The 57,671-nt window shown below is 62.2% G+C and carries 49 protein-coding genes and 3 tRNA genes (1 of these 52 running past the window's edge); 38 read left to right on the top strand and 14 right to left on the bottom strand.

The genetic code is table 11. From position 1 onward, the window contains the following. The 7 genes from ACESYO_RS10950 to galT form a co-directional block, all read left to right on the top strand. Nucleotides 1-1,112, top strand: the 3' portion of a protein-coding gene (locus ACESYO_RS10950) for a response regulator (protein ID WP_373210018.1). It extends 487 nt beyond the left edge of the window; 1,112 of the gene's 1,599 nt are visible here — the last part of the coding sequence; its start codon lies beyond the left edge, outside the window; the stop codon is at nt 1,110-1,112. A 27-nt stretch (nt 1,113-1,139) separates the two neighbouring features. Further along, nucleotides 1,140-2,957 carry a cache domain-containing sensor histidine kinase gene (locus tag ACESYO_RS10945; RefSeq protein WP_373210017.1) on the top strand — a complete coding sequence of 606 codons (1,818 nt, stop codon included), beginning with the start codon at nt 1,140-1,142 and terminating at the stop codon, nt 2,955-2,957. After that, the gene (locus tag ACESYO_RS10940; protein WP_058963880.1) at nt 2,954-3,877 is read left to right on the top strand and encodes a sugar ABC transporter substrate-binding protein; all 924 of its coding nucleotides are present in this window, start codon (nt 2,954-2,956) and stop codon (nt 3,875-3,877) included. Before ACESYO_RS10945 ends, ACESYO_RS10940 begins: the two co-directional genes overlap by 4 nt. After that, complete coding sequence (locus ACESYO_RS10935) at nt 3,834-4,898, top strand: galactose ABC transporter substrate-binding protein (RefSeq protein ID WP_373210016.1); 1,065 nt, start codon at nt 3,834-3,836, stop codon at nt 4,896-4,898. Before ACESYO_RS10940 ends, ACESYO_RS10935 begins: the two co-directional genes overlap by 44 nt. A 130-nt stretch (nt 4,899-5,028) precedes the next feature. Further along, nucleotides 5,029-6,048 (top strand): aldose epimerase family protein, encoded by a 1,020-nt coding sequence (locus ACESYO_RS10930; RefSeq protein ID WP_373210015.1) that lies wholly within the window; start codon nt 5,029-5,031, stop codon nt 6,046-6,048. A 21-nt stretch (nt 6,049-6,069) separates the two neighbouring features. Further along, nucleotides 6,070-7,383, top strand: coding sequence for a galactokinase (locus ACESYO_RS10925; RefSeq protein ID WP_058963877.1), 1,314 nt, complete (start codon nt 6,070-6,072; stop codon nt 7,381-7,383). 7 nt (nt 7,384-7,390) lie between these two features. Continuing rightward, complete coding sequence (gene galT / locus ACESYO_RS10920; RefSeq protein WP_373210014.1) at nt 7,391-8,887, top strand: UDP-glucose--hexose-1-phosphate uridylyltransferase; 1,497 nt, start codon at nt 7,391-7,393, stop codon at nt 8,885-8,887. A gap of 78 nt (nt 8,888-8,965) precedes the next feature. On the opposite strand, the gene ACESYO_RS10915 is transcribed toward galT, so the two are convergent. Beyond that, nucleotides 8,966-9,256 (bottom strand): chorismate mutase, encoded by a 291-nt coding sequence (locus ACESYO_RS10915; protein WP_058963875.1) that lies wholly within the window; start codon nt 9,254-9,256, stop codon nt 8,966-8,968. A gap of 5 nt (nt 9,257-9,261) precedes the next feature. Then, entirely contained in the window at nt 9,262-10,287 is a 1,026-nt protein-coding gene (locus ACESYO_RS10910; protein WP_346671675.1) for a threonine aldolase family protein, read from the bottom strand. Between the two features lie 218 nt (nt 10,288-10,505). Between ACESYO_RS10910 and proB the strand changes: the two genes are divergently transcribed. The 3 genes from proB to ACESYO_RS10895 are packed head-to-tail and all read left to right on the top strand — an operon-like array spanning nt 10,506 to nt 13,472. Beyond that, a complete protein-coding gene (gene proB / locus ACESYO_RS10905) occupies nt 10,506-11,279 on the top strand; it encodes a glutamate 5-kinase (protein ID WP_346671676.1) in 774 nt (257 codons plus the stop codon). Nucleotides 11,280-11,282: 3 nt separating this feature from the next. Then, on the top strand, nt 11,283-12,539 hold the full coding sequence (locus ACESYO_RS10900) for a glutamate-5-semialdehyde dehydrogenase (RefSeq protein WP_058963873.1): 1,257 nt from the start codon (nt 11,283-11,285) through the stop codon (nt 12,537-12,539). Nucleotides 12,540-12,569: 30 nt separating this feature from the next. Further along, nucleotides 12,570-13,472, top strand: coding sequence for a hypothetical protein (locus ACESYO_RS10895; RefSeq protein ID WP_058963872.1), 903 nt, complete (start codon nt 12,570-12,572; stop codon nt 13,470-13,472). Nucleotides 13,473-13,540: 68 nt separating this feature from the next. Here the strand turns inward: ACESYO_RS10895 and ACESYO_RS10890 are convergent, their stop codons facing one another. The 6 genes from ACESYO_RS10890 to cuyB form a co-directional block, all read right to left on the bottom strand. Continuing rightward, nucleotides 13,541-14,317: an HAD-IIA family hydrolase gene (locus ACESYO_RS10890; RefSeq protein WP_346671677.1), complete on the bottom strand. Its 777-nt coding sequence runs from the start codon at nt 14,315-14,317 to the stop codon at nt 13,541-13,543. A gap of 229 nt (nt 14,318-14,546) precedes the next feature. Beyond that, nucleotides 14,547-14,771, bottom strand: a complete 225-nt coding sequence (locus ACESYO_RS10885) for a methylenetetrahydrofolate dehydrogenase (protein WP_373210013.1) — start codon at nt 14,769-14,771, stop codon at nt 14,547-14,549. A gap of 30 nt (nt 14,772-14,801) precedes the next feature. Then, nucleotides 14,802-15,593: a TatD family hydrolase gene (locus ACESYO_RS10880; RefSeq protein WP_058963869.1), complete on the bottom strand. Its 792-nt coding sequence runs from the start codon at nt 15,591-15,593 to the stop codon at nt 14,802-14,804. Between the two features lie 10 nt (nt 15,594-15,603). Beyond that, nucleotides 15,604-17,601, bottom strand: coding sequence for a methionine--tRNA ligase (metG, locus tag ACESYO_RS10875; protein ID WP_058963868.1), 1,998 nt, complete (start codon nt 17,599-17,601; stop codon nt 15,604-15,606). A gap of 49 nt (nt 17,602-17,650) precedes the next feature. Beyond that, complete coding sequence (locus ACESYO_RS10870; protein ID WP_058963867.1) at nt 17,651-18,271, bottom strand: sugar O-acetyltransferase; 621 nt, start codon at nt 18,269-18,271, stop codon at nt 17,651-17,653. 34 nt (nt 18,272-18,305) lie between these two features. Further along, nucleotides 18,306-19,016, bottom strand: a complete 711-nt coding sequence (gene cuyB / locus ACESYO_RS10865; protein ID WP_058963894.1) for a cysteate racemase — start codon at nt 19,014-19,016, stop codon at nt 18,306-18,308. Between the two features lie 1,511 nt (nt 19,017-20,527). Here cuyB and ACESYO_RS10860 point away from each other — a divergent pair. The 3 genes from ACESYO_RS10860 to ACESYO_RS10850 all read left to right on the top strand — a co-directional run bounded on the left by ACESYO_RS10860 (nt 20,528) and on the right by ACESYO_RS10850 (nt 20,764). Beyond that, a tRNA-Glu gene (locus tag ACESYO_RS10860) sits at nt 20,528-20,602 on the top strand. A gap of 5 nt (nt 20,603-20,607) precedes the next feature. Beyond that, nucleotides 20,608-20,683: transfer RNA gene (locus ACESYO_RS10855), tRNA-Lys, on the top strand. A 5-nt stretch (nt 20,684-20,688) separates the two neighbouring features. Continuing rightward, nucleotides 20,689-20,764: transfer RNA gene (locus tag ACESYO_RS10850), tRNA-Asn, on the top strand. Nucleotides 20,765-21,137: 373 nt separating this feature from the next. Here the strand turns inward: ACESYO_RS10850 and ACESYO_RS10845 are convergent. Beyond that, a complete protein-coding gene (locus tag ACESYO_RS10845; RefSeq protein ID WP_276870579.1) occupies nt 21,138-22,016 on the bottom strand; it encodes a GGDEF domain-containing protein in 879 nt (292 codons plus the stop codon). 161 nt (nt 22,017-22,177) lie between these two features. Between ACESYO_RS10845 and ACESYO_RS10840 the strand changes: the two genes are divergently transcribed. The 18 genes from ACESYO_RS10840 (at nt 22,178) to ACESYO_RS10755 (ending at nt 40,167) form a co-directional block, all read left to right on the top strand. Then, nucleotides 22,178-22,543 (top strand): helix-turn-helix domain-containing protein, encoded by a 366-nt coding sequence (locus ACESYO_RS10840; protein ID WP_058963865.1) that lies wholly within the window; start codon nt 22,178-22,180, stop codon nt 22,541-22,543. Between the two features lie 216 nt (nt 22,544-22,759). Further along, entirely contained in the window at nt 22,760-24,175 is a 1,416-nt protein-coding gene (locus ACESYO_RS10835; protein ID WP_373210012.1) for a glycine--tRNA ligase, read from the top strand. 118 nt (nt 24,176-24,293) lie between these two features. Next, nucleotides 24,294-25,532: an aminopeptidase gene (locus tag ACESYO_RS10830; protein ID WP_276870574.1), complete on the top strand. Its 1,239-nt coding sequence runs from the start codon at nt 24,294-24,296 to the stop codon at nt 25,530-25,532. A 30-nt stretch (nt 25,533-25,562) separates the two neighbouring features. After that, complete coding sequence (locus ACESYO_RS10825) at nt 25,563-27,374, top strand: DUF6020 family protein (RefSeq protein ID WP_276870572.1); 1,812 nt, start codon at nt 25,563-25,565, stop codon at nt 27,372-27,374. Continuing rightward, entirely contained in the window at nt 27,371-28,351 is a 981-nt protein-coding gene (locus ACESYO_RS10820; protein ID WP_373210011.1) for an acyltransferase family protein, read from the top strand. Before ACESYO_RS10825 ends, ACESYO_RS10820 begins: the two co-directional genes overlap by 4 nt. A 22-nt stretch (nt 28,352-28,373) precedes the next feature. Beyond that, nucleotides 28,374-28,586, top strand: a complete 213-nt coding sequence (locus tag ACESYO_RS10815) for a hypothetical protein (RefSeq protein WP_373210010.1) — start codon at nt 28,374-28,376, stop codon at nt 28,584-28,586. 157 nt (nt 28,587-28,743) lie between these two features. After that, nucleotides 28,744-29,235: a ribosome maturation factor RimP gene (locus ACESYO_RS10810; protein WP_058963860.1), complete on the top strand. Its 492-nt coding sequence runs from the start codon at nt 28,744-28,746 to the stop codon at nt 29,233-29,235. 49 nt (nt 29,236-29,284) lie between these two features. After that, nucleotides 29,285-30,370 carry a transcription termination factor NusA gene (gene nusA, locus ACESYO_RS10805; protein WP_058963859.1) on the top strand — a complete coding sequence of 362 codons (1,086 nt, stop codon included), beginning with the start codon at nt 29,285-29,287 and terminating at the stop codon, nt 30,368-30,370. Between the two features lie 43 nt (nt 30,371-30,413). Continuing rightward, nucleotides 30,414-30,692 (top strand): RNase P modulator RnpM, encoded by a 279-nt coding sequence (rnpM, locus tag ACESYO_RS10800; RefSeq protein WP_058963858.1) that lies wholly within the window; start codon nt 30,414-30,416, stop codon nt 30,690-30,692. Beyond that, nucleotides 30,682-31,005, top strand: coding sequence for a L7Ae/L30e/S12e/Gadd45 family ribosomal protein (locus tag ACESYO_RS10795; RefSeq protein WP_058963857.1), 324 nt, complete (start codon nt 30,682-30,684; stop codon nt 31,003-31,005). Before rnpM ends, ACESYO_RS10795 begins: the two co-directional genes overlap by 11 nt. Beyond that, nucleotides 31,002-33,317, top strand: coding sequence for a translation initiation factor IF-2 (gene infB, locus ACESYO_RS10790; RefSeq protein WP_346672101.1), 2,316 nt, complete (start codon nt 31,002-31,004; stop codon nt 33,315-33,317). Before ACESYO_RS10795 ends, infB begins: the two co-directional genes overlap by 4 nt. A gap of 86 nt (nt 33,318-33,403) precedes the next feature. Then, nucleotides 33,404-33,760 carry a 30S ribosome-binding factor RbfA gene (rbfA, locus tag ACESYO_RS10785; RefSeq protein WP_058963856.1) on the top strand — a complete coding sequence of 119 codons (357 nt, stop codon included), beginning with the start codon at nt 33,404-33,406 and terminating at the stop codon, nt 33,758-33,760. Nucleotides 33,761-33,791: 31 nt separating this feature from the next. Continuing rightward, complete coding sequence (locus ACESYO_RS10780; RefSeq protein ID WP_058963855.1) at nt 33,792-34,775, top strand: DHH family phosphoesterase; 984 nt, start codon at nt 33,792-33,794, stop codon at nt 34,773-34,775. Between the two features lie 4 nt (nt 34,776-34,779). Then, entirely contained in the window at nt 34,780-35,655 is an 876-nt protein-coding gene (gene truB / locus ACESYO_RS10775; protein WP_373210009.1) for a tRNA pseudouridine(55) synthase TruB, read from the top strand. 24 nt (nt 35,656-35,679) lie between these two features. Further along, nucleotides 35,680-36,594 carry a riboflavin biosynthesis protein RibF gene (ribF, locus tag ACESYO_RS10770; protein ID WP_373210008.1) on the top strand — a complete coding sequence of 305 codons (915 nt, stop codon included), beginning with the start codon at nt 35,680-35,682 and terminating at the stop codon, nt 36,592-36,594. A gap of 175 nt (nt 36,595-36,769) precedes the next feature. Then, nucleotides 36,770-37,027, top strand: coding sequence for a 30S ribosomal protein S15 (gene rpsO / locus ACESYO_RS10765; RefSeq protein ID WP_058963852.1), 258 nt, complete (start codon nt 36,770-36,772; stop codon nt 37,025-37,027). A gap of 221 nt (nt 37,028-37,248) precedes the next feature. Continuing rightward, entirely contained in the window at nt 37,249-39,387 is a 2,139-nt protein-coding gene (locus tag ACESYO_RS10760) for a polyribonucleotide nucleotidyltransferase (RefSeq protein WP_058963851.1), read from the top strand. A gap of 126 nt (nt 39,388-39,513) precedes the next feature. Then, a complete protein-coding gene (locus ACESYO_RS10755) occupies nt 39,514-40,167 on the top strand; it encodes a YczE/YyaS/YitT family protein (RefSeq protein WP_276871479.1) in 654 nt (217 codons plus the stop codon). A gap of 66 nt (nt 40,168-40,233) precedes the next feature. Here ACESYO_RS10755 and ACESYO_RS10750 read toward each other — a convergent pair whose 3' ends face one another. From ACESYO_RS10750 to ACESYO_RS10740, 3 genes are all read right to left on the bottom strand, one after another. Next, entirely contained in the window at nt 40,234-41,130 is an 897-nt protein-coding gene (locus ACESYO_RS10750; RefSeq protein ID WP_276871482.1) for a nucleotidyltransferase family protein, read from the bottom strand. 75 nt (nt 41,131-41,205) lie between these two features. Next, nucleotides 41,206-42,225 (bottom strand): UDP-glucose 4-epimerase GalE, encoded by a 1,020-nt coding sequence (gene galE, locus ACESYO_RS10745; protein WP_276871478.1) that lies wholly within the window; start codon nt 42,223-42,225, stop codon nt 41,206-41,208. A gap of 172 nt (nt 42,226-42,397) precedes the next feature. Then, nucleotides 42,398-43,246: a helix-turn-helix transcriptional regulator gene (locus ACESYO_RS10740; RefSeq protein ID WP_276871477.1), complete on the bottom strand. Its 849-nt coding sequence runs from the start codon at nt 43,244-43,246 to the stop codon at nt 42,398-42,400. A gap of 400 nt (nt 43,247-43,646) precedes the next feature. On the opposite strand from ACESYO_RS10740, the gene ACESYO_RS10735 reads away from it, so the two are divergent. Both ACESYO_RS10735 and ACESYO_RS10730 read left to right on the top strand, forming a co-directional pair. After that, nucleotides 43,647-44,699 carry a GDSL-type esterase/lipase family protein gene (locus ACESYO_RS10735; RefSeq protein WP_276871476.1) on the top strand — a complete coding sequence of 351 codons (1,053 nt, stop codon included), beginning with the start codon at nt 43,647-43,649 and terminating at the stop codon, nt 44,697-44,699. Nucleotides 44,700-44,741: 42 nt separating this feature from the next. Then, nucleotides 44,742-45,755, top strand: a complete 1,014-nt coding sequence (locus ACESYO_RS10730) for a GDSL-type esterase/lipase family protein (RefSeq protein WP_058963845.1) — start codon at nt 44,742-44,744, stop codon at nt 45,753-45,755. A gap of 611 nt (nt 45,756-46,366) precedes the next feature. Here ACESYO_RS10730 and ACESYO_RS10725 read toward each other — a convergent pair. After that, complete coding sequence (locus tag ACESYO_RS10725) at nt 46,367-48,028, bottom strand: formate--tetrahydrofolate ligase (RefSeq protein WP_276871475.1); 1,662 nt, start codon at nt 48,026-48,028, stop codon at nt 46,367-46,369. Nucleotides 48,029-48,337: 309 nt separating this feature from the next. On the opposite strand from ACESYO_RS10725, the gene ACESYO_RS10720 reads away from it, so the two are divergent. From ACESYO_RS10720 to ACESYO_RS10700, 5 genes are all read left to right on the top strand, one after another. After that, on the top strand, nt 48,338-49,507 hold the full coding sequence (locus ACESYO_RS10720; protein ID WP_373210007.1) for a cysteine desulfurase family protein: 1,170 nt from the start codon (nt 48,338-48,340) through the stop codon (nt 49,505-49,507). Nucleotides 49,508-49,550: 43 nt separating this feature from the next. Further along, a complete protein-coding gene (gene thiI, locus ACESYO_RS10715; protein WP_373210006.1) occupies nt 49,551-50,777 on the top strand; it encodes a tRNA uracil 4-sulfurtransferase ThiI in 1,227 nt (408 codons plus the stop codon). A gap of 86 nt (nt 50,778-50,863) precedes the next feature. Further along, nucleotides 50,864-52,162: a competence/damage-inducible protein A gene (locus ACESYO_RS10710; RefSeq protein WP_373210005.1), complete on the top strand. Its 1,299-nt coding sequence runs from the start codon at nt 50,864-50,866 to the stop codon at nt 52,160-52,162. Nucleotides 52,163-52,169: 7 nt separating this feature from the next. Continuing rightward, nucleotides 52,170-55,094 (top strand): SpoIID/LytB domain-containing protein, encoded by a 2,925-nt coding sequence (locus tag ACESYO_RS10705; RefSeq protein ID WP_373210004.1) that lies wholly within the window; start codon nt 52,170-52,172, stop codon nt 55,092-55,094. Between the two features lie 323 nt (nt 55,095-55,417). After that, the gene (locus tag ACESYO_RS10700) at nt 55,418-56,590 is read left to right on the top strand and encodes an LCP family protein (RefSeq protein WP_373210003.1); all 1,173 of its coding nucleotides are present in this window, start codon (nt 55,418-55,420) and stop codon (nt 56,588-56,590) included. 84 nt (nt 56,591-56,674) lie between these two features. Here ACESYO_RS10700 and ACESYO_RS10695 read toward each other — a convergent pair whose 3' ends face one another. After that, nucleotides 56,675-57,430, bottom strand: coding sequence for an AIM24 family protein (locus ACESYO_RS10695; protein ID WP_283129006.1), 756 nt, complete (start codon nt 57,428-57,430; stop codon nt 56,675-56,677). Nucleotides 57,431-57,671 lie beyond the last annotated feature (241 nt).

Below are 57,671 nucleotides of genomic sequence, written 5' to 3'. Positions count from 1 at the left end.
AGCCCGGCCAGATCATGGAACGGGCCGCCCGCTATGAAATCGAGCTTTCCGGCAAGAGCTGGGCGGCGGCCCGGGTGCATGTGAGCGATCTGGGCGACGACCCGGACGAGCTGATCCTGCTGTCGCTGCAGAATTTCTTTGCGGAAAACACCGTGCTTACCGGCTGCCAGCCCCACTGGTGTTTGTACGACGATGATCTGGCGGTAATCGCCGCCTTTGAGGGGGGCGCCGCCATGTACAGCCTGCTTCAGGAGCTGGAGCGGGTGCGGGCGCTGGCCGAGACCCTGCTGGGGCTGCGGCTCACCGTGGGCGTGGGCCTTGCGGTGGAAACGCCGGGCCAGCTGGCCCGGTCGGTGCAGGGGGCGAAAAGCGCGCTGGATTATCGCTCCATTCTGGGGCCGGGGAGAACCCTGTACATCGGGGATCTGGAGCCCCGGGGCGCGGTGGCCCTGCCCTTTGACGCGGCGGCCGAGCGCCAGCTGGTGAACGCGGTGAAGCTGGGCACGCCGGAAAAGGTGCGCCGCTTCACCCGGGGCTGGCTCAGTCAGGCCCGGAGCGACAGCTCCATGAGCCAGATGCAGTGCTTTTTTCTGGAGCTGGTGGCCTGCCTGATGCGCCTTGCCCGGGAGGGCGAGATCCCGCAGGAGGAGGTGTTCGGCCCCGGCTTCACCGGCGCGGTGCGCATTTCCGATTTCAGCGGCCCGGAGCAGCTGGGCAGCTGGGTGGAGGAGCGCTGCCTGCATCTGCAGGAGCTGCTGCGCCGCCAGCGCAGCTACGCCGCCGCCCGCACGGTGGACAGGGCCCGGGAATTCATTGCCGAAAACTTTTCCAACAGCGATCTTTCGGTGGAGATGCTCTGCGAGCACCTGCACCTTTCACCGGCCTATTTTTCCACCATGTTCAAGAAGGAAACCGGCGAGAGCTTCACCGCCTGTGTGACCCGGGTGCGCATGGAGGCCGCCGCCGAGCGGCTGCGCACCACCGAGGAAAAAACCTACCTGATTGCCGAGCAGACCGGCTATCTGGACCCGAACTATTTCAGCTATGTGTTCAAGCGGTATTTCGGCACAAGCCCCTCCAAATACCGGGCCGCGGGCCAGCAGGGGCAGTAATCAACAGCAAAAAAAGGGGGGCAGTGTATGCTGCTGCGGGCGCTTCGGGAGCTGCGAAGCCGGTTTTCCCGCTCCTACGAACGAATGAGCATCCAGCGGGTGATCTCGCTCACCTTCACGGCGGTGGCTGTGGCGGGGGCGCTGTTCATCGGCCTTTCGCTCACGCTGCGGTATTCCGCCGTGAACCAGAAGATGCAGGCGCAGGCCAGCCAGCAGGTGCTGGCCCAGGTGAACCTTTCGCTGGACAATCACCTTCGGCGGATTATGCGGGTGTCGGACACGGTGTATTACCGGCTTTTGAAAAACGCCGATCTGGCCGAGGGCCTTCCCACCGACAGCCTTTCGCTGCTGTATGAGGAAAACCGGGATTCCCTTGTGTCCATCGCGGTGTTCGATTCCGACGGCAATCTGGTCACCGGGGCCCCGCTCAGTGAGCTGAAGGCCGGGGCGGATCCGGCGTCGCAGGGCTGGTTTTCCACCGCGCTGGGCCAGATCGAGAACATCCACTTTTCCACCCCCCATGTGCAGGATCTGTTCCAGACCGCGGACGGCAGCTACCACTGGGTGATTTCGCTGAGCCGTCAGGTGCAGCTGACCCGGGGCGGCGCCAGCGAGAGCGGTGTGCTGCTGGTGGACATGAGCTTTTCCGGTGTGGAGCAGATCTGCCGCAACACCAGCCTTGGGGCGGACGGCTATCTGTATATCGTGGACGCCAACGGCGAGCTGATCTATCATCCCCGCCAGCAGCTGATCTATGCGGGTCTTGTGCAGGAAAACAACCTGGCTGCCTCCCGCCTGAGCGACGGCACCCACTGGGAAAAATTTCAGGGCGAGCGGCGGCAGGTGACGGTGAAAACCGTGGGCTACACCGGCTGGAAGCTGGTGGGCGTGGTTCCGGTGCAGGGGCTGGCGGTGACCACCGCCCAGTTCGTGCTGTTTGTGGCCTCGGTGCTGCTGTTCTCCATTTTCCTGCTGGTGTTCGTGAATGGGCGGCTTTCCGCCCACATCGCGGATCCCATCCGCCGGCTGGAGCAGGCAGTACGCCAGACCGGCCGGGGCGGCGAGATGCCCCAGGTGCCGGAGGAGGGCTGCTATGAGGTGCGCCGGCTGGAGCACTCCATCCGGTCCATGGTGTCCACCATGCGCCATCTGATGGACGACATCATCCAGCAGGAGGAGGACAAGCGCCGCAGCGAGCTGGAGGTGCTGCAGTCCCAGATCAACCCCCACTTCCTTTACAACACGCTGGACTCGGTGATCTGGCTCACCGAGAGCGGCCGCTACGAGGATTCCATCCGCATGGTCACGGCGCTGGGGCGGCTGTTCCGCATCTCGCTGAGCCGGGGTAAGCGGGTGATCCCGCTGGACAGCGAGCTGGACCACGCGGGCTATTACATGACCATCCAGCGCATCCGCTACAAGAACAAATTCACCTTCGAGATCAGCCGCGAGACCGACACCGCCGGCCTTTACTGCCTGAAGCTGATCATCCAGCCCCTTTTGGAAAATGCCATCTACCACGGCATGGCCGCCGAGGACGACGACGGCCGCATCGCGGTGCGTGTCTGGCGGGAAGGGGACGATGTGTACATTGATGTGACCGACAACGGTCTGGGCATGCTGCCGGAGGTGGCGGCCTCCCTGCTGGACGAAAGCCGGCCCCTGCCCGCCAAGGGCTCGGGCATCGGGGTGCGCAACGTGCACCGGCGCATCCAGCTGGCCTACGGGCCCCGCTACGGTCTGGAATTCTACAGTGAGCCGGACGAGGGCACCACTGCCCGCATTCATCTGCCGGTGCTCACCCAGCCGGAGGAGACCGGCGGCAAAAAGGAGGGCATGGCATGAAGAAGAAAGGGGATACGGCCTGGCAGATGATCGTGCTGGGCCTGCTGGCCGCCGCCATGGTGGTAAGCCTGATGATTCCCGAATCCCTGCTCACCCCCGCCGGCCCCAAACGGGTGGAGATCTCGATTCTGCTGCGGCAGGGCGACAGCGCGGTCTGGGCCACCGCCCGGCAGGGCATGGAGCAGGCCGCCGAGGATCTGGGCGCCGAGCTGCGCTTCCTCACGCTGGAGGCGGAGGAGGGGGCCGATCAGGTGGAGCTGCTGCGCCGTCAGGCAGACATGGGCGTGGATGCGGCGGTGGTCATCCCGGCGGACTGCGCGGCGCTGGAGCAGCAGCTGGACGGCTGGCAGGCTCTGCCGGTGGTCACGCTGGAATCCCAGGTGGAGGGCGCCCGGGCCTTTGTGGGCCCCAGCGACGAGGAGCTGGGCCGGCTGCTGGCCGAACAGGCGGCCCGGGGATGCGCGGTGTCCGGTGAGGTGCTGCTCTGGAATGCCTTTCCCGGCTGCGCGGGCCCGGCCCGGCGGCTGGAAAGCGCCAAAGCCGCGCTGGAAGCGGCGGGCTATGCGCCCCGGGTGTGTGAGAAGCTCACCGCCGAACAGCTGGAGCAGGCGGACGCGGTGCTCTGCTTCGAGCCGGTGAGTCTGGAGCAGGCCGCCGCGCTGGCGGCCCAGTGTGAAACCCCGCCGCGGGTATATGGGGCGGGAGTGTCCTCCACGGTGGTGGCCGCGCTGGAAACCGGCGACATTGCCGCCGTGGCGGCCTGGAGCGATTACGCGGCAGGCTATCTGGCGGTGAGCCAGGCGGTGAACGCCGCCCGCCGCCAGCCGGTGGAAAGCAAAACCCTGCCGGTGACGCTGGTGCAGGAAGGAGAAACCTATGATCAGGACCATCAAAAGCTGCTTTACCCGGTCTTTCCCTAAGGCGGTGGCGCTGGGGCTGGCGGCTGTGCTGCTGGCCGGCTGCACCGCTGCCGGGTCGGCGGAGCCCCGCACCCTGCGGGTGGGGGTGGCGGTGTATCTGCAATCCGATACCTTCATCGGTACGCTGGTGCAGGAGCTGGAACGGCTGGCCCAGGCCCGGGAAATCGAGGACGGAGTGAAGATCAACCTGAACGTCGTGGACGGCCGGGGCTCCCAGCTCACCCAGACCGAGCAGATCGACCGGCTCATCGCGCTGGACTACGATGTGCTGTGCGTGAACATTGTGGACCGCACCAGCGCCGCCCAGCTGATCGACAAGGCCCAGGAGGCGGACATCCCCATGATCTTCTTCAACCGGGAGCCGGTGGCGGAGGATCTTTACCGCTGGAACCGGGTGTATTATGTGGGAGCCAAGGCGGAGGAATCCGGGGTGCTGCAGGGGCAGATCCTGCTGGACCGCTGGCTGAACCGGGAACAGCCGATGGACAAAAACGGCGACGGCATTCTGCAATATGTGCTGCTGGAGGGCGAGCCCGGCCATCAGGATGCCATGCTCCGCACCGAGTATGCGGTAAAGACCCTAACCGGCGCGGGGGTGGAGGTGGAAAAGCTGGCGGGCGACACCGCCAACTGGGATCGCAGCCAGGCCGCCGCCCGGATGAGCAGCTGGATCGAGCAGTTCGGCACCTCCATCGAGGCGGTGATCTCCAACAACGACGACATGGCCCTGGGGGCCATCGACGCCTGCCAGGATCTGGGGCTTACGGAGGACGAGATGCCGGTGGTGGTGGGGGTGGACGCCACCGCCCCGGCGCTGGAGGCCGTGCGGGAGGGCACCCTCTGCGGCACGGTGCGCAACGATGCGCAGGGCATTGCGGGCAGCATGCTGGAGCTGGCCCTCGCACTGGCGAAGGGCGAGGAACCGGCGGCCAGCCTGCCCCTCAGCGATGAAAAGTACGTCTGGCTGCCCTACCAGCGGGTGACCCTGCGCCAGCTGGAGGCGGAGCAGGGCGGCGTTTGAACGATTCGCCCATTCTATGGAATTTTGTATCTTGTTTTAAAAAGGATATAGGAATCGGTGAAAGAGTTTGCTATAATTTAAGCAGAAAAACTGGTTCGTGAAAATATTGCAAAGAAAGGACTTTTGTTGCATGAAAATCTCAACAAGACCCTTCGGCACCACCCGAAGCGGCGAGGAAGTGCACTGCATCCGCCTGGAGCACGACAGCGGCATTGTGGCGGAAGTTCTGAGCTACGGGGCCATTCTGCGGGCGCTGTGGGTGCCCACCGCAGCCGGGCCGGTGCAGGTGTGCGCCGGCTACGAGACGCTGGGGGAATACGAGGCGGGCACCTGCTATCTGTGCGCGGTGGTTGGCCGGTGCGCCGGCCGCATCGACGGCGGGCATTTTGTGCTGAACGGCACGGAATACCAGCTGCCCCAAAACCAGAACGGCAACCACCTGCACGGCGGCGTGGAGGGCTTTGACCGCAAGGTCTGGGGCATTCAGATCCTGCCCAGATACCGGGGCGTGCGCTTTTTCCGCCGGTCGGAAGACGGCGAGGAGGGCTACCCCGGCGCGGTGGAGGTGAGCGCCACCTACCTGTTCGAGGAGGACGGCGCGCTGACCCTGCGGTTTGACGCGCTGGCCGAGGGCGACACCATCCTGTCCATGACCCATCACGGCTACTGGAATCTGGCAGGGCAGGGCAGCGTGGGCGGCCACTTGTTCACCACCCCGGCGGATCGCTTTGCTGCCATCCGGCCGGACGGCGTGCCCACCGGCGAGCTGATTCCGGTGGAGGGCACCCCCTTCGACTTCACCCGGCCCGCGGTGCTGGAAACCCGCTGGGACAACGACCACCCCCAGCTGGCGGCGGGCAGCGGCTTTGACCACACCTTCCTGGCGCCGGGCAAGGGGCTGCGGCCGGTGTGCCGGCTGGAATGCCCCGAAAACGGCCTGCAGCTGGATGTGAGCGCCACCATGCCGGGCATTCATCTGTATACCGGCAACTTCCTGGAGCCGGTGCGCCGGGGTGCGGCGGCGCTGGAAGCCCAGTTTGTTCCGGATGCGCCCAACCACCACCAGTTCCCCTCGGTGGAATTGCCGAAGGGAAAACGCTGGGAACATCAGATCCAATACCGCTTTGCCTGCAACGGCGAAAGCGTTTGAACACCACAGGAGGAAGATACCATGCAGACGATGGAAAACTTTTTGCAGAAGGTGCGCGGGGGCGAGTACGACGACCGCCTGCGCCGGTTGTATGTGTTCCACGACACCGCCGAGGAGCTGGAAGCAGCCCGCGCCAAGGTGTGCCATGTGATCGAGGGCTTTGAGCAGGCCTTCCCCGGCGTGGACTGCGCCGGCGCCGCGGTGTTCAGCGGCCCGGGCCGCACCGAGATCGGCGGCAACCACACCGACCACCAGCACGGCTGCGTGCTGTGCGGCAGCGTGAACATGGACATTCTGGCCTGCGCGGTGCCCACCGGCGACCATTTCGTGAAGGTGGTCAGCGAGGGCTATCCCGCCCTGACCATCGACCTGAACGATCTGGCCATCCATGCGGACGAGACCAACACCTCCGCCGCCCTGATCCGCGGCGTTGCCCACGGCGTGAGCAAGGAGGACTTTGCCCTGAAGGGCTTCTGCGCCTATGTGACCAGCACCGTGCCCGGCGGCTCCGGCCTGTCCAGCTCGGCGGCGTATGAGATTCTGCTGGGCAACGTCTTCAACCGGTTCTGCTGCGAAGGCAGGCTGGACGCGGTGAAGCTGGCCCAGATCGGCCAGTATGCCGAGCGGGAGTATTTCGGCAAGCCCTGCGGCCTGATGGATCAGGCCGCCAGCTCCATCGGCGGCGTGGTGGCCATCGACTTCAACGACCCCAGCCAGCCGGTGATCCGCAAGGTGGATTACGATCTGGCCCGCTCCGGCTACCAGCTGTACATCATCGACACCCGCTCCTGCCACGCCGACCTGACCGACGACTACGCCGCCATCACCCGCGAGATGGGTGCGGTGGCCGCCTTCTTCGGCAAGCAGGTGCTGCGTCAGGTGGATGAGGCCGAGTTCTACGCCGCCATCCCCGCCGTGCGCGAGAAGGCCGGCGACCGGGCCGTGCTGCGGGCCATGCACTTCTTCGACGAGAACCGCCGTGCCCAGGCCCAGGCCCAGGCTCTGGCCGAGGGCGACATGGAGGGCTTCCTGGCGCTGGTGCGCGCCTCCGGCCGTTCCTCCTCGGAGCTGCTGCAGAATATCTGGTCGGTGGCCGAGCCTGCCCAGCAGGCGGTGACCCTGGCTCTGGCTCTGGCGGAACGGGTTCTGGCCGGCCGCGGCGCGGTGCGCGTGCACGGCGGCGGCTTTGCGGGCACCATTCAGGCCTTTGTGCCCCAGGATCTGGAAGAGAAGTTTGTGAGCAGCATGGAAGCGGTGCTGGGCGAAGGCGCCTGCCATGCGGTATCGGTGCGGCCGGAGGGCGGCTGCATGGTAATGAGCAGCGAAAAGGAGTAAGGCAATCATGACAGTGGGACAGGCAATTGCCAGCCTCGTGCAGTACGGGCTGGAGAAAAATCTGATCGAGCCCTGCGAGAAGATCTGGGCGACCAACGGCATTCTGGCCGTGCTGCGGCTGGATGCCCTGAACGAGGCCCAGCCGGTGGAGGGCGCAGCCCTGCCCGAAATCCTGAACACCCTGCTGGACGACGCGGCCAGCCGCGGCGTGATCGACGGCGAGTCCATCACCCAGCGGGACATTCTGGACACCGCCCTGATGGCGGTGCTCACCCCGCGCCCGTCTCAGGTGATCCGCACCTTTGAGGAAAAGTACGCCGCCGGCCCCGAGCAGGCCACCGACTGGTACTATCAGCTCTCCAAAGACACCAACTACATCCGCACCGACCGGATTGCCAAGGACCTGCACTGGACCACTTCCACCGAGTACGGCGAGCTGGACATCACCATCAACCTGTCCAAGCCGGAAAAGGACCCCAAGGCCATCGCGCTGGCCAAGAGCATGCCTCAGAGCGGCTACCCCAAGTGCCAGCTCTGCGCCGAGAACGAGGGCTACGCAGGCCGGATGGATCATCCCGCCCGGGGCAACCACCGCATGATCCCCATGACCGTGTGCGGCGAGCAGTGGATGCTGCAGTACTCCCCCTATGTGTACTACAACGAGCACTGCATCGCCCTGAACGCGGCCCATGTGCCCATGAAGATCGACCGCAGCTGCTTTGACAAGCTGCTGGATATCGTGACCCGCTTCCCCCACTACTTTGTGGGCTCCAATGCGGATCTGCCCATCGTGGGCGGCTCCATTCTGGCCCACGAGCACTTCCAGGGCGGCCGCTGCCTGTTCCCCATGGAGGCCGCTCCCGTGGAGCAGGAGGTCACCATCCCCGGCTTTGAGGACGTAAAGACCGGCATCGTGAAGTGGCCCATGTCCGTGCTGCGTCTCACCGGCCCGGACAAGGAGCGCATCGCCCAGCTGGCCGAGAAGATTCTCGCCGCATGGCGCGGCTACACCGATGAGGCCGCCTTCATCTTTGCCGAGACCGACGGCGTGCCCCACAACACCATCACCCCCATCGCCCGCCGCCGCGGCGCGGACTACGAGATGGATCTGGTGCTGCGCAACAACATCACCACCGAGGAGTATCCTCTGGGCGTGTACCATCCCCATGCGGAGCTGCATCACATCAAGAAGGAGAACATCGGCCTGATCGAGGTCATGGGCCGTGCCGTTCTGCCCGCCCGCCTGAAGGAGGAGCTGGCTCTGGTGGCCGAGCTGCTGGAAAACGGCGGCGACCTGACCGCCGACGAGCGCACCGCCAAGCACGCCGAGTGGGCTGAGGACATCCGCCGCCGCCACGGCGCCTTTGCCAGGGGCGAGGCCTGGCCGGTGGTGCAGAAGGAGACCGGCCTGGTGTTCGCAACCGTGCTGGAGCACGCAGGCGTTTACAAGCGGGACGAAGAGGGCCGCGCGGCCTTCCTGCGGTTCGTGGCCAGCCTGGGCTGATCGGCTGCATTTTCTCTAAAGACATAACAAAAACGCTGTACCCTGGTTTTTTGGGTACAGCGTTTTGTTTTTAAAAAATTATTCGCCCGCCTTGCTGCGGTCGATGATCTCCTGCTGCATGGCGCGGGAAACCGCCATCACCGCCCGGAAAAAGTCGCCGGTGTAGCCCTGCATGGCCTCGGGGGCCCGGGCGGCGGCCCGGTCGATCACCGCCTGCTCCCGCTCGGGCTGCAGCACCTGCATGCCCCGCTCCAGCTTGTAGCGGGCCACCTGCTCCACAATTTCCATCCGCTGCAGAAACAGGGCGGTGAGCTGGCTGTCCACCTGGTCAATGCGGCCGCGCAGCTCGTTCAGATCCAGCTGTTCCATGGCGTTTACTCCTTTGCGTTTGCCAGAGCGGTGAGAAAGGCCTCCACCGCTTCCGGTTTGGTGGCCCAGCTGGTCACCAGACGAATCTGGGTGTGGTCGGCGTCCGGCCGGTCGTTGACCTCCCAGTGGAAATCCTTCTCCAGCTTTTCCAGCACCCGGTTGGGCAGGATGGGGAACTGCTGGTTGGAGGGGCTGTCCGACCCGAAGGGATAGCCCAGGGCGGCAATGCCCTCCTTCAGGCGCATGGCAAGGCCGTTGGCGTGTTCGCCCACCTCAAAATACAGCCCGTCGGTGAACAGCTCCTCAAACTGGATGCCCAGCAGCCAGCCCTTGGCCAGCATGCCGCCGTGCTGCTTGATGATGTAGCGGAAGTCCGGCTTTAAGGCCGGGTTCAGGATGCACACCGCCTCACCGAACAGCGCGCCGTTCTTGGTGCCGCCGATGTAGAAAGCGTCACACAGGCGGCCCAGATCGGTCAGGGAAGCGCCGCCCGCGGCCAGTGCGCTGGAAAGACGGGCCCCGTCCAGATACAGATACAGGCCCAGCTCGTCGCACACGGCCCGCAACGCTTCCAGCTCGGCGGCGGTGTACACACCGCCCACCTCGGTGGTGTTGCTCACGTAGACCAGCTTGGGCTTGACCATGTGCTCGTCCGGATGGGCGGCCACTGCGGCGCGCACTGCGTCCGGGGTCAGCTTGCCGCCCGGCGCGGCGGGCATGGCGATGCACTTGTGGCCGGTGGCCTCAATGGCGCCGGTCTCGTGCACGCAGATATGACCGGTGGAAGCGGCGATGGCCGCCTCATGGGGCCGCAGGAAGGCGCACAGGCAGGTGGCGTTGGTCTGGGTGCCGCCCACCAGAATGTGCACGTCCGCATCCGGCCGGCCGATGGCGGCGCGGATCAGCTCGTGGGCATGTTTGGAATGAGGATCGGTGGAATAGCCGAAGTTGCCCTCCAGATTGGTGCGCACCATGGCATCCAGAATGCGGGGATGGGCGCCCTCGCTGTAATCATTGGTAAAACGATACATGTTCAGCAAACCTCACTTTTACAGCAGTATTACAGTGCTGCTTGAATGGAATAAACTATCTTTTATGATACCATTTTTTCACAGAATGTCCACTGGCTGTCGTTTGTTTTTGGCGGCACTTTATGGTATACTCTAAGTTGTATCAGTATGTTATGGCAGCGCCGCGGGCAGGATACCACCCCCAAAAAGCACACCGCGGCCGCCCAAAGGAGAAACAAATGAAAGCAGTAGTCAAGGTGGGCACCTCCACGCTGGCCCACGTCACCGGTCGGCTGAACATCCGCCACATCGAGGAACTGTGCAAGGTGCTCAGCGATCTGAAAAACGCCGGCCACGAGATCATTCTGGTGTCCAGCGGTGCCATCGGCATGGGCGTTGGCAAGCTGAGCCTGCCCGGCCGCCCGGCGGATATGCCCACCAAGCAGGCCGCCGCCTCGGTGGGCCAGTGTGAGCTGATGTATACCTACGACAAGCTGTTCACCGAATACAACCACACCGTGGGCCAGATCCTCATCACCGGTGAGGATGTGGAGCACCCGGAGCGCAGCGTGAACCTGAAAAACACCCTCAGCCGCCTGCTGGAGCTGGGTGCGCTGCCCATCGTGAACGAGAACGACACCGTGTCCACCACCGAGATCGCCCTGGGCGACAACGACACGCTGGCCGCCATTCTGGCCCGCAGCGTGAAGGCGGATTTGCTGGTGCTGCTCAGCGACATCGACGGCCTGTTCACCGCCGATCCCCACAAGGACCCGGACGCAAAGCTGATGAGCGTGGTGGAAAAGATTACCCCCGAGATCGACGCGCTGGGCGGCGGCAGGGGCTCCAGTCTGGGCACCGGCGGCATGGCCACCAAGCTGCGTGCGGCCCACATCGCCACCGAAGCCGGGCTGGACATGGTCATCGCCAACGGCGCGGCCCCGGCGGTGCTGTATGATATTTTTGAAGGGGAGGCCGTGGGCACCCGGTTCCTTGCCCGGAAGGAGGCATAAACAATGACCACGCTGGAGATTCTCCGCGCCGCACGGGGGGCGAAAAACGCCCTGATGCTGGCCGATTCTGACCGGAAAAACCGGGCGCTGCTGGCCATGGCCGACGCGCTGGAGCGCAGCTGCCCGGCCATCCTTGCCGCAAACGGGCAGGATCTGGAAAACGCCCGGGGCACCGTGCCGGACGTGATGCTGGATCGGCTGCGCCTGAATGAAGAGCGGGTGGCGGGCATGGCCCGGGGCATCCGGGAAGCGGCCACCCTGCCGGATCCGGTGGGCCGGGTGCTCAGCGAAGAAACCCGCCCGAACGGCCTGCTGCTGCAAAAAGTGACCGTGCCCATGGGCGTGATCGCCATCATCTACGAAAGCCGGCCCAACGTGACCAGCGACGCGGCGGCCCTTGCCATCAAGAGCGGCAGCGCCTGCGTGCTGCGGGGCGGCAAGGAAGCGTTCCTTTCCAACAACGCCATCGTGGATGCGCTGCGCGCCGGTTTGCAGGCGGAGGGCCTGCCCGCCGAGCTGGTGAGCCTTGTGCAGGATACCAGCCGCGCCAGCGCCACCGAGCTGATGAAGGCCTCCGGCCTTGTGGATCTTTTGATTCCCCGGGGCGGCGCAGGGCTGATCCGGGCCTGCGTGGAAAACGCCACCGTGCCCTGCATCCAGACCGGCACCGGCATCTGCCACATCTATGTGGACAAGGCCGCCGACCTGGACATGGCCCTCGCCATTGTGGACAATGCCAAGACCAGCCGCCCCTCGGTGTGCAACGCCGCAGAGGTGTGTCTGGTGCATAAGGACGTGGCGCCCGAATTTCTGCCCCGGCTGCACCAGCGGCTGGTGGCCGACCGGCAGGCAAAGGGGCTGGAGCCGGTGGAGCTTCGGCTGGACCAGGCTGCCGCGAAGCTGATTCCCGGCACCCCGGCGGGCGAAGCGGACTTCGACACCGAGTTTCTGGCCTACACGCTGGCGGTGGCGGTGGTGGAGGACGTGCAGGCGGCCATCCGCCACATCAGTGCCCATTCCACCGGCCACAGCGAGTCCATCGTGACCGGCGACGAGGCCGCCGCTGCGGCCTTCACCGCAGGGGTGGACAGCGCTGCCGTGTATGTGAACGCATCCACCCGCTTTACCGACGGCGGCGAGTTTGGTCTGGGCTGCGAGATGGGCATCTCCACCCAGAAGCTGCACGCCCGGGGCCCCATGGGCCTGGCCGAGCTGGTGAGCTACAAGTACATCATCCGGGGAAACGGGCAGATCCGCTGACCGCCCGCACCCAAAGGAAGGAGAGCGATTATGGCAAATTCCATTACCAAAGAAGAACACGAGCGCAACAAACGCCGCCGGTTCCGGCAGCTGCTGGGAGCGGTGCTCTGCCTGCTGATTCTCATCGGCGCCTTCAACGTGCTGGCACTGGCCGTCAGCGGCGTTGCCTCCCTCTTCGACGATACCGACAAAAAGCTGGAATACGAATCCCGGCTGCAGACCCTTGTGATGTTCGACCCGCTGCCCTTCGCCAGCCTGGATCAGATGGACGATTCCACCGCCCGTCTTGTGAAGGAAAGCGCGATCTGGTCGGCACTGTACACCGCCCAGCAGAGCAGCACCGGGCTGGACAACTACGAGCGTGACCCGGACACCGACGCCCTGATCATGCCCGCAGTGGATGTGGACGCGGCAATTGCCGCCCTCTACGGCCCGGACTACAAGATCGAGCACGGCAGCTTCGACGGCGTGGATATGAGCTATATCTATCTGGAGGAGCAGCAGGGCTATCTGATTCCGGTTACCAGCCAGATGGGCCTGTACACCCCCAAGGTGGAGCAGCTGAAAAAGCAGGACGGCAAGCTGCGGGTCACCGTGGGCTATGTGCCCACCCCGGCGCTGAGCGGCGACTACAGCATGACCACTCCCAGCGAGCCCACCAAGTATATGGATTATATCTTCGAGAAGAACGGCCGCACCTGGTACCTCACCGCGCTGGAAACCAGCGAGATGAAGCCGGCCACCAGCAGTTCCTCCACCTCCCAGCCTGCCGAGGACGCGGTGGTGCCGGAGTTTGACCCCACCAGCGCCATTGCCGACAATGCGGACAGTGCCCTGCTGGAGAGCACGGAAAGCCAGCAGGCGGATTCCACCACGGATTCCGCCGCCACCGATGAAACCGGCGAAACCGGCGAAACGGCCGAAGAGGGCTGAGCCCTTCCGGTGTAAACAACAAAACCCCCGCATGGTTTTTCCATGCGGGGGTTTTTTCGCGTATGGGGTTACGGGGTGGGAATGTCGCCCACGCCGGAAAGCACCAGCCGGGGCCGGAAGGGGAACTGCTCAAGATCCTCCCGACGGGTCACGCCGGAAAGCACCAGAGCGGTGTCCATGCCGGATTCGATGCCGGCAATCATGTCGGTGTCCATCCGGTCACCGATGATCACGGTATCCTCCGAGTGAACGCCCAGCAGCCGCAGGCCGGTGCGCATCATCAGGGGGTTGGGCTTGCCCACAAAATAGGGAGTCTTGCCGGTGGCGGCCTGAATGGGAGCCACCAGACTGCCGCAGGAGGGGATCACTCCATCCTCGGCCGGATCCATCAGATCGCTGTTGGTGGCCACCAGCTTGGCGCCCCGGTTCACAAAGTTGATGGCCTTCACAATGTGTTCGTAGCCGTAGTTTTCGGTTTCGCCCACAATCACGAATTCCGGATCCACGGTGTTGATGGTGATGCCTGCGTCATACAAAGCGTTCATCAGCCCGTGGTCGCCGATCACATAGGCGCTGCCGTTCGGTGACTGGCTCCGGATGAAGCTGGCGGTGGCCAGGGCGCTGGTGTAGAAATGGCTCTGGTCCACATCCAGCCCCATGCGGGCCAGCTTCTGCTGGTATTCCCTGGGCGAAAGATCGCTGGAATTGGTCAGAAACAGAAAGTTCTTGTTTTCCCGGTAGAGCCAGTCCACGAATTCCTTCACACCGGGCAAAAGCCGGTTGCCGTGGTAGATCACGCCGTCCATATCGCAGATGAAGCCCTTTTTGCTGCGCAGCTGTTCCAAAATCACATGCCTCCTCGGTAAAATGCCCGGTTCCGGCGGGGGCAGCGGAGTGCCGGCGGGCGCATTGAACATGATTCGTATCTATTGTACTCTGGAATGACTGGCAGCGCCAGTGCCAAATCATAAAATGTATAAAATTCGGCAGAAAATACAGAAAATTCACTTTGGAAGACAAATCGCAAAAAAGCCCCGACTCCCAGCGGGAGTCGGGGCGAAAACGGGCAGATACTCAGCGCAGCTCGATGGTGTAATCGAAGCCGTACTCGGCCTTCAGCGCGTCCACCTTGTCCTGGCACTCCTCAATGAAGGTGGGGGTGTAAACGCTCTTGCCCTCCTTCTTGTAGTCCTCCAGAATCTGGTTCAGCTTGCCCCAGGCTTCGTCCTGGCGGGCCTGATCCATATCCTCGGGGAAGGAGATCAGAAATTCACGGTGCTTGGGAATACGAGCTTTCATAATAACGGTTCCTCCTGAAATCGTGTTTGTTTATATGCCGAACAGCCGTTTGGCGTTTTCGGTGGTTGCTGCAAAGATCACATCCGGATCCACGCCCCGGACTTCGGCCAGAAATTCGCCGGTGTGGGCGATCAGGCCGGAATCACAGCGCCGACCCCGGCAGGGCTCCGGCGCCATGTAGGGGCAGTCGGTCTCCAGCAGAATGCGCTCCAGCGGAAGGGCAGCGGCGGCCTTCACCGCCCGCTTGGCCCCCTTGAAGGTGAGCGCCCCGCCAAAGCCGATGTACATGCCCTGCTCCGCCAGCATCAGCGCGTCCTCGGCGCTGCCGGAAAAGCAGTGCACCACGCCCCTGGGTTTATACTGCTTCAATAGGGCGTATACATCTGCGTGAGCCTTCCGGTCATGCACAATGATGGGCTTGTCCAGCTCCAGCGCCAGCTTCAGATGAGCTTCGAACAGCTCCAGCTGGGCTTCCTTCGGGATGGGCCAGTGGTAGTCCAGCCCACACTCGCCCACAGCCACCGCCTTCGGGTGGTCAAACAGGGGCTTGATGGCCGCAAGCTCCGCCGCCCAGTCGCCGCCGAAGCGGGTGTTGGTGGAGGTGTCCTCCTCGATGATGCTTTCCGGGTGGATGCCCAGCGCCGCATACATATAGGGGTACTGGTCGGCCAGCGCAAGGCTGGCACGGCTGGAATCGTAGTCGGTGCCGCAGTCCACCACACCAACCACGCCCCGGCCGGGCAGCTCGCTCAGCAGAGCAGAGCGATCCTCGTCGAACTGGTGGCTGGTGTAATGGGCATGGGTGTCAAAAATGGAGTACATGCGCGCTTCCTCAGTGGATGGCGCTGCCGGGCTTCACATCGTCCGGGAAGAATACCACGGATGCACCGCCGTCCGGCATGTCGGCAGCCATGACCATGCCCTCGCTCACATACTTGCCCTTCATCATGGGCCGGGGAGCCAGGTTGGCCACGATGCCCACGTTGCGGCCGATCAGATCCTCGGGCTTGTACCACTTGGCAATGCCGGAAAGGATGGTGCGCTCCCGCTCGCCGTCGAACAGGGTCATCTTCAGCAGCTTCTTGCTCTCCTTCAGGTTCTCGCAGGTGAGCACCTTGGCCACACGCAGCTCCACCTTGCAGAAGTCGTCGATGGTGATCTCGGGCAGATGCTCGATGGGCTCGGCAGCTTCCTCAGCGGCAGGGGCAGCAGCGGCGGCAGCCTTGGCGGCTTCCTCCTCCGCGGCCTTGCGCTTGGCCTCCTGCTCGGCGGCCAGCTCAGCCAGCTCCTTGGCGGCATCGATGCGGGGGAACAGGGCCTCGCCCTTGTGTACGGTGTATTCGGTGCGGGCGCCGAAGGTGAGGGCGTCGAAGGTCAGCTCGCTCTCGGCAAGGCCCAGCTGCTCGGCCATCTTGCCGGTGGTGTTGGGCAGGAAGGGGGTGAGCAGGATGGCGCTCATGCGCAGGGATTCGCACAGGTTGTACAGCACCATGGCCAGACGGGGCTTGTTGGTTTCGTCCTTGGCCAGCGCCCAGGGAGCGGTCTCGTCAATGTACTTGTTGGCGCGCTGGATGGCCTTGAAGATCTCCTGGGTGGCCTGAGGAATCAGCAGATCGTCCATGCAGGCGGTAACCTTGGCGGGCATGGCGTTCACGGTGTCCATCAGATCCTGATCGAAGTCGCCGGCTTCGCGCTCGGCGGGCAGGGTGCCGCCGAAGTATTTCTCGATCATGGCCACGGTGCGGCTGAGCAGGTTGCCCAGGTCGTTGGCCAGGTCGGAGTTGATGCGGCTGATCAGCGCCTCGTTGGAGAAGATGCCGTCGTTGCCGAAGGGAATCTCACGCAGCAGGAAGTAACGGATGGCGTCCACGCCGTAGCGCTCGCACAGAACCACCGGATCCACCACGTTGCCCTTGGACTTGCTCATCTTGCCGCCGTCCAGCAGCAGCCAGCCGTGGCCGAACACGCGGCCGGGCAGGGGCAGATCCAGCGCCATCAGCATGGCGGGCCACAGAATGGTGTGGAACCGCAGAATCTCCTTGCCCACCATGTGGATGGTGGCAGGCCAGAACTTGTCGTAGTCGGAGTACTTCTCGTTGCCGTAGCCCAGAGCGCTGATGTAGTTGCTCAGCGCGTCCACCCACACATACATGGTGTGCTTCTGGTCAAAGGGAACGGGGATGCCCCAGGGCACGGTGGTGCGGGAAACGCAGGTGTCCTGCAGACCCTGATTGATGAAGGAGATCATCTCGTTCTTGCGGCTCTCGGGCTGGATGAACTGGGGATTCTCCTCATACAGCTTCAACAGGCGGTCGGCGTATTTGCTGGTCTTGAAGAAGTAAGCCTCTTCCTCCGCATCGTACACCTCACGGCCGCAGTCGGGGCACTTACCGTCCACCAGCTGGCTGTCGGTCCAGAAGCTCTCGCAGGGCTTGCAGTAATGGCCCTTGTAAACGCTCTTGTAGATATCGCCCTGGTCGTACAGCTTCTGGAAGATCTTCTGGCAGCTCTCGATGTGGTAATCATCGGTGGTGCGGATGAACCGGTCGTAGCTGATGTCCAGCAGCTTCCACAGGTCCTTCACGCCGCCTTTGCCCTCCACGATCTCGTCCACATACTGCTTGGGGGTCACGCCCTTGGCAGCGGCCTTGTCCTGGATCTTCTGGCCGTGCTCGTCGGTGCCGGTGAGGAACATGACGTCCTTGCCCTGCATCCGCTTGAAGCGGGCCAGCGCATCGCAGGCCACGGTGGTGTAGCTGTGGCCGATGTGCAGCTTGTCGCTGGGGTAGTAGATGGGGGTGGTAATGTAATAGGTGTTGTTCTGGCTCATTTTCTTCTATCCTTTCATAACGGGGCCGCGAATGGAACGGTCCCGGGATTTACAAATTCTCCCACTGGGAAAAATCAATGGGCTTGCCGTGGTCGTAGGTGGTAAGATCCTTCTCGTCGATGGGGCGCACCACCCGGCAGGGGGTGCCGAAGGCCACCACGTTTGCGGGAATGTCCCGGCTGACCACGCTGCCCGCGCCGATCACCGAGTTTTCCCCGATGGTCACGCCCGGCAGGAGGATGCAGCCCGCGCCGATCCACACGTTTTTTTCAACGGTCACCGGCTTGTTGTACTGGGCCGCCAGCCGGCGCAGGCCCGGGTGGATGGGATGGGCGGCGGTGGAGATGGTCACATTGGGGCCGATCATCACATTGTCGCCCAGATAGACGTGGGTGTCGTCCACCAGCGTCAGGTTGAAGTTTGCATAAACATTGTTGCCCAGATGGGTGTAGCGGCCCCAGTTGGCGTTGAAGGGTGGCTCAAAAAAGCAGTTTTCGCCCACCTCGGCAAAGATGCGGGGCAGAAGGGCCTGATGGCCTTCCATGTCCCGGGGGTCCAGCTGGTTGTACTGGTGAATCAGTGCCCGGCATTCCATCTGCTCGCGGAAAAGCTCCGGGGAGTTGCAGCTGTAAAGCTCGCCGGTGTGCATGCGGGGTTCCAGTTCTGCCATGGAAAACACTCCTTCTTTTCGGTGTTCAGGGGGCTTAAAAACCAATGGGGGTCTTGCCGCAGGCCAGCAGGGTTTCCTCGGCCAGCACCTCGGTGCTGTCGATGAAAAAGTCGTCCAGCCCTTCGTCCCGCTTGATGAGCGAAAGCTCGGTGCAGCCAAGCACCGCCTTTTCGCAGCCCGCGGCACGCAGCTCGGCGGCGATCTCCATGAAAATCTTCATGTCGGCCCGCTGGCCCTTTTTGATCTGGTCGTAGATGATGTTCATCAGCTGGGTCTGGCGGGGCAGGGAAGGAATGGCAAAATCGATGCCCTCGGCCCGGCACATGCGCTGGTAGGTGCAGCTGCCCACGGTGCCGCTGGTGGCAAGAATGCCCAGCCGGGTGCAGCCCTGCGCCTTGGCGTGCTGCACGGTCAGCCGCACCATGTTCAGGATGGGCACCGGCAAACTGCGGGCCAGCCGGTCGTAAAAATAATGGGCGGTGTTGCAGGGGATGGCCAGAATGGTGGCCCCGTATTTCACCAGCATCTCCGCGTCCCGCTCCATCTGGGCGAAGGGATCGTCCTCGCTTTCGCCCAGAATGTAGGCGGTGCGATCCGGAGTGGAAGCCCGGCTGGAGATCACGATGTCCAGGTGATCCTGATCACACTGGGCGGGGGTGTGCTCGGTGAGCATCTGATAGAAATACACGGTGCTCATGGGGCCGAGCCCACCCAAAATACCCAAAACGGGATGTTCGTTCTGCATGGCCTGATTCCACGCCCCTTTGCTCAGATTGGCGGGCAGAACAGCTGCCGCCTGCAATTTATTTATTATATCACCTTTGCGCCCTCAATACAATTACAAGGCGGTGGCAGCCGGCGGGGAAAATGCGGCGGTTCAGACACAAAAAACCGCGGGATGCCGGACACGGCACCCCGCGGAGAAGTCATTCAGTACATTGGTCTGCCCTCGATTTAGATGGATTTAAAACGCTTCATCAATACGACTTTCTCGTCATACATATCGATTCACGTTCCTTTGCCATATACCGGCAGGCTTTGTCGCTTCACATTGCCTGCATCCCTGGTGGTCTACGGGCAAACATTCAGCACATTGGCGTTATCCTCATTTCGTACGATTTGATAAACTCAGATTTCAAAGCGCCTTGAAATGGTACGCGAAACATTGCTTAGTACATTGGACTCAAAGCCTCTTCTGGTTTGATTCGGATGAAAAGAAACATATCAAAAAAGGATTTCTACCGTTTTATTGCTCTGGTTTGCTGGTGATCAAAGCCGTTTACTTGGATGGATTTGGTCGAATGCGTCTTGTGGTTCCGTTACTGTTGTTCGGCTTCCATGGCTTAAAAGAGGTTGCAGACAAGACCTAAACTCAACTTTTATTTCCTTGGTGCGAAGTGATTCAGAACACTCGCATCGCTCTTGCTCCATACCAGGCTAAAATACCAATTTCCTCACATCAAACGATGCTTTAACCGTTTTTGGTACGATCCATCGGGATCAAATCCACTTTCGGTTTTTTTATAAAAACTGCTTGTTGGGCAGGGATGGGATCTACACGCTATTTGAATCTTATTCCGAAAATCCAAAACCTTTTTGGGTGTCGCCGTCTGGTTTTTCACTGTTGCTACAGGTTCTTTTGGAATCATTCTCCTTCGACCTGCGGTTTTTTCCGATCCATCGATCCTGGAAATACCGGATCATCCGGTTCATTTGATTCATTTGGAATCCTGTGTTCCAGCTTGGCCTTTGGCATTCAAGAAATCATCTTGCTGTGAAAAAGTGATTTCGGGGATTCAGCGGCAGGTCCCATCCTGCCAGATCTGGCCGGGTTCTTCAATTACCATGATGGTCCTGCTCTCCTTTCTTTCCTCGTTGCGGCTCTTCCTGTTATTCTGAACAGGTTGCCTAGAGTTTCTTGACCTTGGTTTTATCTCCCTTGGTGTGTCTATAATATACCACACAAAAAGCCCGGTGTATATTGACAAAGTGGATATACTTATGATGTATTATTTGTATATTTGTTGCATTGTAAAATGCGGGGATTTGGTGCTATAATAAAAATGTTGGAGTGCATCCCGGCATCCTTGCTGTGGGTGCACTGTTTTTTTGCAGCCGGGGCAAGCGAAAAGCCGCTGCTATTTAATGTATTATATATAGGGCAGAGAAAAGGTCGGCAAAAAACTTCAAAAAATTTTTCAAAAATCTGTTGACAAACCGTATATCCGGGGGTATAATGATGAAGCTGTCAGATGTGGCCCGTTGGTCAAGCGGTCAAGACGGCGGCCTCTCACGCCGCAAACGGGAGTTCGATTCTCCCACGGGTCACCATATATGCACTTCTAGCTCAGTTGGTAGAGCAGCTGACTCTTAATCAGCGGGCCCAGGGTTCGAGTCCCTGGAAGTGCACCATTTGTTCCTCCTTAGCTCAGTCGGTAGAGCATGCGGCTGTTAACCGCAGGGTCGTTGGTTCGAGCCCAACAGGGGGAGCCAGAAAAAAGCGCATCGGATAACCGGTGCGCTTTTTCTTTTGTAAAACACCCAACGACCCTGTGCGTTAATAGCCGCAAGAACCGGCAAGGAGCAATAAAGCAAAACCGATTGAACAGGCAAAACGGCGCAGGGCGGCTGTTACCTTTGCCGGAGCCGATCTGAGCCCAGTGGGCGATGCAGCGAGGCGGAGGCGGGCCCGGAAACAGAGCGATGTGCCGCGGGCCGGTGGCCCGTGGTGCAGCGCGACAATTTCCGGGCTCGGAATGGTCGTTGGTTCGAGCCGGGCAGGAAGAGCCGGGGCGGGCGGCGTGCTCACTCAAAAAGCAACCGAATAAAAAGCGTACCGGTCAATGAACGGCCGGTACGCTTTTTATTATGTGTTCTGCGTCTGCATTTCGGCGGGGACATGAAGGCGAAAGCTGTTTTTCTGGGTTCGCTTGCTTTCATACATGGCCTGGTCGGCGGCCAGATGCAGCGCCGCGTAGTCCGGCTGCACCGGCGGCGAAAGCGCCACGCCGATGCTGGCCTTGACCGGGCCGTTCAGTTGAGGCAGGGAAATTCGTTCCAGATGGGTCAGGATCATCTGTGCGCGCCGGGCCATCAGATCCGGGTCCAGCGGGCTTTCCAGAAATACCACAAATTCGTCGCCGCCCACCCGGGCTACAATGTCTCCCGCCCGGAACAGGTGCTTGAGCACGTCGCTCACCGCAACCAGCACCTGATCGCCCACCGAGTGGCCCAATGTGTCGTTGATCTGCTTGAAATCATCCAGATCAATCATGAACAGCACGCCGCCGCCCACCTTTTTCAGTCGGCGGGAAATCATCTCTTCGGCGCTGCGATTATAGACCCCGGTGAGCACATCCATACTGGCCCGGCGCAGCAGATCCTGCTCCCGGTCAAATCGTTCGGTGATGTCGGTGAGCTTGCCCACGATCCGCCCGCCGGCCCCGCGAACGCCTTTCAGCGCCTTGCAGCGGCATAAATAGACCCAGATCTGCCCATCCTGCCCCAGAAAGGCCACCTCTGCCTTGATCACCGGCCCGCCGGGCCGGGCTGCCCGCAGCAGACGGCGCAGTTTGTCCGCTGCTTCGGTCAGGCCCCGGCCGCCTGCGTCGCCGCGCAGGGGCAGCAGATCCGGCAGCCCCAGCACCGCCGGCGCTGCGGGTGTGAATTCCAGGCGGGTAGAATCGCAATCGTATTCAAACAGAAGGGTGTCGGTGAATTCCTTTAGAACATTCGTCACATTCATGGGGTGTGTCTCCTGATGAAAAAGGATATTTTCTCCTATTATACGGCATGGATTCCCCCAAAGCAAGGAAAATATGAATTATTTAGTGTATGCTAAATGCGTTACACATCATTTATCGGAAAAGCTGTGCAGAATAAAATAATGATAAAAGGTGATGTGTTATGCGAAAGACCCGAGAATGCAGCAATCTGAAAACCCTGGGAGCAGACATCAAGGCCGCACGGCATGCCCTGCGGCTGACCCGGCGCGCTCTGGCCGAGCAGCTGGGCATTGATCCGCGCTATCTGGCCAACATCGAAAACAGCGGCAGTCTGCCCAGCCTGCCCATTTTCTATGAGCTGGTGCGCATCTGCAAGCTGCCGCCGGAACGCTACTTTTTTGAACAGCAGGAAAACCAGCCCAGCGAGCAGCGCCGCCGCGTGAGCCAGAAGCTCACCCTGTGCAGCGAGGAATTTCTGCCGGTGGTGGAGGGTGCGCTGGACGGTGCGATCCAGGTGCAGGAGAATCGCATCGAGCAGGAGGAGTGACCGCTGCGGAAAAACGCTCTTTGCTGAAAAAAGCGGAATTGTTCTTGAATGGGGAACAATTCCGCCCTTTTTTTGCAAAAAAGCAGCGGCGGGGCCCCTTTGCGTCTTGACGAAGCGGCCCCGCCGCTTTAATATTAGATATGTTACGGGCAACCCCCGGTCCGCGGGGGAAAAACAAGCGGCGGCGCAGCCAGCGTCGCGGTAAGGAGTATGAAGATGAAAAACAGCGAAAAGAATTTCGACACCATTGTGGCCCTGTGCAAAAACCGGGGCTTTGTGTATCCGGGCAGCGAGATCTACGGCGGCCTGGCCAACAGCTGGGACTACGGCCCCCTGGGCGTGGAGTTCAAGAACAACGTGAAGAAGGCATGGCTGAAAAAGTTCGTGCAGGAGAACCGCCTGAACGTGGGCCTGGACGCCGCCATCATCATGAACCCCCAGACCTGGGTGACCACCGGCCATGTGGCTGGCTTCTCCGACCCTCTGCTGGACTGCAAGAGCTGCAAGGCCCGCCACCGTGCCGACAAGCTGATCGGCGACGTGCACCCCGAGGTGAACGTGGACGCCATGAGCTTTGAGGAGATGGACGCCTTCATCAACGAGCATGAGGATGTGGTCTGCCCCGTGTGCGGCAAGCACGACTTCACCCCCATCCGTAAGTTCAACCTGATGTTCAAGACTGCCATCGGCGTCACTGAGGACTCCTCCAGCACCTGCTACCTGCGTCCCGAGACCGCTCAGGGCATCTTCGTGAACTTTGCCAACATCCAGCGCACCACCCGCCGCAAGCTGCCCTTCGGCGTGTGCCAGGTGGGCAAGGCCTTCCGCAACGAGATCACTCCCGGTAACTTCACCTTCCGTACCCGCGAGTTCGAGCAGATGGAGTGCGAGTTCTTCTGCAAGCCGGACACCGATCTGGAGTGGTTTGCCTACTGGAAGGACTTCTGCAAGAACTGGCTGCTGAGCCTGGGCATCAAGGAGGAGAACCTGCGCCTGCGTGACCACGAGCCCGCCGAGCTGGCCTTCTACTCCCGCGCCACCACCGACATCGAGTACGCCTTCCCGTTCACCGACTGGGGCGAGCTGTGGGGCATTGCCGACCGCACCAACTACGACCTGGGCCGCCATCAGGAGGCCAGCGGCAAGAGCCTGGAGTACTTCGATCCCGACACCAACGAGCACTACATCCCCTATGTGATCGAGCCCTCTCTGGGCGCCGACCGTGTGGCTCTGGCCTTCCTGTGCGAGGCTTACGATGAGGAAGTGCTCACCGACGGCAAGGGCAAGGAGGACAAGCGCGTGGTTCTGCGCCTGCATCCCGCCCTGGCTCCCTACAAGGCCGCCGTGCTGCCCCTGTCCAAGAAGCTGGGCGAGCAGGCCATGCCCATCTGGCAGGAGCTGAGCAAGTACTTCATGGTGGACTACGACGAGACCGGTTCCATCGGCAAGCGTTACCGCCGCCAGGACGAGATCGGCACCCCGCTGTGCATCACCGTGGACTTCGCCACCTTCGGCAGCGACACCGAGGAAGGCGACGGCTGCGTGACCATCCGTGACCGCGACACCATGGAGCAGGTTCGTCTGCCCATCAGCCAGGTCAAGGACTACATCGAGAAGAAGATTCAGTTCTGATTGATTCAGAACGGGCGGGGCTTTTAAAGCCCCGCCTTTTTCGCTATAATAAAGGCAATTGTGAAATGCAGAGCCGCAAGAGCCTGCAAAAATTTCAGAAAAAGCGAGGAATGAAGCAATGAATCAGGAACTGCTGAACAAATATGCCGCCTTCACCGTGCAGGTGGGCGTGAACGTGCAGAAGGGCCAGACCCTTATCATCCGCTGCCCGGTGGAGGGCGCTTACTTCGGCCGCGCCTGCATGGAGGCCGCCTACAAGGCCGGCGCCCGGGATGTGGTCATCCGCTGGGAGGACGAAAAGGCCGCCCGCATCCGCATGGAGCTGGGCGAGGAGGAAGCCCTGAGCGAGACCAAGCCCTACGAGCTGCGCAGCTATCTGGACTATGCCGAGAGCGAGGGCGGCTGCTGCCTGCTGGCCATCCATGCCTCCGACCCGGAGATCTTCAAGGGTCTGGACACCGCCAAGATCAACCGGGTGAGCCTGGCCAAGCAGGAGGCCATGAAGTCCTGGCGGGAATACACCATGAAGGATCGGGTGCAGTGGTGCGTGGTGGCCATCCCCACCCCGGCCTGGGCCGCTTCCGTGTTCCCCGGCATGCCCGAGGACGAGGCCCAGGAGAAGCTGTGGAGCGCCATCTTCGACGTGTGCCGGGTCACCGGCGGCGACCCGGTGAGCGCCTGGAAGGAGCATGTGGCCAAGACCAGCGCCTGCCGCGACAAGCTCAATGAGCTGCAGCTGGAGAGCATCCACATGACCAGCGCCAACGGCACCGATCTGACCGTGGGTCTGGCCGAGGGCCACACCTGGGAGGGCGCCTGCAGCAAGGCCGAGAACGGCGCGGTGTTCATCGCCAACGTGCCCACCGAGGAGGTGTTCACCGCACCCCACCGGGAGCGGGTGAACGGCGTGGTCAAGGGCACCAAGCCCTATGTGTACAACGGCCAGCTGATCGAGGGCTTCTCGGTTACCTTCAAGGACGGCGTTGTGGTGGATTACTCCGCCGAGAAGAACGCCGAGCTGCTGGGCCAGCTGCTGGACAGCGACGAGGGCGCCCGCCGCATCGGCGAGATTGCTCTGGTGCCCGCCTCCAGCCCCATCAACCGCAGCGGTCTGCTCTTCTACAACACCCTGTTTGACGAGAACGCCGCCTGCCACATCGCCTTCGGTGCGGGCTACCCCACCACCGTGAAGGGCGGCGCGGCCATGACTACCGAAGAGCTGCTGGCCTGCGGCGTGAACGATTCCGCCATCCACGAGGACGTGATGGTGGGCGCGGAGGACATGACCATCACCGGCCTGACCAAGTCCGGCGAGGCCGTGACCATCTTCGAAAACGGCGAGTGGGCCATCGGCTGAATGAATTTTTCACACAAAGGAGGGGCGCCTGTGGAAAACACAGCGGCCGTGAAACGATGGGGCGCAGCGGCGGGGCTGGCCTGGCTGAGCAGCCTGGCCTTCTCGCTGGATGTGCTGGACCCGGTGGCCCGGGCAAAGGAGCAGTCGGTGGAGGGAATGGCCCTCACCGTGCTGCTGGCGGTATTTTACCACTGGGCCATGGAAAAGACCCCGGCGGACAGCCGGCAGCAGCGGCGGATGCTGCCGCTGGCGGCGCTGCTGGGCCTGTTCACTCTCACCGGCCTGAGCATGGAAGCCAGCGACAGTCTGGCCTTCCTGTATTCCGGGCTGGTCTGCCTTGCCAAGGCCGCGGCGGTCTGGGCGGGGTATGCGGTGCTGATCTATTTCTGCCTGCGGGCGGTGTTTTACGGGCTGGACCGGCTGGCCGCTTCGCCCGGCCGCAGCCGGAAGGGGCCGGGCTGGCTGAAAACGGCCAGCCCCAAAACCGTGCTCTGCAGCATGGGGGTGATTCTGCTCTGCTGGCTGACCTACTACATCTGCCTGTTTCCCGGCGCGTCCAACAGCGACACCTGGTGGCAGCTGGAGCAGGTGACCGGCGCCCAGCCGCTGAATGCGGGCCATCCGCTGCTGCACACCTTTTTGCAGAGCGGGCTGATTCTGGCGGGCAAAACCCTGCTGGGCAGCTGGAACGCCGGGGTGTTTCTGGCGGTGCTGGTGCAGAGCCTGTCCATGGCGGCGGTGCTGGCGTACAGCGTGCATTTTCTGGTGCGGCTGAACGTTCGGCCCGTTCTGCTGGGTCTGCTGCTGGCACTGTATGGCCTTGTGCCCACCTTCCCACGGTCTGCCACCATCCTGATGAAGGACACCCCCTACAGCTTTTCGGTGCTGCTGTTCACCGTTCTTGTGCTGGAGGCGGTGCTGCTGCCCCAGCAGTTCGCCGCGAAGCGGTATAAAAAGCCGCTGGCGGCGCTGGCAGCCTTTCTGGTGTGCACCATGCGCTACAACGGCCCGGTGCTGCTGATCGGCGTACTGCTGTTCTCCGGCCCGGCGCTGTGGAAAACGGCGAAAAGCGGCCGGGCCCGGGCGGCGCTGGCCGCATGGCTGGTGCTGCCGCTGGTGCTGGGCTACGGCATCTCCGCCGGGCTGAAAGCACTGCCCGGCGTGGAGCAGGCTAACCCCAACGAGACCCTGAGCGTGCCGCTGCAGCAGACCGGCCGCTTTGTGCGGGATTTCGGCGATGAGGTCACCGACGAGGAGCGCGAAGTCATCGACCGGGTGGTGCAGTACGATCAGCTGGCCGAAGTCTATACCCCCTGGCTGGCGGATCCCATCAAGTCCTACATCAACCGGGAGGACGCCACCGACGCGGATCGGGCAGCCTACCGGCAGGTCTGGATGGCCCAGACGCTGCGCCATCCGGTGAACGCGCTGGAGGCCTTTGTGAACCTGAACTACGGCTGGGTGTATCCCGGCGTGACCAATCCCTGCTGGAGCTACAGCCCGGTGGCGGACAACGACTATGTGACCCGCCCGGCGGTGCTGGACCGGCTGGAAGCGTTGCTGGACAAGGCGGATTTTGCCTTTCTTTTGCCGGTGACCAGCTGGTTTGAAAATCTGGGCCTTGCGGCCTGGGGTCTGCTGGCGCTGGGGGCCTGGCTCTCGGCCCGGCGGGTGAAGGGCCTGGGCGGCGCGCTGAGCATGCAATATCTGACGCTGCTCATGTGCCTGTTCGGCCCGGTGTTCTTCGGCCATGGCCGCTATGGCTGGCCGCTTTTGTTCTGCTGGCCGGTGCTGCTGGCGGCGGCGATCTTCGCGGCGCGCAGAAACGGGGGCCGCGCATGAATCAGCGCTATCTGCGGCCAGCCGGCGCGGATCTTTTCCGGGTGCTGGCGGTGGGCATGGTGGGCGCGTTCCATTTCTGGCAGCAGAGCTGGGTGGGGCTGCCCGGGCTGGATTTTCTTGCCCGCAGCGGCGGCGCCTGGGTGGACGGCATGATCCTGCTTTCCGCCTTCTGCCTGTATCTGCCTTATGCCCACGCCTGGGCACAGCGCAGCCCCTTTCCCGGCTGCCGGGGCTTCTGGCGGCGGCGGGCGGTGCGCATTCTGCCGTCCTATTATGCGGCGGTGCTGGTAAGCGCCGCGGTGCAGGCGGCGGCCCACCGGCCCGACCGGGACTTCTGGCTGGACGTGGGCAGCCACCTGTTTCTGATCCCCACGCTGGTGCCCCAGGGCTATGTGCACTGCCGTACCAACGGCGCGCTGTGGACCGTGGGGGTGCTGGTGCTGTTCTATCTGCTGTTTCCGCTGCTGGCCCGGGCGTTTTACGCCTGGCCTTTGCCGGTGCTGGCGGGCCTGTGCGCTGCGCAGGAACTGTATGCCCGCTGCCGGGTGCTGCCCATGCAGGGGGTGGAATACAGCATGCGCTTCAACCAGCTGCCCGCCTTTTTCGGGGTGATCGGGCTGGGCTTTGCCGCCGCGCAGGCGGTGGCACTGCTGGCGCCCGGGCAGACCCGGCGCCGGGAATGGGCCTTTGTGCCGGTGGCGCTGGCGGGCCTTGCGGGCGCTTTGTGGGTGCTGCGCCGCATCGCCTACTGGCAGGATGGCCCCCATGGTCAGCTGGTCTGGCGGCTGCCGCTGGCGGTCTGCTTTGCGGTCTGCCTGATCGGGCTGTGCCTGGGCCCCCGGCTTCCCGGGGCAGGGCTGTGGGCGGCGCTCAGCGCCATCAGCTACAATTTTTATATCTGGCATCAGTGGCTGGCGGTGCGCATCAAGTATGATCTGCGCATTCCTCCCTGGCAGGGGGAAACGCCCCGCCGGTGAATAATGTTTAAGTAGTCCTCCCGTGCTGCGCATTCCTCCCTGGCAGGGGGAAACGCCCCCCAACCAGCTGGGGCAAACCGGCTGGATGTACACTTATCTGGTGCTGATCTGGGCGGTGGCTCTGGTCGCCGCCTGGCTGGCCACCCGGTTCATCGAGCAGCCGGCGGCACGGCGGCTGCGGGTGCTGGCCGGGCTGGAACCCGCAGCCCCCAAAGCGGCCGGCGTGCCGGCCTGAACCGTTCGCCGCTGGGAAACTTTCCCTGCGGGGCTTGCAAAGCCGGGCCGGATATGATATAGTAGCTAGTGTAAGAATAAGATTTGAATGGAGAGTGGGCCGCAAGGCCCGCTCTTCTTGCTTGTTTGGGCAAAATATGCAATGGGAGGTTTTGCAGATGGCAAAAGCAAAAGGCGGCCAGAACACGGTGCAGCAGGTGGAAGCCCTGGTGCGCCCCGTGATCGAGGGCATGGGCCTGATTCTGTGGGACGTGCGCTTTGAAAAGGAAGGGCCGGACTGGTACCTGCGGGTGCTGATCGATCCCGCCGGCGAGGGCCCGCTGGACATGAACACCTGCGAAGCGGCCAGCCGGGCCATCGACCCGGTGATCGACGCCGCCGATCCCATCGACCAGGCCTATTTCCTGGAGGTGGGTTCCCCCGGACTGGGCCGCCGGCTCACCCGGCCGGAGCATTTTGCCCGTTATCTGGGCCAGAAGATCGCCGCCCGCCTCATCCGGCCGGACGAGAGCGGCAACCGGGAGATCGCGGGCCTGCTGCGCGGCATCGAGGGCCAGACCGTGACGGTGGAAACCGAAAACGGCCCGGTAAACTTCGAGCTGGCAGCTGCCAGCTTCGTGAAGCTTTGCGACGACGAGGACCTGTTCTAAACCGGTTTTTATAGATTAGAGCCAGACAAATTGGAGGAGATCGAAAAAAATGAATGCAGAATTTTTTGAAGCGCTGACCATGCTGGAAAAAGAGCGTGGCCTGACCGCTGAATACCTGATCGAGAAGATCAAGGCCGCCATCGTGATCGCCGTGAAGAAGGATTACGAGGTGGAGGACGAGAACGTGCTGGTGGAGATCGACACCGTGACCGGCAAGTTCAATGTGTCTCTGGTGCGCGACATTGTGGAAGAGGTGGAGAACCCCCACACCCAGCTCACTCTGGAGGAGGCCCAGGCCATCCGCAAGACCTACAAGATGGGCCAGCGCGTGGTGACTCCCCTCAAGACCAAGGACTTCGGCCGCATTGCCGCCCAGACCGCCAAGCATGTGATCCGTCAGGGCATCCGCGAGGCCGAGCGCAACCAGCTGTTCAACGACATGCAGGGCAAGGCCCACGAGATCGTGACCGCCCGCGTGACCCGCGTGGATCCCGATCGCGGCCTGGTGGCTCTGGACATGGGCAAGGGCGAGGCCATTCTGCCCCGCTCCGAGCAGGTGCCCGGCGAGGAGTTCTTCGAGGGCCAGCATGTGCAGGTCTATGTGAAGGACGTTGTGGTCACCGAGCGCGGCCCCCGCGTGATCATCAGCCGCACCAGCGAGCAGCTGGTCAAGCGCATGTTCGAGATGGAAGTGCCCGAGATCTTCGACGGCACCGTGGAAATCCGCGCCATCAGCCGTGAGGCCGGCGTGCGCACCAAGATGGCCGTCTGGAGCAAGGACGAGAACATCGACCCCGTGGGCGCCTGCATCGGCGCGCACGGCGCCCGCGTGGGCAAGATCGTGGAGGAGCTGCACGGCGAGAAGATCGACGTGGTGCGCTGGAGCGAGGACGTGAGCGAGTTCATCAGCGCCGCTCTGAGCCCCGCCAAGGTGGTCAAGGTGGAGATTCTGGAAGGCGATAAGAAGGCCTGCCGCGTCACCGTGCCCGACCATCAGCTGAGCCTGGCCATCGGCAACAAGGGCCAGAACGCCCGCCTGTGCGCCCGCCTGACCGGCTACAACATCGACATCCGCCCCGAGAGCGGCTACTACGGCGAGGAGGAAGAGCAGCCCGCTGCTTCCAGCGAGGAATAAGCCCTTCGCCCCAACAATCAACGGAAAGGAGCGTCCCACCGCGATGCAACAACGTAAGATCCCGCTGCGCCATTGCCTTGGCTGCAACGAGTCCAAACCGAAAAAGGAGCTGGTGCGCGTCGTGCGCAGCCCGGAAGGGGAGATCTCTCTGGATCTTGTGGGCAAAAAGCCCGGCCGGGGCGCTTACCTTTGCCCCAGCGCCCAATGCCTGGCCAAGGCCCGCAAGGCCAAGCGGCTGGAGCGCGCGCTGGATACCCAAATTCCGCCCGAGGTATACGAAAGCATCGAGCGCGAAATAGAAGGAGCCGAGCGTGGAGAATAAACAAAAACTGTTGTCGGCTGTTTCCCTGTGCCGCAAGGCCGGCAAGCTTGTGATGGGCTTTGACGCGGTGCGCGAGAGTGTGATGAGCGGCAAGGCGTGGCTGGTGCTGCTGGCGGCCGACGTGAGCGACGGCACCGCCAAGCGGATGGCCCGCACCTGCGAGGACATCACCGAATGCCGCCGGATGCCCCTCACCCAGCTGGAGCTGTGCGGCATAAGCTATAAGAAAGTGGGCGTGTACAGCGTGCTGGACGAACATCTGGCCAACCTGTGCAGCCAGTACCTGGCGGATGAAAAGGAGGAAAACGAATGACCATTAAATATAAAGTGAGCGATGTGGCGAAGGACCTGAACGTCCCCGCCAAGCAGATCGTGGACCTGCTGGCCCAGAAGGGCGGCGAGGTGAAAAAGACCGGCGCCAACCTGACCGAGGAGGAAGTGAACCTGGTGTTCGAGCATTTCACCCAGGCCAACGCCGAGGCCAGCCTGGATGCCTATCTGGACAGCGCACCCAAGCCCCAGCCCAAGGCCAGCGAGGTGCTGAAGAAGGCCGACGGCACCGTGGTGGAGATGAACAACAATAAGAAAAAGGCCGACAAGAAGAAGGCCGAAGCCAAGCCCGAGCCCGTGAAGCGCGAGGTCGTGACCAAGGTTGTGGACACCCGCACCGTGGACGTGAACCTGGACCGCTTCAACGAGAAGTTCGACGAGCTGGCTTCCACCAAGAACGTGGAGAACCGCCGCAAGCCCCAGCCTGCCGGCAACAAGCAGAAGTTCTCCAACAACCGCAACAAGAAGGGCCAGAATTTCCCCAAGCGCCGCGAGACCGAGGCCGAGCGCCTGCAGCGCATCCAGCTGGAAAAGGCCCGCAAGGCCCAGCTGAAGGTGCAGATCCCCGAGGAGATCACCGTGGGCGAGCTGGCTACCCGCCTGAAGCAGACCGCCGCCAACGTGATCAAGAAGCTGATGGGTCTGGGCGTAATGGCCAGCGTGAGCGAAGTCATCGACTTCGATACCGCCAGCCTGATTGCCGATGAGTTCGGCGCCAAGGTGGAAAAAGAGGTGCATGTGAGCATCGAGGAGCGCCTGTTCGAGCAGGACGAGGATCCGGAAGAGAGCCTGCAGGAGCGCCCGCCCGTTGTGGTGGTTATGGGTCACGTTGACCACGGCAAGACCAGCATTCTGGACGCCATCCGCAAGAGCCATGTGACCGCGGGCGAGGCCGGCGGCATCACCCAGCACATCGGCGCTTACCAGGTTACCGCCGACGGCAAGGTCATCACCTTCCTGGACACCCCCGGCCACGAGGCCTTCACCAGCATGCGTGCCCGCGGCGCCAACCTGACCGATATCGCGGTTCTGGTGGTTGCCGCCGACGACGGCATCATGCCCCAGACCGTTGAGTCCATCAACCACGCCAAGGCTGCCGGTGTTTCCATCATCGTTGCCATCAACAAGATGGATAAGCCCACCGCCAACCCCGACCGCGTGATGGAGCAGCTGACCCAGTACGAGCTGGTTCCCGAGCAGTGGGGCGGCGACGTGATCTGCGTGCCCGTGTCCGCTCTGACCGGTGCCGGCATCCACGACCTGCTGGAGAACATCAACCTGGTGGCCGAGGTCAAGGAGCTGCGTGCCAACCCCGACCGCCGCGCCAAGGGCGCCGTGATCGAGGCCCGTCTGGACAAGGGCCAGGGCCCCGTTGCCACCATTCTGGTGCAGAAAGGTACCCTGCATAAGGGCGACTGCGTGATCGCCGGCACCGCCGTGGGCCGCGTGCGCACCATGAAGAACGACAAGGGCCAGTTCATCGAGGAAGCCGGCCCCTCCACCCCCGTGGAGATCACCGGTCTGACCGAGGTTCCCAGCGCGGGCGACCTGTTCGACGCGGTTGCCGACGAGAAGCTGGCCCGCGAGCTGGCCGACAAGCGCGCTGCCGAGGAGAAGGAGCGCCAGTTCAGCAGCTACCAGAAGGTTACTCTGGATAACCTGTTCAGCCAGATCGCCGAGGGCGAGCGCAAGCAGCTGGACATCATCGTCAAGGCGGATGTACAGGGCAGCGCCGAGGCCGTGAAGCAGAGCCTGGAGAAGATCTCCAACGACGAGGTTCGGGTCAAGGTCATCCACGCGGGCGTTGGCGCCATCAACAAGTCCGACGTGATGCTGGCCAACGCCGGCAACGCCATCATCATCGGCTTCAACGTGCGCCCCGACCCCGTGGCCAAGGAGGAAGCCGCCCAGTGCGAAGTGGAAATGCGCATGTACCGCGTGATCTACGACGCCATCAACGACGTGACCGACGCCATGAAGGGCATGCTGGCCCCCAAGATCCGCGAAGTGGAGCAGGGCCGTCTGGAAGTTCGTCAGGTTTACAAGATCAGCAGCGTGGGCCTGGTGGCCGGCAGCTATGTGCAGGAAGGCAAGATCACCCGCAACAGCAAGATCCGCGTTGTGCGTGACGGCATCGTGATCACCGAGGACGAGATCGCCAGCCTGCGCCGCTTCAAGGACGACGTGAAGGAAGTGGCCCAGGGCTACGAGTGCGGCGTTACTCTGGAGAAGTTTGCCGACATCAAGGAAGGCGACATCTTCGAGGCCTACATCCTGGAAGAGTACCGGGATTGATTGATTCAACAGCGAACCGGATGGCTGCCGCCCGAGGTCAGAAGGCTTCGGGCGGCAACCGCCCATAAGAGCAAGGAGAAAGAGCTATGGCAAACCCGAAAAATCAGGGCCGCCTGGCCCAGGATATGAAGCGGGAAGTGATCGGGATCATCAGCCAGATGAAGGATCCCCGGCTGGAGGGCGGTCTGCTGACCGTGACCCGGCTGGACGTGACCCCGGATCTGGATGTGGCGAAGGTCTATGTGAGCGTGATGGGCAAGCCCGAGGGCGCCGCCGAGGTGGTCAAGGCCCTGAACAAGGCCAGCGGCCATGTGCGCACCGAGATTTCCCGCCGGATGCATATCCGCAAGGCCCCCCGTTTTGTGTTCGCGCAGGACGATGGCGCGGCCTACGCGGCTCACATCAACGAGCTGCTGGCGGGGCTGAACAAGGGCAGGGAATAAATGCCCCATATCGTGAAAAGAGGAGAACGTCATGAGTGAGATCTTAGACCTGCTGGCCGTCATCGGCCGCCTTCTGCGGGCGGAGAACGTGTTGATCCTGTGCCACAAAAACCCGGATGGCGACACCATCGGCAGCGCTGCTGCCCTGATGCACGCCCTCAGGCGTTTGGGCAAGGAAGCGGCGGTGCTGTGTGCGGATCCCATCCCCAGCCGCTATTCCTATATGGAGATCGAGCTGTTCCAGGGGCAGTTCGAGCCGGGCTATGTGGTGGCCGTGGATGTGGCCAGCATTCAGCTGTTCGGCGACGCACTGGCAGAATATCTGGACCGCATCGATCTGTGCATCGACCACCACGGCTCCAACAGCGGCTATGCGGACGCTTTGCTGCTGGATGCCCAGGCCGCTGCCACCTGCGAGATCATGTACGACATCATCAGCGCCATGAACGTGGAGATCACCCCCTGCATCGCCCGGTGCCTGTACACCGGCCTCTCCACCGACACCGGCTGCTTTCTGTTTTCCAACACCACCGTCAAATCTCACCAGCTGGCCGCAAAGCTCATGGAGGCCGGCGTGGATGTGGCGGAGCTGAACATGATCCTGTTCGAGAGCAAGTCCAAGGCCCGTATGGCCATCGAGCGCACCGCGCTGGAAAATCTGGAATACCACTTTGAAGACCGCTGCGCCCTCATGTCGCTCACCCGCGAGCAGATCGCGGCAAGCGGCGTGGCAGCCAACGAGCTGGAGGACATTACCAGCCTGCCCCGCAAGATCGAGGGCGTGCAGGTGGGCATCACCCTGCGCCAGCTGCCCCAGGGCAGCTACAAGATCAGCGTGCGCACCACCGCTGAGGTGGACGCCTGCGCCATTGCCAAGCGGCTGGGCGGCGGCGGCCATTCCCGGGCTGCGGGCTGCGAGCTGGAAGGCAATCTGGACAACGCCAAGGCCGCCATTCTGGCCGAGGTGGAGCGGGAGCTGAAACGGGCGGATGCGGCCGCCCAGGAACAGGAGTAACCCCATGAATGGCATTTTAATCGTGGACAAACCCTCCGGCTGGACCAGCTTTGACGTGATCGCAAAGCTGCGGGGCATTCTGGGCACCCGGAAGCTGGGGCATTCCGGTACGCTGGATCCCATGGCCACCGGTGTGCTGCCGGTGTTCGCCGGGGGCGCGTCCAAGGCGGTGGATATGCAGCCGGATCATACCAAGGCCTACCGGGCTCTGATCCGTTTCGGCATCGCCACCGATACCGGCGACGTGACCGGCACCGTGCTGCGCAGTGAGCAAACGGCCGTCACCGAAGAGCAGCTGCGGGCGGTTCTGCCCCGCTTTACCGGTGACATCATGCAGACCCCGCCCATGTATTCGGCGGTGAAGGTGAACGGCTCGCCACTCTACAAGCTGGCCCGGCAGGGCGTGACTGTGGAACGCAAGGCCCGCCCGGTGACCATTCACCGGTTGGAAGTGACCGGCAGGGAAGGCGAGCAGGACTTCGTGCTGGAGGTGGACTGCAGCAAGGGCACCTATGTGCGCACGCTGGTGGAGGATCTGGGCGAGGCGCTGGGCGTTCCCGCCACACTGGCGGGGCTGCGGCGCACCCGGGCCGGCGTGTTCGGTCTGGAGCACAGCCACACGCTGGAAGAGATTCAGGCAGCGAAGGACGAAAACCGGCTGGAGGAGCTGCTGCTCCCGGTGGAAACGGTGTTCGCCCATCTGCCCCAGCTCACCGTCTCGCCGGGCAACACCGCCCGCCTGCTGAACGGCGCGCCCTGCTACCGCATCAAGGCGGAAGACGGCGTTTACCGTCTGCAGGGGCCCGAAGGCTTTCTGGGCCTGGGCCGGGTGACGGATTCCATTTTAAAAACCGAGAAACTTTTTGTGGAAAGGACGTGAACCGCCCTGAAGGTTTATACAACATTGCAGGCGCTGGAAGCGGACCTGACCGCCAGCCGGGGGAGCAGCGTCGCCCTCGGCTTTTTTGATGGCGTTCATCTGGGCCATCAGGCGGTAATTCGTGCCGCCGCCGAGGATGCGGCGCAGAACGGCTGCTCCACGGCAGTGTTCACCTTTCAGCTGCCGCTGAACAGCACCATGAAGGGCGGCCGGCTGCAGAGCGAAGCCGAGAAGCACCGGGTCATGGCGCAGCTGGGCGTGGAGCACTACATGGAGCCCCCCTTCGAGGACGTGTGCGGTTTCAGTCCGGAAGAATTCGTGGAAAAGATTCTGCACCGGGGCTTCAAGGCCCGGGCGGTGTTCTGCGGCGACAACTTCACCTTCGGCAAAAAGGCCGCTGGCAACGTGGAGATGCTGCGTGAGCTCTGCGCGCCGCTGGGCATCCGGGTGCAGGTTGTGCCCATGGCCACCTACGAGGGCCAGCTGGTCAGCTCCACCCGCATCCGGGCGGCGCTGGCCGGGGGCGATATTCCGGCGGTGAACGCCATGCTGGGCCGGCCCTATCGCATCGACTTCGCGGTGCGCCACGGCAAGGGTCTGGGCCGCACGCTGGGCTTCCCCACCATCAATCAGATCTATCCCACGGGCTTTGCAGAGCCGAAATACGGCATCTACATCACCCGGGTGAAGGTGAACGGGCAGTGGTATGCGGGGGCCACCGGCTTCGGCACCCGCCCCACCGTGAACATCACCGGCGAGGGCGCCACCTGCGAGACCTTTATCCCGGATTTTTCCGGCCAGCTTTACGGCGAGGAGCCGGAGCTGGAATTCTATGAGTACATCGCCCCCAGCCGCAAGTTCGACACGCTGGAGGAGCTGACCGCCTGCGTGAACGACGCGGCGGCAAAGGCCAAGGCGTATTTTGCGGCCAGAGGCTGAGCGCCTCCGCGAAAATAATCCGGAAAACCACAGCCCGCGGCTTGATTTTTGCCGCGGGCTGTGGTATAGTTAATAGGCTACCATGGCCCAGTATGGGGTGTATGCTCTGCATCAGAGCGCCTCGATTGCCCCACACCTGGTCATTGGCAAATATTTAGAAAACGAGGTATTCACAATGGAAGCCAAGAAGACTATCATCGAGTCCGCTCGCGTTCACGAGACCGATACCGGTTCTCCCGAGGTGCAGGTTGCCCTGCTGACCGCTCGCATCAACCACCTGAACGAGCACCTGAAGAACAACACCCACGACCATCACAGCCGTCGTGGCCTGCTGAAGATGGTTGGCCGCCGCCGCAACCTGCTGGCCTACCTGAAGAAGAAGGACATCGAGCGTTATCGTGCCCTGATCACCAAGCTGGGCCTGCGTAAGTAATCAAACGCAAAAAAGGCAGGCGGTTTTCGAACCGCCTGCCTTTCCCTGTATTTTTTTGCCAAAACAGAAATGCCGTGTGTGCATTAGCGGTAAATCGAACGTTTTGCCCCAAGGGCGGCACTGCGCAATTGCAGGTGGGCGGAACGCTGGATTTATTGCTAAAGCCACAGGGCCTTTCTGATGGAATATTCAATTCAAATGATCAATCAGGAGGTAACATTATGGCTTTGGAATTTGCATCCAAGCGTGAGGAATTCACCAATTTCAAAACCTTCGAAATGGAACTGGCCGGCCGTCCGCTGGTGGTTGAGACCGGCAAGATGTGCGGTCTGTCCAACGGCAGCTGCCTGGTTCGCTACGGCGAGACCGTGGTTCTGTGCAACGTGACCATGAGCGAGAAGCCCCGCGACGGCATCGACTTCTTCCCTCTGAGCGTGGACTTTGAGGAGAAGCTGTACGCTGTGGGCCGCATCCCCGGCAGCTTCATGCGCCGTGAGGGCCGCCCCGGCGAGAAGGCCATCCTGACCAGCCGCGTGGTGGACCGTCCCATCCGTCCTCTGTTCCCCAAGACCATGCGCAACGACGTGTGCGTGACCATGACCGTGATGAGCGTGGATCAGGACTGCAGCCCTGAGATCACCGGCATGATCGGCACCTCCATCGCGCTGTCCATCTCCGACATTCCCTGGGCCGGCCCCATCGGCGGCGTGTTCATGGGTCTGGTGGATGGCCAGCTGGTGGTCAACCCCACTCTGGAGCAGCGTGAAGTCAGCGACCTGCAGCTGACCGTCGCCGCCACCGAGAAGAAGATCGTGATGATCGAGGCCGGCGCCAACGAGGTGGACGAGGTCACCATGCTGAACGCCATCAAGGCCGCTCATGTGGAGATCAAGAAGATCATCGAGTTCATCAACGGTATCGTTGCCCAGATCGGCAAGCCCAAGAAGGAATTCCAGGACATGGATCTGGATCACGACCTGTTCGAGGAAGTAAAGGCCGAGTTCCTGGACGACTTCAAGGCCGCCATGGACACCGACGACAAGAACATCCGCGACGCCCGCCTGCTGCCCATCCGGGAGAAGCTGGAGGAGAAGTACGCCGAGCAGTGGGGCGACGGCACCATCGAAGAGCTGATGTACAAGATGCAGAAGTTCGTGGTGCGCCGCTGGCTGCTGGATGAGGGCAAGCGTGTGGACGGCCGTGGCATCAACGAGATCCGTCCTCTGGCTGCCGAGGTTGGCCTGCTGCCCCGCGTACACGGCAGCGGCATGTTCACCCGCGGCCAGACTCAGGTTCTGACCATCGCCACTCTGGGCTCCACCAAGGACAGCCAGCTGATGGACGACCTGGGCACCGAGCAGTACAAGCGCTACATGCACCACTACAACTTCCCGCCCTACTCTGTGGGCGAGGCCCGCGCACCCCGCAGCCCCGGCCGCCGCGAGATCGGCCACGGCGCTCTGGCGGAGCGTGCTCTGGTTCCCGTGCTGCCCAGCATGGAGGAGTTCCCCTACACCCTGCGTCTGGTGAGCGAGGTTCTGTCCTCCAACGGTTCCACCAGCCAGGCTTCCATCTGCGGCAGCACTCTGGCCCTGATGGACGCGGGCGTGCCCATCAAGGCCCCCGTTGCCGGCATCTCCTGCGGCCTGATCACCGAGGGTGACCGCTGGATGACCATGCTGGACATCCAGGGCGTGGAGGACTTCCACGGCGATATGGACTTCAAGGTGGGCGGTACCCACAAGGGCATCACCGCCATCCAGATGGACATCAAGATCGACGGCCTGACCTACGAGATCATCGAGGAAGCCTTCGAGAAGTGCCGCAAGGGCCGTCTGTTCATTCTGGACGAGATCATGCTGCCTGTCATCCCCGCTCCCCGCGCCCAGCTGAGCAAGTACGCTCCCAAGATGCTGAGCATGGTGATTCCCGTGGATAAGATCAAGGACGTGATCGGCAAGGGCGGCAAGGTCATTCAGGACATCTGCGCCAACTGCAACTGCAAGATCGACGTGGAGGAGGACGGCCATGTGTTCGTTTCCGCCATCGACATCGACGACGCAAACCGTGCCATCCACACCATCAAGACCATCGTGGAGGACCCCGAGGTGGGCGCCATCTACAAGGGTCGCGTGACCCGTCTGATGAACTTTGGCGCGTTTGTTGAGATCGCTCCCGGCAAGGAAGGCCTGGTGCACATCTCCAAGCTGGACTCCAAGCGTGTTGAGCGCGTGGAGGACGTTGTGGCCGTGGGCGATGAGCTGATCGTCATGGTCACCGAGATCGACCAGCAGGGCCGCATCAATCTGAGCCGCAAGGACGCTCTGGCCGCCATCGAGGCCAAGAAGGCCAAGGGCTGAGCCTGAGCTCCCGCAAGGGAAGGCAAGCTGCATCTTTGAAACAGAACAAAAGCCCGCTCCGGCTGCTGCCGGAGCGGGCTTTTCCACTGTGAAACAGGCAAAAAAACAGGGGAGGAGAGAAGTTCTATGAAAACGGTACAAAAACACCTGCTGCGCCGCTATCTGCTGCTTTGTATTGGGCTGGTGATCATGGCCTTTGGGGTGGCCTTTTCCATCAAGGGAGGGCTGGGCACTTCGCCTATTTCCAGCCTGCCCTATGTGCTCAGTCTGTTTACCCCGCTCACCGTGGGCACTGCCACCATCGCCATGCACATCACGCTGATTCTTTTGCAGATCCTGCTGCTGCGCCGCAATTATGAGCTCATCCAGCTGATCCAGCTGCCGGTGGCGCTGGTGTTTGGCACACTCACCGATGGGGCTGTCTGGGCCATTCAGGGCATCGCTGTTCAAGGCTATGCGGCCCGTTGGCTGGTGTGTGCCGTGGGCATTCTGCTGGTGGGCGTGGGCGTGAGCTTCGAGGTTACCGCGGGTGTGGTCACGCTGGCAGGCGAGGGCATGGTGCTGGCGGTATGCCGGGCATTCGGCACGACCTTCCCCAAAACCAAGGTCGGCTTCGACGTGACGCTGGTGGTCATTGCCAGCGTGCTTTCGCTGCTGTTTCTGCACCGGCTGGAGGGCGTGCGGGAAGGCACAGTGGCCGCCGCCATACTGGTGGGCATGGTGGCCAAACAGGTGAACCGGCCCATGCAGCGCTTTTCCCGGCGTTTTCTGGAAGCATGAACCGGAACAGATAAAAAAAACGGAGAGCAGACTGCTCTCCGGTTTTTGCTTGTTTTAAAGGGATGCTTAGCCCCACAGCGGGCTGGGATACAGGCCGGCGTCGGTCTTTTCCCGGATGGCGGCCACCACCAGAGGTTTGTCCTCCTGATAGGTTACGCCGTGCCAGCGGTCGGTGCTGCGCAGCACCTTCACCCGGGCCTTGCCCTCTTCAATCAGGGCGCTGACCACGCTGGGCAGGTAGAACTCCGCCTTCAGCGGGTTCTCCACCAGCGCCTTGTCCAGGAAAGCGGGGAAGCGGTTCGCGATCTCCTGCACAAAGCTGGGCCCGAAGCCCCACAGGTTCATGGAAACCACGCTGTCCGCGTCCAGATCGGTCCAGCTTTCGCCGCCGTCCTCGGAGAAGTGAATGCCCTCCGGGCAGGTTTCGATGCGGGTGCGCTCGGTCACGCTGTCCAGATAGCCTTCCCCGTTGGTCACGCAGATGCCGCGGGACACATAGCCGTTTTCGGTCACGGTGTTCTTCAGCAGGTAGCCCACCATGCTGTATTCGTACAGGCTGCCGTCCTCATGGGTGGACAGGTAATCGTAAATCACCCGGAACGCCTCGGGGCCGTAGTAGTCGTCGGCGTTGATCACCGCGAAGGGGGCGTCGATCACGTCCTGCGCGCTGAGAATTGCGTGGCTGGTGCCCCAGGGCTTGGTGCGGCCTTCCGGTACGGAATAACCGGCGGGCAGCTTATCCAGCTGCTGGTAGGCGTAGCGCACCTCCATGTGGGGGGCCAGACGGGCGCCGATGGTGGACTTGAAGGCCTCCTCGATCTCGTGCTTGATGATAAAGACCACGGTTTCAAACCCGGCCCGCTTTGCATCGAACACGGAATAATCCAGAATGGCTTCGCCGCAGCGGCCCACCGGGTCGATCTGCTTCAGGCCGCCATACCGGCTGCCCATGCCCGCGGCCATGACCACCAGAATCGGTTTTTTCGCCAAGGAAAACAACTCCTTAAATTATACTTTTTGTAGAAAGACTGTGAAATATCAGTCTTTGTAGCCGTTGGGGTTCATGCTCTGCCACTTCCAGCTGTCGGCGCACATGTCCTCGATGCCGTATTCGGCCTGCCAGCCCAGCTCGTTCTTGGCTTTGGTGGGGTCGGCGTAGCACTCGGCAATGTCGCCGGGGCGGCGGGGGTCGATCACATAGGGCAGGGTCTTGCCGCAGGCCTTCTCATAAGCATGGATCACATCCAGCACACTGTAGCCGTGGCCGGTGCCCAGGTTGCAGATGAACAGGCCGGGCTTCTGCTCCAGCTTTTTGATGGCTGCCACATGGCCGCGGGCCAGATCCACCACGTGGATGTAGTCGCGCACGCCGGTGCCGTCCGGGGTGGGGTAGTCGTTGCCGAACACATGCACCTTCTCCAGGCTGCCCACGGCCACCTTGGCAATGTAGGGAACCAGATTGTTGGGGATGCCGTTGGGATCCTCACCGATCAGGCCGCTCTTGTGGGCGCCGATGGGGTTGAAGTAGCGCAGCAGGGCCACGTTCAGCTCGGGGTCAGCGGTGCAGCAGTCGGTGAGCATGCGCTCGTTGAACACCTTGCTGGTGCCGTAGGGGTTGGTGGTGGCGCCCACGGGGAAATCCTCGGTGATGGGCACGCTGGCGGGGTCGCCGTAAACGGTGGCGGAGGAGGAGAACACGATGTTGTGCACACCGTGGCGGCGCATGGCGTCCAGCACCACCAGAGTGGTCTCCAGGTTGTTGGTGTAGTATTCGATGGGCTTGGAAACGCTTTCGCCCACGGCCTTGTAGGCGGCGAACTGGATCACGGAGTCAATGTCCGGATTCTGGGCAAACAGAGCTTCCACGGCCTGGGCGTCGGTGAGATCCACTTCCACGAAGCGGAAATCCTTGCCGGAGATCTGCTTGATCCGCTCCACAGCCTTGGGGCAGGAATTGTAGAAGTTATCAGCTACAACGATGTCGTAGCCGGCGGCCAGAAGTTCCACGCAGGTGTGGCTGCCGATGTAACCGGCGCCGCCGCATACCAAAATTGCCATTGCAAACACTCCCATTCTTTTGTTGTGTCGTAACCAGCACACTGCGCCGGAACAAGTGTCCGGGCGCAAAAAAACGGCCCTTGCCAGCGCATGGCGCAATGGGCAAAGACCGTTGCTGACTTGCTTTTAGTGTACGATAAAAAATGTTGTACGTCAATGAAAAATCATTGCATCATTCTGTCGGTTCGGAGCCTGCGTCCCGGGCCTGACGGCGGAATTCCGCGGGGGAAAACCCGGTGGCCCGCCGGAAGCTCTGGCTGAAATAGCTGGGGCTGGAAAAGCCCAGCTGGCGGCTGATCTGCTGCACCGGGATGCGGGTGGCAGCCAGAAGGCGCTTGCTTTCGCTGATGCGCCGTTCGATCAGGTAGCTGATGGGGCTGCAGCCCATTTCCCGGTTGAACACATGCACCAGATAGTACTTGTTCAGCCCTGCGTAGCGGGCCAGCTGATCCAGGGTGATGGGCTGGGCAAAGTGCTCGTCGATGTACTGGCGTACCCGGGCACATTCCAGGGCACTTTTGCGGCTGGAAGGAATGCTTGCCTGGCTCAGCGGGCAAACCCGGTTCAGCTGCAGAAGAATCAGGCCGGCAAGCTGGCGGCAGACCTCGTCAAAGTAATCGCTGTGCTGCTGCAGCTCCTGAAAAAACAGGCGCAGATAGGGTTCCAGCGGCTGGATGGTTCTGCTGGAAAGCACCAGATATCCCGCCGGCTGACCGCCCACACAGCAGGCGCAGCACAGATTGATGCAGAGCATGGAAAAGGGCTCACGGATGGGCTGAACGCCGTAATGCGGGCACTGGGGGTTCAGCACAAGAAGATCGCCTGCATGCAGCTCCACCTGCTGGTCATCCACATCCAGCCGGCAGCTGCCCTGCAGAATGTACAGAAGCTCGGTAAAAATATGGCTGTGAAGGTCACAGCGGGCGGTGGGGCTGCCGTGATGGATGCTGGCGTGCAGCAATTGCACAGAGGGAAGCTGGCACGGCTGTTTGGGCTCAACGTCAAAGTGATGGGTGATCATGGTCCACAGTTCGCTCCTTCCGGGCCGGGAAAACGCCGCACTCCAAAGAGAGCGGACCGGGCGGCTGCTGTCAGATTTGCTACCTTAAGTATGAAGGGTGGGAATGTGTTCGTCAAGACCAAAAATGAAAAAATCTGGAAAATTTGGCGATGGCGGATAAAATATTAACAAATTGAAAACCTTTTTCCGAAACCTGCCGGGAGGGCAAGAAAAGCGGTGAAAATGGCCCCCCTCTTATTGAACCCAAAAGAGCGGTGGGGTATAATAAAACAATACGCAGAGAATAACACGCGGCAGAGCTTTGAAATGTTTTGGCGGTCAACCGCGTTTTAAGGATATGAGACAGAGCGCCCCGGGCGAGAAGGAAACCGCCGGGGGAAGGAAAGGGGAAGGAAACAGGATGCCTACATACCGGGAATTCAGGGAACAGGTGCGCAGGCGCAAACGCAAACGGGCGATGCGCCGGGCGTTGATTTTTGTTGTTGTGGTGGCGGCGGTGCTGGCGGCGGCTTATGGCGCGATTCGTTTGCTGGGCGAGCCGAGCTGGCTGAAGGGCGGCGATCAGACCCAGAGCACACCGCAAAGCATCAGCACGGCCCAGAGCACCCCGCAGGGCGAAAGCACGCCGGAGAGCGGCAGCGGGGCCCAGAGCGCCGCGCAGAGCCAGCAGCCCGCCAGCCCGGCGGCAGAGGGCACGGCCGCCGCATGGGACACCATGCAGCCGCTGGAAAAAACGCTGGATCAGACGGTGAACTCGCCGGACTTCCGGCTGCTGGGCCTGCCGGAAAACGGCCAGGTGGACATGAAGTACTTTGACCGCACCGCCATTCTGGGCGACAGTGTGAGCCAGGGCTGGAACGCATACAATACTTCCGATATGAAGGAGCACGCCTTTGTGTGCGCCTACAAGAACATCGGCCCCAGCCAGGTGGTGAACAACGAGGTGGCGGATCCGGGCGAAAATTCGGGTCGTGAGCCGGAGCCGATCTTCGACACCATCATCAACAGCAACCCCAAGCGGCTGTATATCCTGCTGGGCACGAATGCGCTGGTGCGCAACGACGACGCGGCAGAGCAGTCGTATCTGGCCTATTACAGCCAGATGCTGGATAAGTTCCGGGAGGCGCTGGGCAGCGAGGTGGACATTTATGTGCAGTCGGTCACGCCGGTGCGGCCGGGTGTGAAGCAGCCGGGCCTTTACCGGGAACGGATTCAGCGGGTAAACAGCGAGCTGGCCAAGATGGCGGTGGAAAAGGGCTGCTACTTCATCAACCTGCACGAGGTGCTGGCGGATGAGAACGGCGATCTGCGGGCGGATCTGGCCGCGCAGGACGGGGTGCATCTGAACGCATCGGCTTATCCGCTGGTGCGGGATTATCTGACCACCCATACGGCCTATAATCCCGAAAACCCCTATCTGGAGGGCAGCCCTTATTATAAGGCTGCCGAATAAACGGCGCATCCCCGGCGGGATGCAGGGCAAACAGGAGACAATATGGCAAACAGCTATCGAGAATTCAGCAATCAGGTGCGGGGGCGGCAGCGCCGCCGCACGCAGCGGCGGGTACTGAGTATGGCGCTGCTGGCGGTGATGGTGCTGGGTGTTTCCGGGGTGATTACCTGGGGCATTCAGGCGGTGACCGGCTGGGGCGCGGAGGAACCTGCCACCAGCGAAACGGTACAGCCGGGCATTTCCGGCAGTGTGCTTGCGCCGCTGCCCATGCAGAACCCGGTGGTGGACACCAACGAAACCGGGTTTGAGCGGATGGGTCCGGTGCAGCAGACCGGGGACTACACCATCAAGACGCTGACCTATGAGGATATCATCCAGCCGGAATGCGGCCTGGTGGACAGCACGAAATATCTGCCGGACGTGGTGTTCCTAGGCGACAGTGTGACCGAGGGCCTGGATCTTTACGAGAACCCGGCCAAGGGCGTGGCTACGGTGCTTGGTTACCGGGGCGCGGTGCCCAGCGATATTGTGAACCGCAAGAGCATGAACCGGTACCAGTCGGAAACGGTGGTGGCTACCGAGGTGGCGCTGGATATTATTGCCCAGAAGCAGCCGAAGGCGGTGTATCTGATGTTCGGCGCAAACGCACTGGCCACCAGTGCGGACGAGGCGGTGGAAAAGGGTTATTTCGGCTACTACGAGCAGATGATCACCTCGATTCGGGAAGCAGCGGGGCAGGATGTGCAGATCTACATCCAGTCCATGACGCCGGTTACCACCGACTACACCAACACGAACCTGAACAACGAGCGCATCCAGCGCATCAACCAGCAGCTGGCCCAGATGGCGCTGGAGCAGGGCTGCCACTATCTGGACGTATACAGTTCGCTTCTGGATGACAGCGGCGGGCTGAACCCCAGCTACACCACCGAGGGCCTGCATCTGAACTCGGCGGGCTACGGCGCCTGGATGGACTATCTGCTGCGGCATGTGGCCTACAGCAGCGACCTGCCCTATGTGATGGGCAGCACCTACTATCTGGCGGACAACGCCTGATGGGGCATGGAAACGGATCGGGCGTAAAAAGAGGATAACAAAAAGCAGCCGATGGGAATTCTCCCACCGGCTGTTTTTTGTCATCGGGATAAATGTGAAGAGAAGAGCAGGGCAAAGCACGAAAAAAGCCGGGCGCGGAACGGCAAGTGTTCCGCACCCGGCAGATGCTCGGGTTGATCAATATAAGGTGAAAGCGGTCAGGATGCGTCACCGGGGAAAATCCGCTGCGTACCTGCCAGAAAAACGTCCCGCACTCCGCTGGCGGTCGAGTCCGTCAAAAGGGTGCTGGCGTATATCGCTGAGGAAAATCCGGTGCGTACCTGCCAGAAAAACGTCCCGCACCCGGCTGGCGGTCGAGTCCGTCAAAAGGGTGTTGGCGTATGTTGCTGAGGAAAGCCGGGTGCGAAACGGCAGGCGTACCGCACCCGGCCGCCGGTCGGGTCGTTAAAAAGGCAGTCAGCGTATGTTGCTGAGGAAAATCCGGTGCGTACCAGTAAGCGTCCCGCACCCGGCTGGCGGTCGAGTCCGTCAAAAGGGTGTTGGCGTACGTTGCTGAGGAAAGCCGGGTGCGAAACGGCAGGCGTACCTCACTCGGTTACCGGTCGAGTCCGTTAAAAAAGTCCGGTGATTTTGCCGTTTTCGTCCACGTCGATGTTTTCGGCGGCGGGCTTTTTGGGCAGGCCGGGCATGGTCATGATGCTGCCCATGATCACCACAACGAATCCCGCGCCGGCGGAAAGGCGCACGTCGCGCACCGTCATGGTGAAGCCGGAAGGCGCAGCCAGCAGCTTGGCGTCATCGCTGAAGGAATACTGGGTCTTTGCAATGCAGACCGGCAGATTGCCGTAGCCCATGGCCTCGATCTCGGCCAGGGTCTTGAGCGCGGGTGCGCTCCAGCTCACGTCCTTGGCCCGGTAAACCTTCTGCGCCACCGCCAGAACTTTCTCCTTCAGAGGCATCTCGTCCGGGTAGGTGAAGTTGACGGCGGTGTCGTCCTGCATGATGTCCAGCACGGTTTTGGCCAGCTCGGTGCCGCCTTCGCCGCCCTTGGCAAATACCTCAGCCAGCGCACAGGGCACGCCCATCTCGGCGCAGATCGCCTTCACGCAGTCGTGCTCGGCGGCGGTGTCGGTGGGGAATGCGTTGATTGCCACGCAAACCGGCAGACCGAAATTGCGCATGTTCTCCACATGGCGGCGCAGGTTGTCCGCACCGGCGGTCAGATAATCCAGGTTTTCCACACCCAGCTGATCCTTGGGGCATCCGCCGTGATGCTTCAGGGCGCGCACGGTGGCCACGATTACCACTGCGTTGGGGGACAGCCCGGCCTTGCGGCACTTGATGTCCAGGAACTTCTCCGCGCCCAGATCCGCACCGAAGCCCGCTTCGGTCACAACGTAATCCGCCAGACTCAGGCTCAGACGGGTGGCCATCACGCTGTTGCAGCCGTGGGCAATGTTCGCAAAGGGCCCGCCGTGGATGATCGCCGGGTTGTTCTCCAGCGTCTGGACAAGGTTCGGATCGAAGGCATCCTTCAGAAGGGCGGTCATGGCGCCCGCCGCGCCAATCTGGCCCGCGGTCACCGGCTGGCCGTCGTAGGTGTACGCCACAACAATGCGGGACAGCCGCTCTTTCAAGTCCTTCAAGTCGGTGGCCAGGCAGAAAATCGCCATGACCTCGCTGGCCACGGTGATGTCGAAGCCGTCCTCACGGGGCACGCCGTTCACCTTGCCGCCCAATCCGTCGGTCACAAACCGCAGCTGGCGGTCGTTCATGTCCACGCAGCGCTTCCAGACAATGCGCCGGGGATCGATGTTATGGGGGTTGCCCTGATAAACGCTGTTGTCTACCATGGCCGCCAGCAGGTTGTTGGCCGCACCGATGGCGTGCAGGTCACCGGTGAAATGCAGGTTGATGTCCTCCATGGGCACCACCTGTGCGTATCCGCCGCCGGCCGCGCCGCCCTTGATGCCGAACACGGGCCCCAGGCTGGGCTCGCGCAGGCAGAGCATGGTCTTTTTGCCCAGCGCGTTCAGGCCGTCCGCCAGACCGGTGCTGATGGTGGTTTTGCCCTCGCCGGCGGGGGTGGGGCTGATGGCGGTGACCAGAATCAGCTTGCCCTGTTTGTCGGCTTTTTTGGCCAGCTTGTGGTCGATCTTTGCTTTGTATTTGCCGTACAGGCTGATCTCATCCTCCGAAAGACCCAGCTTTTCCGCAATCTGAACGATGGGCTGCAGGGTAGCTTCCTGTGCGATCTGAATATCCGATTTCATGGGACTCATCCTTTCCTGCTCAGGGCGGCGCAAACCGCCCAAACAACATCGGCCTGCCTGCGCTGTGGCACAGACGGGCCGGTCCTTTTGTCTCCTTTATAAGAGTACCAAAATCCGCCGCCCGTTACAAGCACCGGGGCAGAAGTCGCACTTCTTTTACCGGCTTTTTGCATACCGGTTCCGGTTGTGAAACACCGCGCCGGTATGCTATACTATATTCTGTATCCCTATGCGCTTTTTCTCTGTGAAAAATGCGGCTATTTTGTAGAATGATGCGCTTTTAATACTGTTTGTAAAGGTGAGACCGGAATGCTGCACAACGAAACCCTCCATTATCTGGATAATGCCGCCACCACCATTGTGGATGAAGCGGTGGCGGACGCGGTCCGCAAGGCCATGGTGGAACACTGGGCCAACCCCTCCAGCCTGTACGGCCCCGGCTGCGAAAGCCGCCGCCTGCTGGAAAAGGCCCGCGCCGGCGTGGCAAAAACACTGGGCGCGGCCCCCGAAGAGGTGTTCTTCACCGGCTGCGGCTCCGAGAGCAACAACATCGCCATTCTGGGCGCGGCCCTGGCCCGGAAAAGCTGGGGCAAACGGGTGGTGGTGAGCGGCTACGAGCATCCCAGCGTGGCCATGCCCATGGAACGGCTGCGGCAGCTGGGCTTCGATGTGGTGACCATCAACCCGGACGAGACCGGCCATCTGGATCTGGATGCCTTCGTGAACGCGGTGGACAAAAACACCATTCTGGTGGCCTGCATGCAGGTGAACAACGAGATCGGCACCATGGTGGACGTGAACCGGCTGGCAAAGCGGGTGAAGGAAAAGAACCCGCGCACCGCCGTGCATGTGGACGGGGTGCAGGCCTGGCTGCGGGTGCCGGTGAAGCTGGACGGCATCGACAGCTTCACGGTGAGCGGCCATAAGATCCACGCCCCCAAGGGCGTGGGCGCTCTGTATCTGCGCCGAGGCTATAACATCGAGCCGCCCTATCTGGGCGGCGGGCAGGAAAAGGGCCACGGCGGCGGGCAGGAAAAGGGCGTGCGCCCCGGCACCGAAAACCTGCCCTACGCGGTGGGCATGGCCAAGGCCGCGCTGATCGGCTACAAAAATATGGCCGAGCGCACCGCCCGCATGGCACAGCTGAACCGGCGGCTGCGCGAAGGGCTGGCCGCAATTTCCGGCATCGTGTTCAACAGCCCCGAGGACGCGGTGGCCGAGGTGGTGAACGTGAGCACCATGTGCATCAAAAGTGAGACCATGCTGCATTTTCTGGAAACCAAGAACGTGTATGTGTCCAGCGGGTCGGCCTGCTCCAAGGGCGCGGCCAGCCACACCCTTGCTGCCATGGGGCTGGAGCCCCTGCGGGCGGACACTGCGCTGCGCATCAGCCTTTGCGGCAGCAACACCGAAGCCGATGTGGACGCGCTGCTGACCGGCCTTGCCGAGGGCATGGAAACGCTGGCCCGCATTCGATAAAATCGTCAGGATCTGACCGAAAATAAAGGAGTTTATCAATACAATGAAAGAAATCATCATGTGCTATCAGGGCGAGATGGCCCTGAAGGGCCTGAACCGGGCCACCTTCGAATCGGTGCTCAGCAAATCCCTGCGCTGGCGGGTGAAGGATCTGGGCAAATTCCAGGTCTACAAGGCCCAGAGCACCATGTATGTGGAGCCGCGGGACGAGGAAGCGGAATCCAACATGGAGGAAGCCTACGACCGGGTGAGCAAGGTGTTCGGCCTTGCCGCCCTGAGCCGCGCCGCCGTGTGCGATAAAAACATCGACGCCATCAAGGCCACCGCCGAGGAATATCTGGGCCCCATTCTGCGGAACATCAAAACCTTTAAGGTGGAGGCCAAGCGGGCGGACAAGTCCTTCCCGCTGAAGAGCCCCGAGCTGTGCCGGGAGCTGGGCGGCTTTCTGCTGAGCAAGCACCCCCATCTGCGGGTGGACGTGCATCATCCGGACATCGTGGTCATGGTGGAGGTGCGGGACTACGGCGCCTACGTCCACGGGCCCAAGGTGCCCGGCGCGGGCGGCCTGCCGGTGGGCACCAGCGGCCGCGCGGTGACCATGCTCAGCGGCGGCATCGACAGCCCGGTGGCTGCCTGGTATATGGCACGCCGCGGTCTGGCGCTGCATCACATCCACTTCGCAAGCCCGCCCTACACCAGCCAGGCCGCGCAGGACAAGGTGCGGGATCTGGCCCGGGAGATTGCTCCCTACACCGGCAACTGCGTGCTGTATGTGGTGCCCTACACCACCCCGCAGGAGTACATCCGGGACAACGCCCCCGACGTGCTGTTCACCGTGCTCATGCGCCGCAGCATGATGCGCATCGCCAACCGCATCGCAAAGGACATCGACGCCAAGGCGCTGGTCACCGGCGAGAGCCTTGCCCAGGTGGCCAGCCAGACCCTGTACGCGCTGGCCTGCACCGACGCGGCCCAGGATCTGCCGGTGCTGCGCCCGCTGATCGGCATGGACAAGAGCGAGATCACGGTGGTGGCCCGCAAGATCGGCACCTTCGAAACCAGCATCCTGCCCTTTGAGGACTGCTGCACCATCTTCACTCCGCCCCATCCCAAGACCAAGCCCACGCTAGCCGAGATCGAGGCGGCGGAAGCTGCCATGCCCGGCCTGGCCGCGCTGGAGGAGCAGGCGGCCGCCGCGGTGGAGCGCATCCGCATCGACATGCGGGACGCAAAGCAGGAGGACGACCTGTCCGAGCTGGAGGAGTTCTGAACAGCACCGTTTTAAACAATCGAAATGCCCGGCTGTGGAAAACCCGGCCGGGCTATGAGCAAACCGTGGGAAAGAGGGAAACCAAATTGAAGGCGGAGATCATCTGTGTGGGCACCGAGCTGCTGCTCGGCGATATTCTGAACACCAACGCTCAGTTCCTGGCAAAGGAGCTGGCGGCGCTGGGCATCACGGTTCATCACCAGTGGGTGGTGGGCGACAACGAGGGCCGGCTGGCCCAGCTGATCGATCAGGCCATGGGGCGCAGCGATCTTCTGGTCTTTTCCGGCGGTCTCGGCCCCACGGCGGACGATCTGACCAAGGAGACGGTGGCCCGCTGCTTTGACGATACGCTGCATCTGGAGCCGTCCATTCTGGAAAACATCCAGGCCTATTTTGCCGCCACCGGCCGGCACATGCCGCCGAACAACGAAAAGCAGGCCATGGTGCCCACAAAGGGCGGCTGGTTCGAAAACCACAACGGCACCGCCCCGGCGGTCTGGTTCCGGAAGGGCGCAAAGCGGGCGGTGCTGCTGCCCGGCCCGCCCAGCGAGTTAAAACCCCTGTGGACCGAACAGGTGGGCCCCTTTCTGGCCGATGGCCGGCAGGTGCTGCACAGCCTGACCCTGCGCATCACCGGCATCGGTGAAAGCCATGTGGAGGAAAAGGTGGGCCATCTGTTTGAGAACGAGAACCCCACCGCCGCCATCTACGCAAAAACCGGCGAGGTGCAGATTCGCATCACCGCCCGGGCCGCCAGCCATGCGGAGGGAGAAAAAGCCTGCCGGGCCTATGCGGAACACTTCCGGGCCATTCTGGGCGATGTGATCTATGGCGAGGATGCAAACGATCTGGAGCACACGCTGGTGCAGACACTGGCAGGGAAGGGCCTGACCGTGGCCACCGCCGAAAGCTGCACCGGCGGCCTTGTGAGCCAGCGCATCACCCGGGTGCCCGGCTCCTCGGAGGTATTCGGCTTCGGCTTCTGTACTTACGCCAATGAGGCAAAGCACAGGCTGCTGGGCGTGAGCGAAAAAACGCTTGCCACTGTGGGTGCGGTGAGCTGGCAGACCGCCGCCCAGATGGCCATGGGAGCGGCCCGGGTGAGCGGGGCGGACATCGCCGTTTCGCTCACCGGCATCGCAGGCCCCGGCGGCGGCACCGCCGAAAAGCCGGTGGGCCTTGTGTATGTGGGCGCGGTTCGTGGTGAGGATGTGTATGTGGCAAAGCTGCTTCTGGGCAACCGGGACCGGCAGAGCATCCGCACAGGCGCCGCCAACCGGGCGCTGGATTTTGCCCGGCGGCTGGCGCTGGGCCTGCCCATGCCCGGTGCGGACAAGCTGACCGCCGAAGAGCTGGCGCAGCAGAAACAGGCGATGAAGGAATAACAGAATCATGAAAGAAAAGGGAAACGAGGTGGATGCAATGGCGCAAGTCAACCGTATGCTGGCGTTGCGGCTGTTTGGCGTATCGCAGGCCAGAGCCCAGGCGGTGCTGAAGGCTGCGGCGGCTCAGGGCTGCCCGGGCCTGCGGCTGCTGAGCAGGGAAGAGGAGCTGGTGGTCTGCGTAAACGTGCGCGGCGCGGGCAGCGAGGCCGGGGCCGATCGGATCTGCAGGCAGTGGAACGAATATTTCCGCCAGCAGTTCGGCCCCGCCGTGTTCGGTGAGGGCGATACCGAGCTGGCCGATGCGGCGCTGGAGGCACTGGCGAAAAAGAACAAACTCTTCGTGGCGGTGGATGAGGCCACCGGCCATCTGCTGGAGGGTCGCATCCGGGAAAAACCGGAAGCGGCGGCGGTCTACGATTTCGGTGACCACAGCTACCGCCACCCCACCAGGGCAAACCGGCTGGAGCCGCCCCGTGCATTGCTGGACAAATATCCCGACTGCCCGGTGCAGCCGGTGGCGGGCCGCGCCCGGCAGGCGCTGGCCCTTTCCGGCGCAGACTGGGCGGTGAGCTACCAGTCCGCAAAGGGCGTGCAGCCCGGCTTTGTGCTGGTGTGCGGGGCCAAGACCGTGTATCTGCATGTGCTGGCCCCCAGCGTGCAGCCCCAGATGCTGGCAGCCAACTGGCTGCTGGACATGCTGCGCCGTCTGGCCCTTGGGCAGGAGCCGGCGGAAGGGGTGCAGAGCTTTGCCTACGGCAAGCCCGCCCCGGTGCTGCCGGTGCGGCAGACGCCGCTGCCCGCTCAGAACGAATCCGCCCCCCGGCCCGCCCCGGTGCAGCCCGGGAGCAATGCCCCGGCCGACGCATGGCAGAAATCTCCGTCCGCTCCGGTAAGCCGGGCGGCCAACCTGCGCAGTGCCGGGCGGCAGCTGTTTGACGAATCCGCCCAGCTGCCCGAACCCCCTTCCCGCAAACGGAATCCGGCGGGGCGGATACTGGGCAGTCTGGTGCTGGTGCTGTTCATCGCGGCGGTGGCCTTCGGCGTGGTGTGGCTGGCGGAACGCCCTGCCACCCAGCAGATGACCGGCGCGGGCTACGGCACCGCCGACTACGACACTGCCGCCCGGGACTACCTGACAAAGGCGCAGCAGGGCAACAGCCAGGTGGCGGCCTATCTGGCTCTGCCCAAGCTGGGCGGTACGCTGGTTTACCAGCCGGACGCAGCCCAGCCCGGTCAGGCCATCGGCCTTGCGGTGCAGGCGGCCCAGGGGGATGAGCTGGCCCGCTTTGTGAGCGCCCAGCAGCCCGGTCAGACCCGCACCAATGTGATTGTGGAATGCCCCACGGGCAGCATCCAGCAGCTGAGCGAGCTGGACGAAGAGGAGCTGCTGCGGGACAACTGCGGCTTCACCCTCTACACCGACGGCAATACTTACCGCTATAAAGTGGCGGCGGTTTACTACTGGGACCCGGCCGAGACCGGCGAGACCGCCTTTGATTTGTACGACCTTCAGGATCTGAGCGATCAGCAGGCGTTTTTGAACTTTGTGCTGGGCATCAAGGCCCGCAGCCTGTATGAGATGCCGGTGGATCTGGAGGACGCCGACAGCTTTGCCACGCTGGTGGCGGACGCGGCGGACGGCTCCGGCCGCAAGCTGGCGGTTACCGGCCGACTGCAGCGGCAGGACGAGGCAGCCTTCCTTCTGGGCAAACAGATCACCCAGGCGGATCAGCCCCTGCTGCCGCTGGCCATGTATGAGCAGACCGGCGAGGAGGTTCCCTCGGTGGAGACTTTAAACCAGTACTGGATGAACTGGTACGCCACCGGAGGCGCCACCAGCAGCGATGTGCAGGAGGAAAGCGGAATGCCGCAGGAGGATCAGCTGGTGGAGGGCATCCAGCCGCTGGATCCGAACGCAACGCCCATTCCCACCCTGACGCCGCCGCCCACTGACACGCCGGCCACGGCTACCCCGAAGCCCAGCGCCACACCGCAGCCGGGCACCACACCGAAGCCCGACGCCACCCAGGCGCCCGGCGCTACGGACAAGCCTCAGGCGACCCAGGCCCCCGACGATTCCGGCACGGCGCAGCCCACCGCGGCCCCGCAGGCTACCCCGGCACCCCAGCCCACACCTACGCCCACACCCAGCGCAGGTACCATTACGGTGACCATGAACGGTGTGCGGCAGGAGATGGATCTGGTGGAATGCCTGGCCATGATCGCCCGCAACGAGCTGGGCGCGAATGCACCCATTGAAGCCTACAAGGCCCAGATGGTGGCTGCTCACTCCTGGATTCTGAGCCAGGGCGGTGCGCCCAGTGTGGCCGGCCGCCAGCCCAGCGAGACCATCCGGCAGGCAGCCCGTGAGGTGGCCAACCAGATTGTGACCTACAACGGCCGTGTGGCCTTCACCCCCTACTTTGCCAGCGCGGCCTTCGGCACCAACCCCAGCGAGGATGTGTGGGGCTCCTCCCGCCCCTATCTGGTGGCGGTGGAAAGCCCTTATGACCAGCAGTATGCCACCAACTGGCAGAACACCCGCGTGTTCACCGAGCAGGAGGTGGCCGACCGGGCCATGGAAAAGCTGGGTGTGGATCTCTACGCTTACAGCGAGGATCCCAATGAATGGTTTGGCGACATCGTGAAGAATTCCTCCGGCTATGTGACCAGCCTGCGGCTGGGCACCGCCACCATCACCGGGCAGAAGCTGCAGGAGAATGTGCTGGCCGGTTTCTCCGGTCGGGCCATTCGCAGCGCGGCCTTCGATATTTCCTATGCCGATGGTAATTTCAGCATCACCACCTATGGCTATGGCCACGGGTGCGGCCTGTCCCAGTACGGGGCATGGGGATATGCGGCCAACGGCTGGACCTACGACCAGATTCTGGCCCATTACTTCCCGGGCACCAGTTTGTCCACCGTGGGTTAAACAGAGCTTTTTGCACAGAGCGTCCTCCGCAAGGAGGGCGCTTTTGTGTTTGTTTTGTGAAAAAGTGGGGAAGCCATGCAGGAAATGTTGTCGAAAATTTGGGGTTTCTGCGGCTTAATATACAAAAGTGGAAAAGCCGATTTGTGCGAAAAGGAAAAAATGCGGAAAAATACTCCCCAATTCGCCGGGAATAGGGTATAATATCGTTTGTTACTTTTTTGATACTTGTTTGCAAGTATCTCCCGGGCGATATGCCCGGGCCTTTTTCAGCCGCCGGTCAAGCTTTTTCGCATCCCCGGCGGCTGTTCCGTGCAATCAACCAAATGAGCAAAAAAGAAAGGGGAACCTGCGTGGAAAACCCGGCAAAGAAAAATTGGATCAAGATCCTGGTGATCGTTGTTGCAGTGGTGCTGCTGGCTGGATGCAGCGCCATGGCCTATCTCTACAGCCAGATCGCCCCGGCCTTCGATGAGGGCGAGGCGGGCACCCTGAACCAGCAGACCGACCCGGATATTGAAGCCGGCGGCGACCGGTTCTACAACCTGCTGATGGTGGGCATCGACTACGACGCCGATGACGACGGCCGCGATTACGCGGAAGGCAAGGGCATGACCGACGTGATCATGTATGTGCAGATCGACCGGGACAACGGCAAGGTCAACGCCTTCCAGATCCCCCGCGACACCTACGCCGGCGAGGATGTGGGCGACGGCATCAAGACCAACACCGGCAAGATCAACGAGGTCTACGCCAACGGCCCGGATCAGGAAAACAAGATCAACAACCTGGCCAACAAGATCTACGAGCTGTTCAAGCTGCCGGTGGATGACTATGTGCTCATCGACATGCAGGCCTTCAAGACCATGCTGAACAACATGGGCGGCATCGAGATGTACGTCCCCTGGGACATTGTCACCGTGGACAAGGAAACCGGCCACGAAGATCTGGTCTGCCCGCAGGGCACCCATCTGATCAGCGGCGACACCGCCGAGCTGATTCTGCGCAACCGCAACTACTCCACCGCCGACTATAAGCGGCTGGAGACCCAGCAGTACTTCTACGCGGCCCTGCTCAAGAGCCTGCTGAACGATTACACCCTGGCCGATTATTACAGCACCTGCAAGGTGGTGGCCCATTACATCGACACCAGCCTGGACATCACCGAGATCTGGGGTCTGTACGCCACCATGCTGAAGATTGACCCGGCCAACATCTACATCGTGCGCGCACCCGGCGGCGCGGCCAACATCAATGGCCACACCCAGGTTTATTATGTGGACCGGGAGAGCTGCGCCGAGATTCTGAACGAGCACTTCCGCAGCCTGGAAAGCCCGGTGGAAGCCGAGAAGCTGGGCCTCATTACCGGCCAGACCTACCTCTACGGCATGAACATCGACGAGGGCCGCACCATGGGCGACGTGATGACCAACGCCGAGGAGGGCGAGGCCGAGCTGGCCGCTTCCTCCGAAGCCGCCTCCTCCGAGGCTGCGGGCTGAGAAGCGTCTGCCCACCCCAAATAAACAGAAAAAGGCTCCCCAGCCGGGGAGCCTTTTTTGTTTGCGATTCGGATTAAGAACGCATCAGACCACCGGGGCCATGAGCACCGTGCCGGTGCCCCGGTAAACATTCACCAGCCCCTCGCCGGAAACGGCGGAGCCGATCAGGCTGCGGGTGGATTTTTCCACCGTGAAGTTCAGGCTGGAGGACCAGGCAATGGCCATGTTGCCGTCGATGCGCAGCTGGTCGTTGTTCAGCTGGAACTCGATCAGCTCGCTGCGTGGCACCGGGCTTTCCAGCGCCGCCACGCCCGTGCCCTTCAGGCACAGGTTGAAAAGTCCCTCGTTGCCCAGCGCCGCACTGGACAGATTGGTGCGGGCCACCACCTTCTGCTGCACCGAACCGGAGCAGGCCAGGAACAGGCCGTCGTCCAGCACAAGGCCGTCCCACTGGCCCACGTCCAGCAGGATGATGTGCTTGTAGGTGGGTTCCAGCATCAGATGGCCGGTGCCCTTGTATTCCGGCTTCACCGCGCTCTCTTTGGTGGCCTTGGAGGCCAGCGCCTTGCCCAGCAGATCGCCCACACCCTTGATGCCGGAGGTGGCTTCCACCGCGCCGCTCATCCACTGCATGGCCCCGGCCTGCACCACATAGCTGTCGCCCTTCAGCTCCAGCAGCAGCTGGCGACGGCGCACGTTCATCTCGGACGCATAGTAGCTGGCAATGGCATTGTCCGGGCGGACGCTCAGATCTTTTTCATATTCCAGCACCCGCATGCCGCCCAGCTGGTCGGCGGTGAGGATGTTGGGATTGTTCAGCAGATTGTTGAATGTGACCATGGAAAACCCTCCTTGCTGTTGCATGGGCGGTGTGCCGCCCGGTGTTGGGAAACGGTGCAAAAAACACCGTATGTTTGGGGCCATTATACCACGGGCGGCAGCGAACGGGAAGATATTTTGGGAATTTTTTACCAAAAAGGAAAGGCCACAGCAATGCTGTGGCCTTCAGCCTGTCGAAAAAGGCCACCTATCGGTGGTCTTTTTCTCGTATAAGGAAAGGGAATGCGGTATAATGGTGTGG

The organism is Allofournierella massiliensis (assembly GCF_964241245.1).
GTDB classification, from domain to species: Bacteria; Bacillota; Clostridia; order Oscillospirales; family Ruminococcaceae; genus Allofournierella; species Allofournierella massiliensis.
Note: the sequence above shows the minus strand (reverse complement) of the source record. Positions and strands in the feature narration are given on the sequence as shown.

Coding starts and splice junctions, on each gene's coding strand:
- ACESYO_RS10945 (WP_373210017.1), top strand. CDS start 1,140: ATGCTGCTGCGGGCGCTTCGGGAGCTGCGAAGCCGGTTTTCCCGCTCC.
- ACESYO_RS10940 (WP_058963880.1), top strand. CDS start 2,954: ATGAAGAAGAAAGGGGATACGGCCTGGCAGATGATCGTGCTGGGCCTG.
- ACESYO_RS10935 (WP_373210016.1), top strand. CDS start 3,834: ATGATCAGGACCATCAAAAGCTGCTTTACCCGGTCTTTCCCTAAGGCG.
- ACESYO_RS10930 (WP_373210015.1), top strand. CDS start 5,029: ATGAAAATCTCAACAAGACCCTTCGGCACCACCCGAAGCGGCGAGGAA.
- ACESYO_RS10925 (WP_058963877.1), top strand. CDS start 6,070: ATGCAGACGATGGAAAACTTTTTGCAGAAGGTGCGCGGGGGCGAGTAC.
- galT (WP_373210014.1), top strand. CDS start 7,391: ATGACAGTGGGACAGGCAATTGCCAGCCTCGTGCAGTACGGGCTGGAG.
- ACESYO_RS10915 (WP_058963875.1), bottom strand. CDS start 9,256: ATGGAACAGCTGGATCTGAACGAGCTGCGCGGCCGCATTGACCAGGTG.
- ACESYO_RS10910 (WP_346671675.1), bottom strand. CDS start 10,287: ATGTATCGTTTTACCAATGATTACAGCGAGGGCGCCCATCCCCGCATT.
- proB (WP_346671676.1), top strand. CDS start 10,506: ATGAAAGCAGTAGTCAAGGTGGGCACCTCCACGCTGGCCCACGTCACC.
- ACESYO_RS10900 (WP_058963873.1), top strand. CDS start 11,283: ATGACCACGCTGGAGATTCTCCGCGCCGCACGGGGGGCGAAAAACGCC.
- ACESYO_RS10895 (WP_058963872.1), top strand. CDS start 12,570: ATGGCAAATTCCATTACCAAAGAAGAACACGAGCGCAACAAACGCCGC.
- ACESYO_RS10885 (WP_373210013.1), bottom strand. CDS start 14,771: ATGAAAGCTCGTATTCCCAAGCACCGTGAATTTCTGATCTCCTTCCCC.
- ACESYO_RS10880 (WP_058963869.1), bottom strand. CDS start 15,593: ATGTACTCCATTTTTGACACCCATGCCCATTACACCAGCCACCAGTTC.
- metG (WP_058963868.1), bottom strand. CDS start 17,601: ATGAGCCAGAACAACACCTATTACATTACCACCCCCATCTACTACCCC.
- ACESYO_RS10870 (WP_058963867.1), bottom strand. CDS start 18,271: ATGGCAGAACTGGAACCCCGCATGCACACCGGCGAGCTTTACAGCTGC.
- cuyB (WP_058963894.1), bottom strand. CDS start 19,016: ATGCAGAACGAACATCCCGTTTTGGGTATTTTGGGTGGGCTCGGCCCC.
- ACESYO_RS10845 (WP_276870579.1), bottom strand. CDS start 22,016: ATGAATGTGACGAATGTTCTAAAGGAATTCACCGACACCCTTCTGTTT.
- ACESYO_RS10840 (WP_058963865.1), top strand. CDS start 22,178: ATGCGAAAGACCCGAGAATGCAGCAATCTGAAAACCCTGGGAGCAGAC.
- ACESYO_RS10835 (WP_373210012.1), top strand. CDS start 22,760: ATGAAAAACAGCGAAAAGAATTTCGACACCATTGTGGCCCTGTGCAAA.
- ACESYO_RS10830 (WP_276870574.1), top strand. CDS start 24,294: ATGAATCAGGAACTGCTGAACAAATATGCCGCCTTCACCGTGCAGGTG.
- ACESYO_RS10820 (WP_373210011.1), top strand. CDS start 27,371: ATGAATCAGCGCTATCTGCGGCCAGCCGGCGCGGATCTTTTCCGGGTG.
- ACESYO_RS10810 (WP_058963860.1), top strand. CDS start 28,744: ATGGCAAAAGCAAAAGGCGGCCAGAACACGGTGCAGCAGGTGGAAGCC.
- nusA (WP_058963859.1), top strand. CDS start 29,285: ATGAATGCAGAATTTTTTGAAGCGCTGACCATGCTGGAAAAAGAGCGT.
- rnpM (WP_058963858.1), top strand. CDS start 30,414: ATGCAACAACGTAAGATCCCGCTGCGCCATTGCCTTGGCTGCAACGAG.
- infB (WP_346672101.1), top strand. CDS start 31,002: ATGACCATTAAATATAAAGTGAGCGATGTGGCGAAGGACCTGAACGTC.
- rbfA (WP_058963856.1), top strand. CDS start 33,404: ATGGCAAACCCGAAAAATCAGGGCCGCCTGGCCCAGGATATGAAGCGG.
- ACESYO_RS10780 (WP_058963855.1), top strand. CDS start 33,792: ATGAGTGAGATCTTAGACCTGCTGGCCGTCATCGGCCGCCTTCTGCGG.
- truB (WP_373210009.1), top strand. CDS start 34,780: ATGAATGGCATTTTAATCGTGGACAAACCCTCCGGCTGGACCAGCTTT.
- rpsO (WP_058963852.1), top strand. CDS start 36,770: ATGGAAGCCAAGAAGACTATCATCGAGTCCGCTCGCGTTCACGAGACC.
- ACESYO_RS10760 (WP_058963851.1), top strand. CDS start 37,249: ATGGCTTTGGAATTTGCATCCAAGCGTGAGGAATTCACCAATTTCAAA.
- ACESYO_RS10755 (WP_276871479.1), top strand. CDS start 39,514: ATGAAAACGGTACAAAAACACCTGCTGCGCCGCTATCTGCTGCTTTGT.
- ACESYO_RS10750 (WP_276871482.1), bottom strand. CDS start 41,130: ATGGCCGCGGGCATGGGCAGCCGGTATGGCGGCCTGAAGCAGATCGAC.
- galE (WP_276871478.1), bottom strand. CDS start 42,225: ATGGCAATTTTGGTATGCGGCGGCGCCGGTTACATCGGCAGCCACACC.
- ACESYO_RS10740 (WP_276871477.1), bottom strand. CDS start 43,246: ATGATCACCCATCACTTTGACGTTGAGCCCAAACAGCCGTGCCAGCTT.
- ACESYO_RS10735 (WP_276871476.1), top strand. CDS start 43,647: ATGCCTACATACCGGGAATTCAGGGAACAGGTGCGCAGGCGCAAACGC.
- ACESYO_RS10730 (WP_058963845.1), top strand. CDS start 44,742: ATGGCAAACAGCTATCGAGAATTCAGCAATCAGGTGCGGGGGCGGCAG.
- ACESYO_RS10725 (WP_276871475.1), bottom strand. CDS start 48,028: ATGAAATCGGATATTCAGATCGCACAGGAAGCTACCCTGCAGCCCATC.
- ACESYO_RS10720 (WP_373210007.1), top strand. CDS start 48,338: ATGCTGCACAACGAAACCCTCCATTATCTGGATAATGCCGCCACCACC.
- thiI (WP_373210006.1), top strand. CDS start 49,551: ATGAAAGAAATCATCATGTGCTATCAGGGCGAGATGGCCCTGAAGGGC.
- ACESYO_RS10705 (WP_373210004.1), top strand. CDS start 52,170: ATGAAAGAAAAGGGAAACGAGGTGGATGCAATGGCGCAAGTCAACCGT.
- ACESYO_RS10700 (WP_373210003.1), top strand. CDS start 55,418: ATGAGCAAAAAAGAAAGGGGAACCTGCGTGGAAAACCCGGCAAAGAAA.
- ACESYO_RS10695 (WP_283129006.1), bottom strand. CDS start 57,430: ATGGTCACATTCAACAATCTGCTGAACAATCCCAACATCCTCACCGCC.